We start from the raw sequence: 54996 nt of genomic DNA, 5'->3' as shown, positions 1-54996 counted from the left end.
GTGACGGTGCACAAGCCCGAAGCCCCCATCCCGGTGGCGTTCGACGATGTCAGCGTGACCACAGAGCGGAGCAAGCAGTGACCGAGTCGCCCACGCCGTACGTGCTCGATGCGGACACCATGACCGGTGGGATGCGCCCCATCCGTCAGGCCGTCCTCGCCCTCGGCTCGAACCTCGGCGACCGCCTGGATCGTCTGCAGGGGGCCGTCGCCGCCCTCGAGGACACCCCCGAGGTCACCCTCGTGGCGGTCTCCTCGGTCTACGAGACCGAGCCCGTGGGCGCACCCGAGGGCTCGGAGGACTTCCTGAACGCCGTCGTCCTGCTCGACACCACCTTGACGGTCCACACCCTCCTCGACCGCGCCATGGCCATCGAGGACGCGTTCGGTCGCGAGCGGTCCGAGCCCAACGGGCCGCGCACCCTCGACGTCGACCTCATCGTGGTGGGCGACCGCGTCGCCGACGACGACACGCTCACCCTGCCGCACCCCCGCGCCCACGAGCGTGGCTTCGTGCTGGTCCCGTGGCTGGAGATCGACCCCGAGGGCGAGATCCCGGGCAAGGGATTCGTCGCCGACATCATCGGCGACGTCGACACCTCCGGCGTCAAGCGTCGCGGCGACCTCGAGATCATGCTCTGACGTTCCTCCCATGAGACCGGTCCGTCCCACGCCCGCCCTGCACGTGGCGGTGGCGGTCGCCATCGGGTTGGTCCTCGGGACCTCGGTCCCGGAGCTCGCCCGTCGGATGGGTGAGGTGCCTCCTCGACCCGGCTGGGTCGCACCGCTGGTGCTGGCGGCGCTCGCCTTCGGCCTCGCGTCGACGGCGCGCGGCACGTGGCGCTCGCTGCGCGACGACCACCGCAAGATGCACAGCGAGCTCGGCCTGCGCCTGCTGGCCCTCGCCAAGGCCTCGGCGATGGTCGGGGCGGTCTTCGCCGGGGGATACCTGGGCTACGCGCTCATGTACCTCGACTCCCTCGAGACCGGTCTCGGCCGGGCGAGGGTGATCGAGTCCGGGCTCGCCACGGTGGCCGCTGGCGCCGTCGTGGCCGCGGCCCTGTGGCTGGAGCGCACGCTGCGGCTGCCCGAGGACGACGACGAGCCGCCGGCAGGCGTGGAGACGAGCAGCTGAGCCTCAGCCCGCGAGCAGGTGCTCGCGCAGCGTGCCCATCCCGACGGAGCCCACGGCGAGCGCCTCCCGGTGGAAGGTGCGCAGGTCGGCGCCGTGCCGGCTCGTCCAGTCCTCCCGCAGCTGCTGCCACAGCCGCTGGCCGACCGCGTACGACGGGGCTTGGCCGGCCCAGCCGAGGTAGCGCAGCACCTCGAAGCGGATGAACGGGGCGTTCATCGCGACGTGCTCGGTCATGAAGGCGAGGGCGAAGTCCGCGTCCCAGGTGCCCCCAGCCCTCGCCGTGACCGGAGTTCCAGTTGAGTCGTCGCCAGGCGTTGAGCCGGTCCGCGGCGAGGATGGCCGTCCCGAGCTGGAGGTGGTGGCCGGGGACGCCCTCGTGGTAGACGGTGGTCAGCTCGCGCCACGTGTCGAACCGCTCGACGCCCACCGGGACGCTCCACCACATCCGACCGGGGCGGGAAAAGTCCTCGCTGGGCGGCGTGTAGTAGATGCCGCCCTCCTGGGTCGGGGCGATGCGGCACTCGAGCGCCCTCAGGGCCTCGGGGACGTCGAAGTGGACGCCGGCGAGGGCATCGACGGCGGCGTCACTGGTCTCCTGCATCCAGGCCTGCAGGGCATCGGTGCCGTGCAGCGCGCGCGACGGGTCGGCCTCCAGTGCGGCGATCGCCTCGCGCACCCCACCGCCGGGCACGATCTGCGCTGCCATCTGCTCCTGCTCCTCGACCACGAGGCGCAGGTTCTCCAGGCCCCACGCGTACGTCTCGTCGAGGTCGATCGTGGTGCCGACGAACCCACGGGACGCGAGGGCGTAGCGCTCCCGTCCGACCGCGTCGGTGGTCCGGGCACGCGGCGCGAGCTCCTGGCGGAGGAAGGAGGCGAGCTCGCCGTAGGCGGTTCGAGCGACGCCCGCCGCAGGCGTCCCGATGCGCGCGAAGTACCCGTCGTCGCCGGTCAGCCGGTCGACCTGGGCGGCCACGGCCTCGACCTGGCGCAGGGCCGGGGTGTCCGCGGCGGCGATGCCGGCCCGCAGGGACTCCTGGTACCCGGCCAGGGCGGCGGGGACGTTGCGCAGTCGCCGTTCGATGGCCGCGCGGTCGTCGTCGGTGTCGTCGCGCATGAGGTCCAGCACGTCGCGGATGCCCTGGGCGGGGGAGGCGATGACGTTCAGGTCGCGGCGCCACGCGCCGTCGTCGTGCTGCTCCACCGCCAGCTCGAGGGTGCGGATCAGCTCCGTGCGGGTGATCGCATCCTCGGCCCCGACCGCCTCGGTCGCACGCACACGGGCCAGCGTCTCCCGGGAGGCATCGGCCGCTGCGGCGTGGCCGTCGGGGGAGTGGTCGGTGTACTCGCCCTCACGTCCGGGCCGACCGAGCTCGACGTGCATCTCGGAGTACAGCTCCAGCAGGGTCTCCAGCCAGCCGTCGGCGATCCGGTCGAGGGGAGTGGGTGCGTCAGCCATGGGACGAGCGTAGGTGGCGGCACGGTGTGACCTCACCCACCGAGGGGCGCACGACCGTGCTCGAGGGATAGACTGAGGACGTCACATTGTCTGGTACCCCTCGCGGGACTGGAACGAGAGGCACACCCCATGCAGAACGTCGTGCAGCGCCCTGCCCTGTCCGTCGGCATCGTCGGCGCGGGCCGCGTCGGCTCCGTCGTCGGGGCGACCCTGCGGTCGGCCGGCCACGAGATCGCCGCCGTCAGCGCACGGTCGGACGCATCGGTCCTGCGCGCGGCCACGACGCTCCCCGGCGTCCCGGTCCTGGCGCCGACGGAGGTCGCCGGGCGGGCCGACCTGCTCGTCCTCGCCGTGCCCGACGACGCCCTCGTCGCGCTGTCGGAGGAGCTGGCCGGGTCCGGGGCCGTCCGCCCCGGGACGATCGTCGCCCACACCAGCGGCCGCCACGGCCTCGCCGCGCTCGAGGCCCTGACCCGCGCCGGGGCCCGACCGATTGCGCTGCACCCGGCCATGACCTTCACGGGCGCGACCGACGACCTCGACCGAGCCTGCGTCTGGGGCCTGACCGCGGACGACGCCGAGCGCGAGACCGCCGAGGCTCTCGTGAAGGACCTCGGCGGCAGCGTCCTGTGGGTCGACGAGGACGACCGCGTCCGCTACCACGCCGCACTGGCGCACGGCGCGAACCACCTCGTCACGCTGGTCGCGCAGTCGCTGGAGCTGCTGCGGGGCGTCGCCACGGTGCCGGCGGACGCCGACGCGACGCCGGCCGACGTGCTCCGCCCGTTGCTGGAGGCGGCCCTCGCCAACGCCCTCGCGTTGGGCGACGCCGCCCTGTCCGGTCCGGTCGCCCGCGGTGACGTCACCACCGTCCGAGCCCACGTCGACGCGCTCGAGCACGCTCCGGCCTCGACCCGCGACGCCTACGTGGCCATGGCGAGGGCCACCGCGGACCGCGCCGAGCGCGACGAGCGTCTCGACGCCCGCACCGCCGACGCGGTGCGGGACGCGGTCTCACCGCAACGAGTCGGTGTCTGACGTGCCCACGGTCGTCCGCACTCCCGCCGAGCTCGCCGCCGTCCGCGGCGAAGGGACCGTCGCCCTCGTGCCCACCATGGGCGCGCTGCACGACGGGCACGTGCAGCTGATGAAGCACGCCCGGCCGCTCGCGCAGACCGTCGTCGTGTCGATCTTCGTCAACCCGACGCAGTTCGCGCCGGGGGAGGACTTCGAGGCCTACCCGCGGACCCTCGACGCCGATCTCGAGCGCTGCGACGAGGCCGGGGTCGACGTCGTCCTGCTGCCCGAGGTGGCGACCATGTATCCCGACGGCCCGGATTCCGGCGTCGTCGTCGAGCCGGGTCCGCTCGGTCGGGTGCTCGAGGGCGAGCAGCGCCCCACCCACTTCCGCGGCGTGCTGACGGTCGTCGCGAAGCTGTTCGGCATCGTCCGGCCCGACGTCGCGGTGTTCGGAGAGAAGGACTTCCAGCAGCTCGTGCTCATCCGGCGGATGGTCCGCGAGCTGTCCATGGGCGTCGACGTCGTCGGCTGCCCGATCGTCCGGGAGGCCGACGGTCTCGCGATGAGCTCGCGCAACGTCTACCTGGGTGCCGACGACCGGGCCCGCGCGAGCGTGCTGCACCGCGCCCTCACGGCAGGAGTCGACGCCGCGCCGCGAGGAGCCGAGCACGTGCTCGCGGCAGCGAGAGCCGTCCTCGACGCCGAGGGCGTCGTTCCCGACTACCTCACCCTGACCGGACCCGACCTGGACGAGGCGGTACCCGGCCAGGAGGCACGCCTCCTGATCGCCGCCCGCATCGGTACCCCCCGACTGCTCGACAACATCGGCCTGGTCCTCGGACCGACCACCCACGAAGGAGCCTGACCATGCTGCGCACCATGATGACCTCGAAGATCCACCGCGCCACCGTCACGCAGGCCGACCTGCACTACGTCGGCTCCGTGACCGTGGACGCCGACCTGCTGGACGCCGCGAACCTGCTCCCCGGCGAGCTCGTGCACATCGTCGACATCGACAACGGCGCCCGCCTGGAGACGTACACGATCGCCGGCGAGCGGGGCTCGGGTGTCATCGGCATCAACGGTGCCGCCGCCCGTCTCGTGCACCCCGGCGACCTCGTCATCCTGATCGCCTACGGCCAGATGGAGGACGCCGAGGCGCGGACCTTCGAGCCGAGCGTCGTGTTCGTCGACTCCGAGAACCGCGTCATAGGCACCGGGTCGGATCCTGCCGAGGTGCTCCCGGGCACGGCGGGCGGAGCGCTGGTGCGCGGCGACGTCGTCGCGAACCCGCTGGTCGCGAGCACGTCGTGAGCCTGCTGACGCTCGACGTCGGCAACAGCCGGTCCGTCATCGGGGTCTTCGACGGCGAGACGTTGCTGGACCACTGGGAGGTCTCCTCCGACGTGGCCCGCACCGCCGACGAGTGGTTCCTCATGGCACACGGGTTCGTCCGCACCGCCGGCCTGGGTGAGGTCGAGGCGGTGGCCATGTGCTGCACCGTGCCGAGCATCCAGCTCGAGCTCAAGGCGATGCTCGAGCGGTACTTCTCCGGCGTCCCGGTCTCCGTCGTCGGCCCCGGCGTCAAGACCGGCGTCGCGATCCACACCGACAACCCGCGCGAGGTCGGCTCGGACCGCATCGTCAACGCCCTCGCGGCGGCCGAGCTGTACGGCGGGCCGGCCGTCGTCGTCGACATGAACGGCACCGCCACCATCTTCGACGTCCTCGACGAGCAGAACCGCTACCTCGGCGGCGCGATCGCTCCCGCCGTGGAGCTGTCCCTCGACGCCCTCGCTCGCCGCGGAGCGCAGCTGCGCGCTGTGGAGCTGGCCGAGCCGCGCAGCGTGATCGGCAAGAACACCGTCGAGGCGGTGCAGGCCGGCGCCGTGTTCGGCTTCGCGGGTCTCGTCGACGGCATCGTCGAGCGCATCTGCGAGACCTTGGGCGCGGACCACGACGACGTCGCGGTCATCGCCACCGGGTCCTACGCCGACGTCGTCCTCGACCACTGCTCCACGATCACGGCCCGCGACCCGTGGCTGACCCTCACCGGCCTGCGGCTGGTCCACGAGAAGAACCACGGCTGAGCCGGTCCTCCACGCGCGCCACCCGGTGGCGCCGGGCGGCCTGCGCGGGCGTGAGGTCGTCGAGCTCGGAGTACAGGGTCGGGTCGGCACGGGCGTCCAGGAGCTCCAGGGCGACGTCCTCGTGACCGTTCACGATCGCCGCCACGAGCACCGTGCACTGGTACTCGGGATGGACGTAGTCCGGGTCGATCCCGCCCCGCAGGTGGAAGCGGACCAGCTCGAGGTCGCCGGCCGACGCGGCGGCGTACAGGTCCTTCCAGTCACCGCCGCTCATCGTCGACCTCCGGGCGGGAGAAGAAGGAGATGGCCGGAGCGGAGAAGATCTCCTGTCGCAGGCCCTTCACGAGACCGGCGATGCTGAATCCGACGTGCACGACGCTCACGGTGATCCAGGTGAGGATGATGATGCCGAAGGGGAAGAAGCCGTCGATGCTGCCGCCGTCGCGCGTCAGGGCGTAGAGCAGGCCGAAGTGGGTGCCGACGAGCACCACGGTGAGCAGCAGGTAGGTCAGACCCCAGTTCGCGGCGTTGCGGCCGTTCTCCGCGACGTGGCGCTCCTTGCCGCGTTGCAGCCGACCGGCGACGACCATCGCGATCGACGCCAGCACCGAGGACACGAAAGGCACGCAGAGGAACACCCCGAGCCCGAGGCCCCACGGCAAGGCGCTCATGCGCAGCAACCTAGCGGCCCCGCGCGGCCTCCAGTGCGGCGCTCATCGTCGGGGCGTCCCAGTCGCCGACGTGTCGGCGGCCGCCGACGAAGAACGTCGGGGTCCCCGAGATGTCCATGAGGTCGGCGTCGTCCTCGTCCTCGGCGACCCGCCGGCGCACCGCCTCGGAGTCCATGTCCGCCTCGAACCGGTCGAGGTCCAGTCCGATCTCGTCGGCGTAGCGCAGCAGGTCGAGCCGCTCGAGGCGGTCGGGGTTGGCCCACAGGCAACGGGCGAGCTCGAGCCGGCGCCCCTGCAGGTCCGCCGCCTCGTAGGCCCGAGCAGCGAGCTCAGCGTGCGGGTGGTGGCGGTGCAGCGGCAGGTGGCGCCACACCCACACGAGGTCGGTGCCGTACTGCTCCATGACCTCCTCGACCATGCCGGTGGCGCGGCTGCAGAACGGGCACTCGAAGTCGCCGTACTCGACGAGCACCAGGGGAGCGTCGGCCGGACCGACGTAGTGGTCGCGCTCGGGGTCGAAGGGGCGGAGCAGGACCGAGCCGGGCGGGGTGACGGGGACCTTGCGGTCGAGCGTGGACAGGATCACCCAACCGAGGAGGAAGCTCAGCAGCGATGCGGCCAGCACACCGACGCGTGCCTCGTCGCTGGCAGCCGGGTCGTCGATGGCGATGGAGACGATCAGCAGGGAGATCGTGAAGCCGATGCCGGACAGGGCGGCCCCACCGGCCACGCGTCCGATGGTCATGCCGGGCGCGAGCCGGCCGACGCCGCTGCGGTGCACCGCGAAGGTGACGGCGGTGATGCCGAGCAGCTTGCCGCCCGCGAGCCCGGCGACGATGCCCCACGTGAGTGACGACGTCGCGGCCCGTTGGAGCGTCTCCCCGTCGAGCGTCACGCCGGCGTTCGCGAGGGCGAAGATCGGCAGGATCATGAAGGCGATGTAGGGCGCGAACGACTGCTGCAGGCGCTCGTTCAGCGAGATCGACTCCCGCAGCTGCCGCTGGGCGGCGGCCGCGTAGCGAGGGTTGGGTGACTGGCGGAAGCTGCGGGTCAGCTCGACGACGCGTTCGACGTCGTCGCGTCGTGGCCCGGCGACGGGGATGAGCAGCGCGACGGCGACGCCGGCGATGGTGGCGTGCACGCCCGCCTCGTGGACGCCGAACCAGACCACGACGGCGAGCATCGCGTAGAGCGGGCCCCGCCCGGTCGGGACGAACCGGACGAGCGCGATGAGGACGAGCGCACCGACCGCGACGAGCAGGGGGGTGAGGCGCAGGTCGGCGGTGTAGAAGATGGCGATGGCGCCGAGCGCGCCGATGTCGTCGACGACGGCGAGGGTCAGCAGGAAGATCCGCAGCCGCGACGGGTGGGCGGGCCGGATGACGGCGAGAGCGCCGACGAGGAACGCGGTGTCGGTGGAGATGACGACGCCCCACGCCTGGGCCTGGCCGGAGTCGCGGGCGATGAGCAGGAAGATCAGCGCCGGGACGACGAGCCCGGCGAGGGCACCCGCGGCGGGGACGAGGGCGCGGGAGCGGCCGGTGAGCTCGCCGATGGTGAGCTCGCGCTTGACCTCGAGTCCGACGGCGAAGAAGAACAGCGCCATGATGGCGTCGTTGACGAGGTGCTGGAGGTCGAGGCCGATCGACCAGCCGTCGAGGCCGATGCGCGCCTCCGTGGCCCAGAACTGCTCGTACCCGGACCCGAGGTTGGCCCACGCGATCGCGGCGAGCGTGGCGACGAGCAGGAGGACCGCGCCGACCTGCTCGGTCTCGCTGTTGGCCAGGGCTGACCGCAGGCGGCCGGCGGTGCGGGTCTGGTCGGTCACGAAGACTCCGAACCACCTGGACGGGGTGGACATTCCCGCTGGGGTCGCGTTGGGGAGAATGGGGCCCGTGAACCCGACGCCCCCGACGCCCGACGAGACCGACGACCTGCCCGAGCAGCTGCGGATCCGCCGGGAGAAGCGCCAGGAGATCCTGGACGCCGGTGACGAGCCGTACCCGGTGATCGTCGAGCGCACCCACACCCTGCGCCAGGTCGTCGAGGCCTACGACGCCGCGGAGCTCGGACCGGACCACCACTCCGGCGACGTCGTGTCGGTGGCGGGGCGGGTCATCTTCCGGCGCGGCCAGGGCAAGCTCGTGTTCGTCTCGTTGCGCGAGGGTGACGGAACGGCGCTGCAGGCGATGGTCTCGCTCGATGGCGTGGGGGAGGAGTCCCTGGAGGCGTTCAAGGCGCGGGTCGACATCGGCGACCACGTGAGCGTCACGGGCGAGGTGATCACGTCGCGTCGTGGGGAGCTGAGCGTGCTGGCGTCGTCGTGGCAGCTGGCGGCCAAGACGCTGCGGCCGCTGCCGAACGAGCACAAGCCGTTGTCGGACGAGGCGCGGGCGCGGATGCGGTACGTCGACCTGATCGTGCGGCCAGAGGCCCGTGAGAACGTCCGCGTCAAGGCCAGGGTGCTGCAGTCGCTGCGCCGCACGCTGGACGAGCGTGACTACGTCGAGGTGGAGACGCCGGTCCTGCAGCACACGAACGGCGGTGCGGCGGCGCGTCCGTTCGCCACCCACGTCAACGCGTACGACGAGGACGCCTTGCTGCGGATCGCGCTGGAGCTGCACCTCAAGCGGGCGCTGGTGGGCGGCATCGACCGCGTCTACGAGATCGGCAAGACGTTCCGCAACGAGGGCGTCGACAACACGCACAACCCCGAGTTCATGATGCTCGAGGTGTACGAGGCGTACGGCTCCTATGACACGATGGCGGACCTGGTACGTGACCTCGTCCTCGACGCTGCTCGTGCGGTCGGGAAGACGGTCGTGCCGGGTCGTGACGGCACGGAGATCGACCTGGAGCAGCCATGGCGGCGCGCCACGGTCCACGAGCTGGTCTCGGAGGCCGTCGGCAGGACGGTGACGGTCGAGACGTCGCTGGGTGAGCTGCAGGCGTTGGCGGGCAAGCACGACGTGGCGCTGCGCGACCACTGGGGCGAGGGCGAGGTGGTGCTTGAGCTGTTCGAGAAGCTGGTGGAGCACACGCTGATCGCGCCGACGTTCGTGTGCGACTACCCGGAGGCGGTGCGGCCGTTGGCGAAGAAGCACCGGTCGACGCCGGGTCTGGTGGAGGCGTGGGACCTCATCATCAACGGGGTGGAGCTGGCGCCGGCGTACTCGGAGCTGAACGACCCGGTGATCCAGCGGGAGCGGTTGGAGGAGCAGGCGCGGCTCGCGGCGGCGGGGGACCCGGAGGCGATGGACGTCGACGAGGACTTCCTGCGGGCGCTGGAGTTCGGCATGCCGCCGGCCGGGGGCATGGGTCTGGGCGTCGACCGGCTGGTGATGCTGCTGCAGGGCATCGGCATCCGCGAGGCGATCCTCTTCCCGATCGGTCGTCGGGAGTAGGTCAGATGGCGAGAAGCGTGTCGGCGGGGACCTCGCGGCCGGAGGGCAGGATCCATCGCAGGACGTCGTGGCCCTTCATGGAGTGGTGTCGCCTGCACAGTGCCCACATGTTGTCCCCGTTGGTGGGGCCGGTGGGCCAGGGTTCTCGGTGGTCGAGGTCGCACCTCCCTGCCGGTACCCGGCACCCTGGTGCTCGGCAGACTCCGTCCCTGAATCTGATGGCCTTGGCGAGGGTCTCGGGGGCGAACCGTCCGACGTAGTCGTGAGCGAGAACATCGCTGGTGACGGGATCGGTGACGATCCGGTGCCAGAAGGTGTCGTCAGGATCGATCTCGTCGAGGATCCACGAGACCGGGACGGACCACTCGCCGTCGGAGGACTCGGCGTGGCCGTCGATGAGTCCGGTGAGCACGTCGGCCTCGATGGTGACGGCGACGTCGCCGGTGATCGTCGGGAGGTCGGTGGTCTCGCCGTGGGTGAGCCACGAGACGAACAGGTCGGCGGTCCGCTGCGGCAACGTGCGGTCGTCCTCGTCGTCGACGGGGATGCGTGCGGCGCGGTCGAGGCGTTTCATCACCGCGGCTGCCTGGTGGGAGGGGAGGTAGGCCGAGAGCCAGGACATGCCGTCCTCGAGGTGGTGCAGGGACACGTGCCGCTGCTCACGGGCCTTCTCGGCCCGATCGAGCGCCTCGTCGGGCTCGACGCGGGTGACGAACCGCTTGATCCAGGCCCGCAGCTCACTGGTGGTGTGGGTGGTGGCATAGGCGAGGGCCTTCTCGTCGAGCAGCGCCCACGAGGACTCCCGCTCGAGCCGGTCCAGACCGGTGGAGATCTCCCGCACCCGCGCGGCGTCAATCAGCCCGTCGCAGAAGGCAGCCCAGCACGCGGGTGCGTGCTCGATGACCCGGTCGGCGACGGCGAACCGCGACACCACCTGGTGCTCCGACAGACCCATCGCCTGACCGATCTCCATCGCGATCATCGACCGCTCCACCAGGGCCCGCATCGACGAGTCCAGCTCGCCAATGCGGGCCTCCTCGACGTCGCGGTAGCGCACCATGGCGGCGAACGAGGCGGCCTCGGCCTGCGCGAGCGAGCGCGAGACCAGCTCCAGATCGTCGACTGCTGCACCTACCAACTCTTCCATGTAACGAACATACACTCGACTGCTGACAATGTCTGCCGCCGATCCACAGGTCAACCACCGAGGTGGAACCGTAGGGTGGAGCGATGTCGGACGCTGGCGCATGGGAGCCCCTCGAGTTCGATGAGCCGTTGGTTGCGTGGACCTCCTCGACCATTCGGCGGCTCGACCTGCGCTGCATGGACATGGAGGTCCGCGGCATCGGGCTGAGGATGGACGGCCCGACCGCTCAGGACCTCGCCCTCGTCCTTCCCGTGACCTGGTCTCACAGGGGTGTCGACGCCGTCATCATTTTCCCCGACCCGGAGGAATGGGGCGCCTCTGCTCACGTCCGACGCGAGGAGCGGGAGTCCGGGAGGACGGTCCACCACTGCGACGACGCGGGGGACGAGTCGACCTGGAACCTGGTGTTCGGCGCGGTGTCCTGTACGTCCGCACCCGACTCCGCCCGATGATCCGCTTCTCGTCCGCGGCCTGATCGTCGGTGCCCGGTGCCCGGTGCCCGGTGCCCTCGCCGTCTGGTGTGATCTCGAGACGCATGGACCGGCGCCCCCGGCACGGTCCGGGCTACTCGGTCACCACATGATGCGTCTCAGATGCCGGGGCTGTCGCTTGAGAGCGCCGCGCCGACGGCTTCACGCGCCGCAGCCGGATCGTCCGCAGCGAGCGCGACGCGGGCCGCCTCGCGGCACTGGTCCATCGTGACCGCGCCGAGCTGCGCGCCCACGGCGCGCACCGCGGTGGCGGCGCACGAGAGTGACGTGACGCCGAGCCCCGCGAGCACGCAGGCGAGCTGCGGGTCGGCGGCGGCCTCGCCGCACACGCCGACGGGCTTGTCCGCCTCCTGTCCGGCGGTGGCGATGATCTCGACGAGCCGCAGCAACCCCGGCTGCCACGGGTCGGTGAGGTCGCCGAGGTCGGCGGCCATGCGGTCGGCGGCGAAGGCGTACTGGCTGAGGTCGTTGGTGCCGACGGAGACGAAGTCGAGGTGCTCGAGCAGTCGGTCGGTCAGCAGAGCGGCCGACGGCGTCTCGATCATGACGCCCGGCGTGAGTCCGAGCGCCCGGACCTTGGCGGCGAAGTCCGCCGCCTCGGACAGCACGGAGACCATCGGCGCCATCACCCACGTCTCGGTGCCGGTGCGCTCGGCCGCGGCGGCGATCGCCTCGAGCTGGCGCTCCAGCAGCTCGGGCATGCGGCGGGCGACCCGCAGGCCCCGGACGCCGAGGGCCGGGTTGGGCTCGGTGCCCATGTCGGCGAACGCGAGCGGCTTGTCCGAGCCCGCGTCGAGCGTGCGCACGACGACCTTGTGCTCGCCGGCGGCCTGCAGGACCTTCGCGTACACGTCGGTCTGCTCCTCGACGGTCGGCTCCGAGCCGCGGTCGAGGAAGCTCAGCTCCGTGCGGTAGAGCCCGAACCCCTCGACGGGCTCCGCGGCGGCCCGCTCTGCACCGGCCGCGTCCTGGACGTTCGCGAGCACCTGGACGGGGGTGCCGTCAGCCGTCGCGCCCGGGCCGGCCCAGTCGGCGCTTGCGGCGCGGCGAGCCTCGTCGTGCTCGACGCGGCGGGTCGCCTCGACGGGGTCGGGGTCGGGGAGCACCTCGCCGGTACCACCGTCGACGAGGGCGCGCGCCGGCACGTCCTCCACCGGCAGGTCCGCGACGCCGACGACGCACGGGATCCCGAGCTGGCGGGCGATGATCGCGGTGTGGCTGGTGGTGCCGCCCAGGCGGCAGGCGATGCCCACGACGAGCTCGGGGTCGAGGCCGGCGGTGTCGGCGGGGGCGAGGTCGTCGGCGAACAGCACCGACGGCTCGGTGGGTGGCACGATGCCGGGCTCGGGCAGCCCGAGCAGCTCCGCGACGACGCGGTCGCGGACGTCGCGCAGGTCGGTCACGCGCTCGGCCATGAGGCCGCCAGCGGCGGTGAACATCGCCTCGAGCTCCTCGACGGCAGCGGTGACGGCCGTGGCCGGTCCGCGGTCCGCGTGCTTGGCGACGAGGGCGGCGAGGCCGCGGTCGGTCGCGAGGGCTGCGGTGGCACTCAGGACCTCGCTGGCCGCGCCGCTCGCGGCGGAGGCTCGTGCCGTGAGCCGCTCGGCGACGACGGTGGACGCCGCGGCGAAGGCCTCCGCCAGGTCGGGACGGGTCGGCTCGTCGGCGGGGACGGTCGGGCGGGGGGCCGGCGTGACGACGACGCCGACGCCGATGCCCGGGACGACCGGGGTGCCGGTGCAACGCATGCTGCCTCCAGGGGAGCGGAGTGATCCGAGTGTGACCCGGGCGACCTCATCGCGAGGCTTTTCGTCCAGGTGGCTTGACGTATCGGCAGACTATCCCGTAGAACAACACATATCAACATCAAATCCACATGAATCAACATCGATTCGTGATGAGAGACGGGAGCACCGCGTGTACGCAGCGGAACGCCGAGCAGCGTTGACCGAGCGGCTGGGCCGCGACGGTCGCGTCAGCGTCGGCGACGCCGCCCGCGACCTCGGAGTCTCCGGCGAGACCATCCGACGCGACCTCGACGCGCTCGAGCGCCACGGGCTGGTCCGCCGCGTCCACGGCGGTGCCGTCGCGCGCAGCGCCGTGCAGGCGACCGAGCTCGGTCTCAGCGACCGCGAGGAGCGCAGCGGGCGCGAGAAGCTGCGCATCGCCGCTGCGGCGGCCGAGCACCTGCCGGCCGACGGCGGGACCGTCCTCGTCGACGCGGGAACGTCCACCGCTGCGCTGGTCGAGCAGCTGCCGGTCGGCTCCTCCCTCACGGTCGTCACGCACGGCACGGTCGTCGCCGCCATGCTCTCGCGGCGCGAGGACGTCGACCTGGTCGTCGTCGGTGGCCGGGTCCGCGGTCGCACTGCTGCGGCCGTCGGGTCCGACGTGGTCTCGACGTACGCGCGCCTGCGGGCCGACGTCGCCTTCCTCGGTGCCAACGGCGTCTCCGCCGAACGCGGGCTCACCACGCCGGACTTCGACGAGGCGGCCGTCAAGCGCTCCGTCGTCGCCGCGGCGCGGCGCAGCATCGTGCTGGCGGACTCCAGCAAGCTCGACACCGAGTACCTCGTCACGTTCGCCGCCCTCGACGCGATCGACCTGCTGATCACCGACGACGGCGCCGACCCCGACCACGTCGCCCGCCTGCGTGACGCCGGCCTGGAGGTGCAGCTCGCATGATCGTCACCGTCACCGCCAACCCGGCGATCGACCGGCTCGTCCCGCTGGGGTCGAGCCTGGAGCGGGGCGCCGTCCAGCGCACCGGTGCGGCCGTCGACCAGCCCGGGGGCAAGGGCATCAACGTCGCCCGCGTGGTCCATGCCGCGGGAGCGCGCACGTGCGCCGTCGTGCCCGTCGGACCGCACGACGCCCTGCTGTCGACCCTCGAGCCGACGGGCCTGCCGACGCGGCTCGTCCCGGTCGCCCACCCGACCCGCGTGAACCTCACGCTCGCCGAGCCCGACGGGACCACCACGAAGCTCAACGCCCCCGGGGCGGGCCTCACGGGCCGTGAGCTCGACGAGCTCGCGTCGGCGGTGCTCCGGGCCGCGCGTGGCGCGCAGTGGGTCGCGATCTGCGGCTCGCTGCCGACCGACGTCGATCCGTCCTGGTACGCCGACCTGCTGCGCTCCCTGCGCGGCTCGGGCGTCCGGGTGGCCGTCGACACCTCCGGGCCCGCGCTCGAGGCGGTGCTGGCCGACCCGGCGTGCGCGCCGGACGTCGTCAAGCCGAACGGACACGAGCTGGTCGAGATCCTCGGTGGCGACGCGGAGGCCGTCGAGGCCGACCCCGAGCTCGCCGCCGCGGCGGCCCAGCGGTTGCGCGCGGAACGTGGCCCGGCCGACGTCCTGCTGACCCTCGGCTCCACCGGCGCCGTCCTCGCCACCGCCGCGGGGTCGTGGTTCTGCGCCTCGCCGCCCATCACCCCCCGCAGCACCGTCGGCGCCGGCGACTCGTCCCTCGCCGGCTACCTCCTGGCGCGAGTCGCCGGGCACGACGACCCCACCACCGTGGCGACGGCCGTCGCGCACGGCAGCGCCGCCGCCGCACTGCCCGGATCCACCCCACCGACCCCCGCCGACGTCGACGCGCTGGCGACCCCAGCCGCCGAGGGCCTCGGCAACGCACCCACCGCGAAGGACCCGTCATGGACCGCTTGATCACCCCCGAGCTCGTGCTGCTCGACGCCGACCTCGGCGCCGACGCCGGCGCGGTCATCCCTGCCCTCGCGGCACGCGTCGCCGACGCCGGCCGCAGCGACGACGTCGAGCAGCTGAGCGACGACGCCCTCGCTCGCGAGGGCCAGTCCGCCACGGGCCTGCCCGGCGGCCTCGCCATCCCGCACTGCCGGTCCGCGGCCGTCTCCACCCCCACGCTGGTCTTCGCCCGCCTCGCTCCGGCCGCCGACTTCGGCGCGAAGGACGGCGGCGCCGACCTCGTCTTCCTCATCGCCGCTCCCGAGGGTGCCGGCCAGGAGCACCTGACCCTGCTGTCCTCCCTCGCCCGCGCGCTCGTGCGCGCGGAGTTCACCGACGCGCTGCGCGCCGCCGGCTCGGCCGAGGAGGTCGTGAACCTCGTGGAGGACGTGCTCGGTCCCGCCGACGCGCCCGCCCAGGCGGCCCCCGCTGTGCAGGAGGCCGCCGCTCCCGCCGACTCCACCTCCGGTCCGCGCACCACGCGGATCGTCGCGGTCACCGCGTGCCCCACCGGCATCGCCCACACCTACATGGCCGCCGACGCGCTGACGCAGGCCGGCGAGCGGGCCGACGTGGACCTGCAGGTCGAGACGCAGGGCTCGGCCGGTGCCGCGGCCCTCGCCCCGTCGACCATCGAGGCCGCCGACGCGGTCATCTTCGCCACCGACGTCGGCGTCAAGGACGCCGCCCGGTTCGCGGGCAAGCCGGTCGTCGTCTCCGGCGTCAAGCGCGCCATCAACGAGCCCGACGCGATGGTCGAAGAGGCCGTCCGCGCCGCGGCCGATCCGAAGGCCAAGCGGGTCGACGGCGAGGCCGCTGCAAGCGCCGACGAGGCCCCCGAGCACGCCGGGATCGGGCTGAAGCTGCGGCAGTGGCTCCTGACCGGCGTCAGCTACATGATCCCGTTCGTCGCCGCCGGCGGCCTGCTCATCGCGCTCGGATTCCTGCTCGCCGGGTACGACGTCACCGGCACGGCGGAGGACATCCTCGACGAGAACACCCTCACGAACCTGCCGGCCGCCGGCGAGTACGCCCTGTTCGGCAGCAGCCTGCTCACCTACATCGGTGCGCTGCTGTTCCTGCTCGGCTCGTGGGCCTTCGGCTTCCTCGTCCCGGCACTCGCCGGCTACATCGCCTACGCCATCGCCGACCGGCCCGGCATCGCGCCCGGCTTCGTGATGGGCTTCCTGGCCAACCAGGTCGGCGCCGGCTTCCTCGGCGGCATCGTCGGCGGCCTGATCGCCGGACTCATCGCCGGGTGGATCGCCAAGCGGCCTGCCCCGCGCTGGCTCGCCGGCCTGATGCCCGTCGTCATCATCCCGCTGGTCACGACCATCGTCGCCGGCATGCTGATGCTGCTCGTCCTCGGCCGCCCCATCGCCAACGCCACCGAGGGCCTGACCAGCTGGCTCAACGGCCTCTCCGGCGGCTCGATGATCCTGCTCGGCATCCTGCTCGGCGCGATGATGGCCTTCGACATGGGCGGACCGGTCAACAAGGCCGCCTACGTCTTCGCGACCACGGGTCTCACGGCCGAGGCGATCGCCTCCGGCGGGACCGAGGTCATGATCATGGCCGCCGTGATGATCGGCGGCATGGTCCCGCCGCTCGCCCTCGCGCTGTCGGTAGCGCTCCGCCCGAGCCTCTACACGCCGGCCGAGCAGGAGAACGGCAAGGCGGCGTGGCTCCTCGGTGCGGCGTTCATCACCGAGGGTGCCATCCCGTTCGCCGCGGCCGACCCGCTGCGCGTCATCCCGTCGATGATGCTCGGCTCGGCCACCGCCGGTGCCGTCGCGATGGCCGGTGGCGTCACGCTCGCCGCGCCGCACGGCGGCATCTTCGTGCTCTTCGCCGTCGACCAGGTGCTCTGGTTCCTCGCCGCCGTCGTCATCGGCACCCTCGTCGCCGCGGCCGCCGTCACCGTGCTCAAGCAGCTCGGCCGCGAGCGCGCCGCGGGAGACTTCGAGCACGTCTACACGCGCGACGCCGTGGACGCCTGAGCCCCCGACCCACCACACACCCACCCCGCCAGGAGGAACCATGCCCAGCAAGACCGTCACCGTCGGCTCAGCCGTCGGCCTGCACGCCCGTCCCGCCGCCACGATCGCCGAGGCGGCAGTCGGCACCGGCGTCCCCGTGACGCTCGCCGTCGCCGGCGGCGAGCCGGTCGACGCGGGCTCGGCGCTGCTCATCATGACCCTCGGTGCCCAGAAGGGCGCCGAGGTGACGGTGTCCAGCGACGACGCCGACGCCGTGGAGACCGTCGCGGCGCTCGTCGAGGCCGACCTCGACACCTGAGCGAGCATCGTCCGCGGGGCCCCGTTACGCCCACGGCGAACGGGGGAACACCCCCGACGAGGGTTCCGTTGTTCCCGATGTGGACGTCCGGGCAGTGGGCCCGGGGGCTCACGCCTAGACTTAACGGAACCAACAACCCTTGCTAGGGGGACGAATGTTCGAGAGGTTCACCGATCGCGCCCGTCGCGTCGTCGTGCTCGCCCAGGAAGAGGCGCGCATGCTCAGCCACAACTACATCGGCACCGAGCACATCCTCCTCGGCCTGATCCACGAGGGCGAGGGCGTCGCGGCCAAGGCGCTCGAGAGCCTGGACATCTCCCTGGAGGCCGTCCGCGGCCAGGTCGAGGACATCATCGGTCAGGGCCAGCAGGCGCCGAGCGGGCACATCCCGTTCACGCCGCGCGCCAAGAAGGTCCTCGAGCTCAGCCTGCGCGAGGCCTTGCAGCTGGGCCACAACTACATCGGCACCGAGCACATCCTGCTCGGTCTCATCCGCGAGGGCGAGGGTGTCGCCGCCCAGGTCCTCGTCAAGCTGGGCGCCGACCTCAACCGCGTGCGCCAGCAGGTCATCCAGCTCGTGAGCGGCTTCCAGGGCAAGGAGGCCGAGACCTCCGGCGCCCCCGCGGAGAGCCAGCCGAGCACGTCGGCGGTCCTCGACCAGTTCGGCCGCAACCTCACCCAGGCCGCGCGCGAGGGCAAGCTCGACCCCGTCATCGGGCGCGAGACCCAGATCGAGCGCGTCATGCAGGTGCTGTCGCGCCGCACCAAGAACAACCCGGTGCTCATCGGCGAGCCCGGCGTCGGCAAGACCACCGTCGTCGAGGGCCTGGCCCAGAACATCGTCAAGGGCGACGTGCCCGAGACGCTCAAGGACAAGCACATCTACACGCTCGACCTCGGCGCGCTCGTCGCCGGCTCGCGTTACCGCGGTGACTTCGAGGAGCGCCTCAAGAAGGTCCTCAAGGAGATCCGCACCCGCGGTGACATCGTGCTGTTCATCGACGAGATCCACACCCTCGTCGGTGCCGGCGCGGCCGAGGGCGCGATCGACGCCGCCAGCATCCTCAAGCCCATGCTGGCCCGCGGTGAGCTGCAGACCATCGGTGCCACCACGCTCGACGAGTACCGCAAGCACTTCGAGAAGGACGCGGCGCTGGAGCGCCGGTTCCAGCCCATCCAGGTGCCGGAGCCGTCCATCGCGCACACCATCGAGATGCTCAAGGGTCTGCGCGACCGCTACGAGGCGCACCACCGCGTCACCATCACCGACGAGGCGCTCGTCGCGGCGGCCACACTGGCCGACCGCTACGTCTCCGACCGGTTCCTGCCGGACAAGGCCATCGACCTCGTCGACGAGGCGGGCTCCCGGTTGCGCATCCGTCGCATGACCGCTCCGCCGGACCTCAAGGAGTTCGACGACAAGATCGGCGACGTCCGCCGCCGCAAGGAGGGCGCCATCGACGCGCAGGACTTCGAGGCCGCGGCCTCCCTGCGCGACGAGGAGAAGAAGCTCATCCTCGCCAAGGCCGAGCGCGAGAAGCAGTGGCGCGCCGGCGACATGGACGTCGTGGCCGTCGTCGACGAGGAGCTCATCGCCGAGGTCCTCGCGCTCGCCACCGGCATCCCGATCGTCAAGCTCACCGAGGAGGAGTCCGGCCGCCTGCTCAACATGGAGGCCGAGCTGCACAAGCGGGTCATCGGTCAGGACGAGGCCGTCAAGGCGCTCAGCCGTGCCATCCGCCGCACCCGTGCCGGCCTGAAGGACCCGCGCCGTCCCGGCGGGTCGTTCATCTTCGCCGGCCCCTCGGGCGTCGGCAAGACGTGGCTGTCCAAGGCGCTCGCGAACTTCCTGTTCGGCGAGGACGACGCCCTCATCCAGCTCGACATGAGCGAGTACTCCGAGAAGCACACGGTGGCGCGCCTGTTCGGTGCCCCTCCCGGCTACGTCGGCTACGAGGAGGGCGGCCAGCTCACCGAGAAGGTCCGTCGTCGCCCGTTCAGCGTGGTGTTGTTCGACGAGGTCGAGAAGGCCCACCCGGACATCTTCAACTCGCTGCTGCAGATCCTGGAGGAAGGTCGTCTGACCGACTCCCAGGGCCGGGTCGTGGACTTCAAGAACACCGTCATCATCATGACCACCAACCTCGGCACGCGTGACATCGCCAAGGGCGTGAACCTCGGGTTCAGCCGTGCCGACGACGTGGTCGGGTCCTACAACCAGATGAAGGCCAAGGTCTCCGAGGAGCTCAAGCAGCACTTCCGGCCCGAGTTCCTCAACCGTGTCGACGAGATCGTCGTGTTCCCGCCGCTCACGCAGGACGAGATCATCGAGATGGTCGACATGATGATCGGCTCCCTGGAGTCGCGACTCAAGGACAAGGACATGGGCATCGAGCTCACGCCCGCGGCCAAGGACCTGTTGGCGCGTCGTGGCTTCGACCCGGTGCTCGGTGCGCGTCCGCTGCGTCGGACCGTCCAGCGCGAGATCGAGGACACCCTCGCCGAGAAGATGCTCTTCGGCGAGGTCCGGGCCGGCGAGATCATCCTGGTCGACGTCGAGGGCGAGGGCAAGGACGCCGTCTTCACCTTCAAGGGCACCCCGAAGGCCGACCTCGAGCTCACCGAGGGCACCGACCCGCTCGCGGTGGAGGCCGGCTCCGGCGACTGAGTCCGCCCGCTCGACACGACGACGCCCGCTCGACCTCTGGTCGGGCGGGCGTCGTCGTGGTTCGATGTCGGTCATGACCAAGCGTCCGCTCGCCGTCGCCGGTGCGCTGGTCGCAGTCGGCATCGTCGTCGTCCTGCTGCAGCCCGGCCCGCCGGAGGCGGAGTGCGTACCGGAGGGGACCCCGTCCTCGGGCTTCGTCGACAGCGACAGAGACTGTCCGATCTCGCAGGAGAGCTGGGCGGAGATCTCCGAGTGGCGGTCCTTGCCCAAGCCGTTCCGCATCCTGGGGGCGTTGCTGGTCCTCGCCGGCGTCGTGATGGCGGGCGTCGCGGTCGTCGTCGGTCGGCGCCGCGGCGATGCCGAGGCGTCAGGGCCCTGATGTCGACGCAGGAACCGGCGGGACTCAGAAGTCCAGGGAGCGGCGCGCCCGGGTGCGTCACCACGTCGCCCACGCGACGCCCAGCGCCAGCAGCGTGTGGAGCACGATCGTCAGCGGGCTGCTGACGAGTGTGAGCGGGTCGTTGCCGGAGTTCGCCATGGCGTCGCGCAGCGAGTACTCCGCCGGCGGCCCGAGGATCACCGCGATGAGCGCCGGAGCGATGGGGACGTCGTTGCGTCGCATCACGTAGGCCAGGACGCCGAGGGCGCACATCAGGGCGAGGTCGGTGGTGCTCGCGCCGGTCGCGTAGACGCCGAGGCTCGCGAAGACGGTGATCCCCGCGTACAGGTGCGCATGCGGCACCTCCAGCAGTGTGGCCCACAGGGGCGCGAACGGCAGGTTCAGGATGAGCAGCGCCACCATCGCGACGAACAGGCGTGCGAGCAGCGCCCAGACGATCTCGCCGTTGCGCTCGAACAGCAGCGAACCGGGCTGCATGCCGTACTGCTGGAAGGCGGCCAGGAGCAGGGCGGCCGTGGCCGAGGTGGGCAGGCCGAGCGCGAGCAGCGAGCCCATGGCGCTGCGGGCGGTGGCGTTGCCGGCGGTCTCCGGTGCGGCGACGCCCTGGATGGCGCCCGAGCCGAACTCCGGCTCCTTGCGGCGACGGTCGAGACGGCGCTCGGTGCCGTAGGCGAGGAACCTGGGCACCTCGGCGGCGCCGGTGTCGTTGCACGAAGTCGTCGAGCGTCTGCCACTCGGAGTCGGCGGGCACGGCGAGCACCTCGAAGTCCTCGGCCAGTCGTGCGACGGGGGTGACGTCCTGCAACGTCGTGCTCGCGTCGCTCATGGACACGCCGCCGACCATCACGGTGCCGGTGACCATGAGGGTCGTGGCGTCGCCGGCGCGGCGTGCCAGCTGGCTGAGACCGATGGTGCCTGCGGCCCCGGGCGTTCACCACCTGCACGTTGCCGACGATCGAGTCGGTGCGGGTGGCGAGCTGCAGCTCCCGGGCGACGAGGTCCCACCCACCGCCGGCCGCAGCCGGGGCGATGACGGCGAGGGAGGTCCGAGCCTCGGCCCCCGTCACCGAGACCGCGGGCGTCGGCGACGGTGAATCAGCCGAGGACGAGCACGAGCGCCCCGACGACGATGCGCCCCAGCAGGGGTCGAGCGGCCATGGCACCTTCTCCCCCGATGATCGAACCGACCCATGGTGTCACGGTCACACCGGTGCCCTGGCGTGGTGGCCGATCAGTCGTCATCGAGGGGATCCACCACGACCATCGCCGTCGCCTACACCGACTCCGACGCCGGACGTGCGGCCCTCGTGGTCGCGGTGCGCCAGGCTCAGGTCCTGAACGTGATCGACGACGTGCCCGACGGTGACGACGCCGTGCAGCGCGGCGAGGCCGAGGCGCACGTCGCCGACGTCCTCGACTCCCTGCCGAGCCTGCCCGCCTGGACGGTGCGCGTCGTGGCCGCCGGGGGCGACGGGGCCCCGTGCCTGCTCGACCTGGTCGTCGAGAGCGGCGTGACGATGCTCGTCATCGGCAGCCGGCGTCGCAGCCCGGTGGGCAAGCTGCTCATGGGCTCGGTGGTCCAGCGCGTCATCCTCGACTCCCCGGTGCCGGTGCGGACCGTCAAGCCGGCCGCCGGAGCACCTCCGGCGACGTCGGGGGGCAGACCGGGACGTCGCACCCTCGCTGGAGGAGCGCGTCGAGCACCTCGGTCGGCAGGTCGCAGCGGTTCGACGGACTCGGACGTGGGTGCCGGGGTGCGCGTCGGCGTCGGGGCACGAAGGGCATGACCTCACCCTCGAACCTCATCCTCGGTCGAGGTCAAGGGGCCGACCGGTCTGGGATCGGTCAGAGCGAGAAGGTGCCATCCGGGTGCACGGTGACGAGTCCGTCGTCGAGCAGGGAGTCCAGGCACCGTTCGCGCTGCGTCGCGTCGTCCCAGGTCGCGTCGAGGGCGACCTTCGGCACGGTGCCCTCGTGCTCGCGCAGCACCGCCATGAGCCGGCCTCGGCACTGGCGGTCGGTGCCCGTCCAGGCCTGTGAGCGTCGGACCGGCTCGTCGGGCTCCGGCCGTCCGGCGGCGAACCACCGGCACAGGTCGGCCACCGGACACTCGGTGCACCGTGGGGACCGTGCCGTGCAGACGAGGGCGCCCAGCTCCATGGAGGCCGCGGCCCAACGATGAGCGTCTGCGCGGGGGAGTGCTCGGTCGGCGAGCCGGCGCTCCGAGGCCGTGAGGGAGCGCGCCGGGTGCGCCTGCCCGAGAAGGACTCGGGCGAGGACCCTTCGGACGTTCGTGTCGAGCACGACGTGCCGCTGTCCGAACGCGAAGCTCGCTACGGCGGCCGCCGTGTACTCCCCGACGCCGGGAAGCGCCAGCAGGGCGGCATGGTCGGACGGGACCTCCCCGCCGTGGTGCTCGGTGATGGCGACGGCGGCGGCGTGCAGCCGCTGCGCTCGGCGGGGGTAGCCCAGCCGGCCCCAGGCGCGGACGGCCTCGCCGGCAGGGTCCGCGGCGAGGCTCGCCGGCGTCGGCCAGCGCGCCATCCACGCCTCGAAGACCGGCAGCACCCGGGCAACCGGCGTCTGCTGCAGCATCAGCTCCGAGACGAGCACCGCCCACGGGTCGTCGACGCCTCGCCACGGGAGCACGCGAGCGTTCTCCTCGAACCACGCGAGCACCCGCTCGTGCAGCGCGTCGAGGTCGGCCCCGTTCGCAGGCGAGTCGCTCATCGTCGCCCGATCATGCCAGGGAGCCGGTCGGCGCACCGGGCGCGTCGGCCCGGGGGGACGGTCGATGACTCGTAGGCTTGGGCCGTGAGCCGTCCGCTGCCGGCCGCCGTGTACTGGCGGCGCCGCCTCCTGCTGCTCGGCGTGCTGCTGCTCGCCTCGTGGGGGGTCGTGCAGGTCTGGCCCACGGGCGGTGCGGCCGAGACCCCGGCGCGCCCTGCGGTCTCGCCGGCCGACGATGAAACCCAGGACCCGGCCCAGGATCGAGGACCGACCGCCGGGCCGCAGATGGCCGAGGAGTCCGACGAGTCGGCGCGCCAGACGACGGTGTCGGTGGCCGCCGGGGGCAGGCCGTGCGACCCGGAGTCGATCCGCATCTCCCCGCAGGTGCCGCCGGACCAGGCGAGCGGCGCGCCCGTCAGGATCCAGCTCGGCCTGTCGACGAGCGCCGAGGAGCCGTGCACGTTCACCGCCGACGCGGGAGACGTCGTCGCCCTGGTGAGTGCACGCGGTCAGGCCGTGTGGGACTCCGACGTCTGCCGCGGCACGACGCTGCTGGACGGTTCGGTCGCGCTGTCCCCGGGCTGGGTCACCGTGGCCGAGGCGACGTGGAGCGGTCGCGGTTCCGGCCCGATCTGCAGCGACGACGAGGACTGGGCGTCCCCCGGCAAGTACCGGCTGCGCATCGGCACCTTCGGCGGCGAACCCGGCTCCACCACCTTCCGGCTGGCAGCGCCCGAGAAGGAGGAGCCGGAGCCCAGCGACGACGAGGAGCCGGAGCCCAGCGACGACAACGAGGAGAGCCCCGAGGAGTCGTGAGCGACCGGTCCGGTCCTTCGCGTCAGACGTAGCGCTCGAGGATGCTCGACTCCGCCAGGCGCGACAGACCCTCGCGGACGCCGCGTGCGCGGAGGTCACCGACACCGTCGACGGCCTGGAGGTCGTCGATGCTGGCGCCGAGCAGCTTCTGCAACGAACCGAAGTGCTCGATGAGCCGGTCGACGACCGTGCCCGGCAGGCGTGGGATGCGTGAGAGCAGGCGGTAGCCCCGCGGTGCCAGGGGTGCGTCGAGGGAGGCGTCGGTCCCGATCCGCAGGGCCTGCGCGACGACGCCGAGCTCGACGAGGGCGGGGGAGTCGATCTCGGCGAGCTCGTCCAGCACCGACTCGACGCTGCGACGCCGGCGCCCGGTCGGCATGTAGTCGCGCACGAGCAGCTCGCGCTCGGACCCGACGCCACCGATCAGCTCCTCGAGCTGCAGCGCGAGCAGTCGACCGTCGCTGCCGAGCTCCAGGACGTAGGTCTCGATCTCGCCGGCGATCCGACGCACCATCTCCAGCCGCTGGGCGACGGCAGCGACGTCACGGACGGTCACGAGGTCCTCGATCTCGAGCGCGGAGAGTGCCTCGGTGACCTCGTCCAGACGGTGGCGGTAGCGCTCGAGCGTGGCGATCGCCTGGTTGGCGCGGCCGATGACGGCGGCGGCCTCCTCCAGGACGTGACGTTGCTCGTCGAGGTAGAGCGCGATGAGGTGCATGGAGGCGGACACGGAGATGACGGGAAGCCCGGTCTGGCGGGCCACGCGGTCGGCGGTGCGGTGCCGGGTGCCGGTCTCCTCGGTGACGATCGACGGATCCGGCATGAGGTGCACGCCGGCCTTGAGGATGCGGGTGATCGACGCGTCGAGGACGATCGCCCCGTCCATCTTGGCCAGCTCGCGTAGGCCGGTGGCCGTGAAGGGCACGTCGAGGTCGAACCCTCCGGAGGAGATCTGCTCGACGACGCTGTCCTGCCCGACGACGATCAGGGCACCGGTGCGGCCACGCAGGATCCGCTCGAGACCCTCGCGCAGACGGGTGCCGGGCGCCACCATCGACAGGGCGCTGCGGAGGTCGGTCGGCTGGGGCACCGGGTCAGTCTAGGGAACGCAGGGGCGTCGGCGCAGCGGCGAGGCTGCGCATCGCTGCGCGGACGTCTCCCACGCGCGTGACCGTGAGCCCGGGGACCGCCACGGTGGAGGCGTCGGTGCCCTCGGGGACGACCGCCTGGGTGAAGCCGAGGCGGGCGGCCTCGCGCAGGCGGTCGCCGAGGTGGCGCACGGCGCGCACCTCGCCGGCCAGGCCGACCTCGCCGAGGACGACCATGTCGGCCGGTGCCACCCGACCCGTCGCGGCCGACGCCGCCGCGACGAGGACGGCGAGGTCGACGGACGGCTCGACCAGCCTGGCGCCGCCGACGGAGGCGGCGTAGACGTCGTGCTTGGAGAGGTTGACGCCGCAGTGCTTGGTGAGCACGGCCAGGATCATCGCGACGCGGGCGGAGTCCAGTCCGCTCGACGTGCGCCGCGGGGACGGGATGGCGGTCTCGACGGTGAGCGCCTGCACCTCGGCCAGCAAGGGGCGCCGACCCTCCATCGTGACGGTGACGCACGTGCCCGGCACCGGCGTCTCGTGACGGGAGACGAACAGTCCGGTGGGGTCGGGCACCTCCAGCAGGCCGGCGTCGGCGAGGTCGAAGCAGCCGATCTCGTCCACCGGTCCGAAGCGGTTCTTGACCGCCCGCAGGAGGCGCAGTCGGGAGGCGCGGTCGCCCTCGAACTGCAGGACGACGTCGACGAGGTGCTCCAGCGTGCGGGGGCCGGCCACGGAGCCGTCCTTGGTGACGTGCCCGACCAGCAGCGTCGCGATGCCGGCGGACTTGGCACGCTGGATGACGGCGGTGGCGACCTCGCGGACCTGGGTGACGCCGCCGGGGACGCCGTCGACGTCGGCCGAGCCGATGGTCTGCACGGAGTCGACGACCAGCAGGCTGGGTCCGACCTCCTCGACGTGCGTCAGCAGGGCGCCGAGGTCGGTCTCGGCGGCGAGGTAGAGCTCGGGATGGACGGCATCGGTGCGCTCGGCCCTCAGCCGGACCTGCGCCGCGGACTCCTCGCCGGAGACGTAGAGGGTGCGCCGACCCTGCCGCGCCCACTGCGCGGCGAGCTCGAGCAGCAGGGTGGACTTGCCGACGCCCGGCTCGCCGGCGAGCAGGAGCACGCCGCCCGGCACCACGCCGCCGCCGAGGACCCGGTCGAGCTCCCCGATGCCGGACGGGACGCTGGCAGCCTCGGTGACCTCGATCTCGGTGATCGGGCGAGCCCGGCGGGTGACGGGCGCGGCCGCGGTGCGCCCGGTGCTCGCCGCGGCGGCCTGCACGTCGACCGTCCCCCACGCCTGGCACTCACCGCACCGCCCGACCCACTTGCCGGTGGTCCAACCGCACTCGGAACAGGCGTAGACGGGGCGCTTGGCCTTGGTGCTGGCGGGCATGGGGTCAGCGTAGGCGCCGGGTCCGACGCAGCTCGACTGGCAGACTGGCGCGGTGACGGGGATCGGGACAGGTCGGCCGGGGAGGCGGCGACGCGTCGGGCTCGTGGCGGCGCTGCTGCTCGGTCTCGTGGTCGGCTACGACCTCGTGTGGCACGCCGTGAACGGGATCCAGCCCCCGCTGGACCGGCTCGTCGTCGGCGTCGCCGGCGTGCTCGGCGCGGTCCTCGCGGTGGCGTCGCACCGCGCCGCCGGGCCCCGCTGGGGCCTGCGGGCCTGTCTCGGCCTCTGCCTCGTGACCTTGGCCCTGATGGCGGCCCGGGAGTCGCTCGTCGCGCTCGACGACGCCGTCACGAACGCCGCGATGGACCTCGACCGGCCCGCCGGCCGCGTCCCGTGGGACGTCCTGTCGCTGCTGCTGCTCGCTGGCACCGCCCTGGTCGCCGGGTGGCCGGCCATCGACCGCCTCGGTACCGACGACGCCTGACGTGCTCGAGCGGTCCCGTGGGTCAGGCCGGGCGACCGCTGCGGATCCTCTCCGCGGCGAGGACGAGCACCCACCACGCCCCGGTGCCCGCGACCAGCAGCCACAGACCCGGCCCGACCAGCCGGTCGTCGTCGTAGGGCGCCTCCTGCGTGGCCGCGAGGACGGCGAAGAGGCCGGCGACGGCGACACCGACCACCAGGAGCCAGCCCCACCACCGGTGACGTCGTGGTGCGAGCTCGGCGTGGGGCGAGAGGTGGCGGAAGGCCTCGGCAGCGGTGAGCAGGGCGAGCGCGGCGAGTCCCAGGGACCCGATCGCGAACACCCACCCCTCGGCACCTCCGTGCTCCGCTGCGTCGATGCCGGTGCCGGCGACCGACATCGACGACCCGTCGTCGTCGTACCACCCTCGGACGTACCTGGCGAACGTGCCGAGGACGAGCAGCGTCCCGGCCGCCGCACCGAGGGCACCGAGGAGGAGGTCCTCCACCCGGCGCACTCGCGCCAGCAGGCGCGTCATCGCGTACGGGCCGTCGGGGTCGACGCGTTCGGGTCGCGCGGCGTGCCTCAGATGGTGACGTCGCCCGCGCCGGTGCGGAACGTGACGGACATGATGCCGGGCTGGGCGTTGGGCGCGACCCACTCGACGGCGATCTGCTCCAGTGCCGTCACGGCCGGCTCGCCGAGCCAGTCCGAGAGCCGCTCGGGCGAACCGGCCATCTGGACGGCGACGAGGTGGATGTCGGACTCGGCCATCTGCGAGGGGTGCTCGGACTCCTCGATCTCCCACTTCGTGACGTAGGGCAGCTGTGGGTCGACCTTCATGCTGCTCGTGCCGATCTGGCGCCACTGCAGGTTGAACCCGTCGGGACGGCGACGGTTGCCGGGGACGGCGTGGCGCCCGATGCGGCGCTCGACCTCGGTCATGTCGTCGACGGAGACGCACCACGCCATCCACCCACCACCGGCCTCGGTCCGTTCGCGGACCACCTGGCCGAACGCGGCCTTGTCGGCTGCGGGGTGGTCGAGCACCTCCACCACCTCGAGGTACTGGCGGTTGCGCAGCGGCAGGATCATGTTGCGCGTTCCGAAGCGGGGGTGCGCGCCACCGTCGAGGAACGTGGCTCCCAGCTGGGCCTCCAGGTCCGCGATCGTCGCGGCGAGTCCGTCGGGTCCGGCGGCGAAGGAGAGGTGGTCCAGGTGCATACGCCATTCTTGCCCGAGCCCGATCCGGACGACGCCCCCGGGGTCGGTGCCGAGGCGTCGGGCTCGCGCCAGGACGGTCACGGCCGCACCGACCCCGCCTCGGTGGCGGGGTGGACGTTCGGTGCGCCGGCGGCGAGGTGGTCCTCGCACTGGCGCTGCAGCTCGGCGTAGGCCGCCTCACCCATGAGCGCGACGAGCTCGGCGCGGTTGGAGACGTAGACCGGCTCGGGAGCCACGTGGGCCTCGGTGTTGGACGAGCAGTACCAGTCGAGGTCGGCCCCTCCCGGACCCCAGCCGGCGCGCACGTACTCGCCGATCTGCACCTCCAGGTAGGAGGTGCCGTCGCCGCGGTCGACGTCGCGGAAGGATCGTCGCAGGGGAAGCTGCCAGCACACGTCGGGCTTGAGCTCGAGCGGCTCGACGCCCTCGTCGAGGGCCAGCGCGTGCAGGGCACAGCCGTAGCCGCCGGGGAAGTCCCGGGCGTTGTGGAAGATGCAGGCGCCGGCCACGGCGCGGGTCTTGAGCTCGTCGTCCGCGTCGGTCTCCGTCCACCCCTTCGGGCCGGTGCCCTCGGCGTGCCGCTGCCACACCTCGGGGGTCAGGCGTCCGACCGCCGTGGCCACGCGCTCGTGGTCGGCGTCGTCGGCGAAGTGCGCCCCGAGGGTGCAGCACCCGGCGTCGGGGCTGCTGGCGTAGATGCCGGGACAGGAGGGGCCGTCGGTGGCGCCGAAGATGCACGTCCACCGCGACGTCAGCCAGGTGAGGTCGCACCGGAACACCTCGTCGGCGTCGTCGGGATTGGCGAACTCCACCCACGACCGGGGGAATCCGAGATCGATCTCGGGCATGCGTCGCACTGTAGGCCGCGCATCCAGACGGCTGCGTGGGAGGATGGCGGCATGCGCATGGGCGTCCTCGACATCGGCTCGAACACCGGGCACCTGCTCATCGTCGACGCCTACCGTGGCGGACCACCGCTCCCGGCGGCGTCGTTCAAGGAGCCGCTGCGGCTGGCCGAGCACCTCGACGCCGACCAGGCCGTCACCCCCCACGGCATCGACCGGCTGGTGAAGTACGTCCTCCAGGCCAAGGCCGAGGCGGAGGACCGCGGGTGCTCGACGGTCGTCGCCTTCGCCACCTCGGCCGTCCGCGACGCCGTGAACGCCGACGCGGTCCTCGAGGCGGTCCGCGAGGCATCGGGCCTGGAGGTCGCGGTGCTGCCCGGCGCCGACGAGGCCACGCTGACGTTCCTCGCGGTGCGCCGGTGGTTCGGGTGGTCGTCCGGACGCCTCGGCGTCTTCGACATCGGTGGCGGCTCGCTGGAGATCGCCGTCGGCGCCGACGAGCACCCCGACGTCGCCCAGTCCGTGCCGCTGGGAGCCGGGCGCCTGACCCGCGAGTGGCTCGTCCCGGACCGCTCACGCCTGGACGAGCTGCGTCGCCACGTCCGCTCGACCTTGGCAGCGGACGCGGGCAGCCTGCTGCGCGGTGGAGCGTTCGACCACGCCGTGGCCACCAGCAAGACGTTCCGCTCCCTCGCGCGGATGTGCGGGGCGGCGCCCTCGAGCGAGGGGCAGTACGTGCGACGGTCGCTGCGCCGCAAGGACCTCACGCCCCTGATCGCCGAGCTGCGGGTCCTCAGCGACGACGAGATCGCGCGCATGCCCGGCGTCTCGTCCGACCGCGCGCACCAGATGGTGGCCGGGGGCATCGTGGCGGAGGCGGCCATGGACCTCTTCGACGTGGACGAGCTCGAGATCTGCCCGTGGGCGCTGCGCGAGGGCGTGCTCCTGCAGCAGCTCGACGCGCTGTCGATCGATCGATGACCGTCGCGACCCCGCGAATCGGTCTGTCGACGTCCTCGACCTACCCGGGCACCACCGCCACCGGGTTCGAGGCGGCCGCCCGTCTCGGCTACGAGGGCGTGGAGGTGATGGTCGGCATCGACGACATCAGCACCGACTCCGCCGCCTGCCGCTCCCTCTCGGAGTTCCACGAGATCCCGGTGGTCTCGGTCCACGCCCCGACGCTCCTGCTCACGCAGCGGGTGTGGGGCAGCGACCCGTGGGGCAAGCTGCACCGCAGCGCCGAGATGGCCGCCGAGCTGGGCGCCGGCACCGTCGTCGTGCACCCGCCGTTCCGCTGGCAGCGCGAGTACGCGAAGGGCTTCGTCGAGGGCATCGCCGCCCTCGAGCGCGAGTACGGGCTCGTCTACGCGGTGGAGAACATGTATCCCTGGCGCACGGGCAAGCGGGAGTTCCACGCCTACCTGCCGGACTGGAACCCCGTCGACGAGGACTACGCGCACGTCACCCTCGACCTCTCCCACAGCGCCACGGCGAAGGACGACCCGGTGGCGATGGCCCGCGAGCTGGGCGACCGGCTCGCGCACGTGCACATCGCCGACGGTCTCGGTTCGCCGAAGGACGAGCACCTCGTCCCGGGGCGTGGTTCGCAGCCGTGCGCGGAGTTCCTGCGCACCATCGTCGACGCCGGCTACGCGCGCGACATCGTCGTCGAGATCAACACCCGCAAGGCGGTGGACCAAGGGGCGCGCGAGGCCGACCTGCGCGAGGCCCTCGCCTTCACGCGTCGCTTCGCCGTCCCGTCCGGCGCGCCGGACTGACCTCCCCCAGGGCCCGCTCGCCGGCTCAGGACGACGACCCGCCCGCACGGCCGAGACGGGTGGCGAGCACGCCGCTGATGACGATCTGCAGCTGGTGGTAGAACATCAGCGGCAGCACGAGCAGGGCGACGTCGCCGCCCATGAAGAGGACCGTGGCCATGGGCAGACCGCTCGCGAGGCTCTTCGTCGACCCGCAGAACAGCAGCGCCAGCCGGTCGCCCCGCTCGAAGCGGCAGACGCGGCCGACGACGAGGATCCAGGTCACGATCGCCACGTACAGCAGGACGCACGCCCCGAGCACGACGGCGACGTCGAGGACGTCGACCGACGACCAGACGTCCGCCTCCGCGCCCTCGCTGAAGGCCACGAGGACGACGAGGACGATGGTCGACCGGTCGAAGACGCGCAGCGTCGGGTCGTGCCGCGCCACCCAGCGGCCCACCCACCGGCGCAGGAGCTGGCCGAGGACGAAGGGGGCGAGCAGCTGGGCGACGATCCGCAGCACGGCGGACGCGTCGACCTCGGCGTCGGCGGTCATCAGGAGCGCCACGAGGGCGGGGGTGAGGAAGACTCCCACGAGGTTCGACAGGGAGGCGCTCACGACCGCGGCGGCGGTGTTGCCCCCAGCGATGCGGGTGAAGACGACACACCCCTGCACGGTCGACGGCACGAGGCACACGAGCAGGAGACCCGCGGCGAGCCCGGGATCGAGGACCTCCTCGGGCAGCAGGCCGATGGCCAGGCCGAGGACCGGGAAGACGGCGAACGTCGTCAGCAGCAGGACCAGCTGCAGGCGCCAGTTGCGCAGCCCGGCGACCGTCTCGGCGGTCGACAACCGGGTCCCGTAGAGGAAGAACAACAGCCCGATGGCCACGACGACGACCACCTGCAGGGCCTCGAAGACCGCGCCGGTGGCGGGGAAGAAGCTCGCGAACACTGCCGCGGAGAGCAGCAGCACGACGAACGGGTCGACGCGAGAGCGCACCCGGCGAGGGTAGACCACGCGGCTCGGGCCCCGGCGCGCCGCGGCTAGGCTGCACGGCATGCCACGCATCGCCATCCTCGGTGGCGGCGTCATGGGCGAGACGCTGCTCTCGGCCCTCGTCGCCGCCGGACACCGTGACGTCGTCGTCGCCGAGAAGTTCACCGAGCGGGCCGAGGCCCTGCGGGCCGAGCACGGCGTCGAGGTCGTCGACCCGCGCGCTGCCTCCCGAGGTGCCGACGTCCTGCTCGTCGCCGTCAAGCCCCAGGACGTTCCCGACCTGCTCGCCGAGGTCCGTCCCGAGATCGCGCCGGGCGCGGTGGTCGTCTCGCTCGCGGCCGGCGTGCGGACGACCGTCATCGAGGACGCGCTCGAGCCGGGAGTCGCCGTCGTCCGGGCGATGCCCAACACCCCGGCGCTGGTGGGGGAGGGGATGTTCGGCGTCTCGGCGGGCGCCTCGGCCGGGGACGACCAGGTGGCCGGCGTCGTGGCCCTGCTGGCCACCGCAGGCGACGTGGCCGTCGTCGACGAGGCGCACCAGGACGCGGTCACCGCCGTCTCCGGCTCGGGACCGGCGTACGTCTTCTACCTCGCCGAGGCGATGGTGGAGGCCGGGACCGCCGAGGGCCTGGACGAGGACGTCGCCCGACGGCTCGCGGCCCAGACCCTCACGGGTGCCGCGGCACTGCTGACGAGCGGGGACGAGGGTCCCGCGGAGCTGAGAAGGAAGGTCACCTCGCCGAACGGCACCACCGCCGCGGCGATCGAGTCCTTCGATGCCGCCGGGGTGCGGGGCGCCCTCGTCGCGGGGATCCGCGCCGCCGCTCGGCGCTCGGCCGAGCTCTCCGGCTCGTGACCCGGCCGTGTGCGGCCGACGCCCCGGTCGGACCGTAGGCTGATCGCCATGTCCGAGCGCCCGTGCCTCGTCTTCGACGACCGGCTGACTGCCTACAACTTCGGCCAGACCCACCCGATGGCCCCGGTCCGCGTCGAGCTGACGATGGCTCTCGCGCGACAGCTCGGCGTGCTGGACGCCTTCGACGTCGTCGGTGCCGACGCGTGCACCGACGAGCAGCTCCTCGCGGTGCACGCCGCCGGGTACGTCGAGCGCGTGCGCAAGCTGTCCGCGCATCCCACGCACGCCGACCCCTCGATCGGTCTCGGTACCGAGGACAACCCGGTCTTCGCCGGGATGCACGAGGCGAGCACGCTCATCGCCGGTGCGACGGTCGAGGCGGCCCGACGGGTCTGGACGGGGCAGACCCGGCGTGCGGTCAACATCGCCGGCGGCCTGCACCACGCGATGGCGGACCGGGCCAGCGGGTTCTGCATCTACAACGACGTCGCGGTGGCGATCGCCTGGCTGCTCGACCAGGGCGCGCAGAAGGTCGCGTACGTCGACATCGACGCCCACCACGGCGACGGCGTGCAGCAGCTGTTCTACGACGACCCGCGCGTCCTGACGATCTCCATCCACGAGGGTCCGCAGTCGCTCTTCCCCGGGACCGGGTGGGCGACCGAGGTCGGCGGCGAGGGGGCGGAGGGCTCGGCGGTCAACATCGCGTTGCCGCCGGGGACGTCCGACGCCGGGTGGTTGCGCGCCTTCCACGCGGTCGTGCCGCAGGTGCTGCGCGAGTTCGGTCCGGACGTGCTGGTCACCCAGCACGGCTGCGACTCCCACATGGACGACCCGCTCACCAACCTGATGCTGAGCGTCGACGGGCAGCTGGCCTCCTACCGGGCGCTGCGCGACCTCGCGGAGGAGGTCGCCGGTGGCCGCTGGGTCGTGACCGGTGGTGGCGGCTACGCGGTGACCGACGTCGTCCCTCGTACCTGGGCCCACCTGCTGGCCGTCGTCGCCGACGCGGACGTCGACCCGGCGACCGAGACACCGCTCGACTGGCGGGCGGAGGTGCAGCGGCTGCGTGGCATCTCACCGCCCTTCCGCATGGGCGACGGCCGATCCGCCGGCTACCGTGCGTGGGAGCTCGGCTTCGACCCCGCGAGCTGGCTGGACCGCCAGATCCAGGCCACCCGGACCGAGTGCTTCCCGTGGCACGGGATCGACCCCACGCTGTGACGCGTCCTCGCGGTGGGCCCAAGGTCCCGAGTGCTGGGCAAAACCTATCCCTCGTGCCCCATGAACCACTACTGTTCCCTCAGGCACGCGCGTTCACTCCCCGGTGGGGAAGCCGGGGAACGCGCGTGCCGCCCAGGAAGCAGGTATGAGATGGCGGACGGAACGACGTTCCTGACGGTGGCCGAGGTGGCCGAGCAGATCCGTGTCTCCAAGATGACGGTCTACCGGCTCGTGCACTCCGGCGAGATCGAGGCCATCCGCGTCGGCCGCAGCTTCCGTGTCTCCGAGGAGGCCGTGCGCGCCTACCTCGAGAGGTCCTTCTACGAGGCCGGCTGAGTCAGGCGCCCGTCCACCACCTAGACTGGGGGCTTCTGTCCTCTCCCGTCATGCAAAGGGTCACCTGTGGGTTCTGTCATCAAGAAGCGTCGTAAGCGGATGTCGAAGAAGAAGCACCGCAAGATGCTCAAGCGCACGCGGGTCCAGCGCCGCAAGCTCGGCAAGTAAGGCCCATGGGCCGCGTCGTCCTGGTCACGGGTGTCGCCGGTCCGTTCGGCGCGCTCTTCTCGCGCCACCTCGCCGAACGACGCGACGCGCTCGGCATCGACCGCGTGGTCGGCCTCGACCTGCGCCCGCCGTCCGGTGAGCTCGGTGGCGTCAAGTTCGTCAGGGCCGACATCCGCACCCCCGTCATCGGCAAGATCATGGCGGTCGAGGACGTCGACACCGTGGTCCACCTCGACCTCGGCTCCGGTGGCGGACGCGGCGCCGGCACCAAGGAGCGCAACGTCATCGGCACGATGCAGCTGCTGGCGGCCTGCCAGCGCTCGACCCTGCTGACGAAGCTCGTGGTGGGCTCGTCGACGGCCGTCTACGGGTCGTCGCCGCGCGACCCCGCCATGTTCACCGAGTCCAGTGTGGCGCGCGGCGGTGTGCGCTCGGGCTTCCCGAAGGACATCGTGGAGGTCGAGAGCTACGTCCGAGGATTCGCTCGTCGACGCCCGGAGGTGCTGATCACGACCGTGCGTTCGGCACAGGTCCTCCACCCGGACGTGCAGACCCCGCTGCGGGACTACTTCCTGAACCCCATGCTCCCCACGGCGATCGGCTACGACCCGAGGCTGCAGTTCTGCCACCTCGACGATGCTCTGGCCGTCGCCACCGAGGCGGTCGTCCAGGACCGACCGGGAACCTTCAACCTCGCCGGCGACGGCGTCCTGCTGCTCTCGCAGGCGGCGCGTCGCCTCGGTCGACCCACCGTGCCGTTCCCCTCGCTCGGCTTCGCCAGCGGCGCCGCCCGGCTGACCCGTCTGATGGGCGGGACGCTCTCGCCGGACCTGCACCGGGTGCTCACGTACGGGCGGGTGGTGGACACCACGGCGTTGCGGGAGATCTTCGGCTACGAACCGCGGTACACCACCGAGGAGATCTTCGAGGAGTTCCGGGCCGCGGTGCGGCCCGGGATCCTGGCGGGCATCGGGAGGAACGCGTGAACGACGAGCGTCGCAGCATCGGCACCAACGGACCCGCGGGTCGAGGCACCCGAGGGCGGTCCTCGCCGTCGGCGGCGTCGCGCTCGCTCGCCGGCGGACCGGCCGGCCGGTCGCGGACCAGGCCTGCGCCACGCGCTGCTGCACAGGGTCAGGCCCCTTCCGCGGGGGCGCGACCCGAGAAGACCCAGCCGGCGAAGACCCAGTCGGGGAAGGCTCAGCCGACGGGCGGGGCGGGGAAGACACAGGCTGGGAAGACACAGGCCGCGAAGGAGCAGCCGTCGGCGGGTCCGTCCACGGGACCGGGGCGCGCCACGTCGGCCGGTGCCGCCACGGACCGTCCCGCGGGCGGACGTGGCCGGTCGGCACGCTCGAGCGGCCCTCGGTTGCGGGCCGTCACCGACGACGACGCGGCCGCGGCCGCCGCGGCCGCCGCGGAGGAGGCGGCGCGCGAGACCCGGACGGCCGGCCCGGCCTCGATGCCCGGCATCCCCCTGGAGGAGATCGTCCAGGCGGTCGTCGGTGCGTCGCAGCGGGTGCTGGGCGAGGACTGGGAGGCCCGGCTCGCCACGATGATCTCCGCCCTGCGCCACCGGCTGGCCGGCGACTACGCCGTCGACGAGTTCGGCTTCGACCCCCAGATCACCGAGATCCTGACCTCCGCGGTCGAGCCCCTGGCCGAGACGTGGTTCCGCCTGGAGGTGCGCGGGGCCGAGAACATCCCCGCCGAGGGCGGCGCGCTGCTGGTGGCCAACCACTCCGGGACCGTCCCGATCGACGGCATCATCACTGGCTACGCGGTCAAGAAGTACGGGGGGCGCGACCTGCGTCCCCTCGGTGCCGACCTCGTGTTCGCCCTGCCCTTCATCGGGCAGATGGCCCGCAAGGTGGGTGCCACGCTCGCCTGCACCGAGGACGCGGAGCGGCTCCTGGCCTCCGGCGAGGTGGCCGGGGTGTGGCCGGAGGGGTTCAAGGGCATCGGCAAGCCGTTCGCCGAGCGGTACAAGCTGCAGCGCTTCGGTCGGGGCGGCTTCGTGTCCTCGGCGATGCGCGCGCAGGTCCCGATCGTCCCCGTCTCGATCGTGGGCGCCGAGGAGATCTATCCGCTCATCGGCAACGTGCCGTCCCTGGCCCGCCTGCTGGGTCTGCCGTACCTGCCGGTCACGCCGTTCTTCCCGCTGCTCGGTCCGTTGGGCCTGGTGCCGCTGCCGAGCAAGTGGATCATCGAGTTCGGCGAGCCGATCCGCACCGACGCCTACGAACCGGACCAGGCCGACGACCCCATGCTGCTGTTCAACGTCACCGACCAGGTGCGCGAGACGATCCAGCAGACGCTCTACGCGCTCCTCGTGGACCGCGGCAGCCCGTTCTTCTGAGTCGGGCGCTCCTCCTCGACCGGCGAGCGGGAGTCGGCGCCGAGCAGTCGGCCCCGAGCAGTCAGTACCGTGTGGTCAGCGTTGGGGCGATCCGAGCAGGCCGCCCAGGAGACCGGGGATCAGACCCTCGGTCTCGCTGGTGCCGAGGATCGGACCGAGCAGCGGGTCGGTGACGTCCGTCAGCCGTGGGGGCGAGCTCGGACCCGGCGCCGGTCGCGGCGTCGACCCGGTGCTCGGCGTGCTCGCGCTCGGTGCCGGCGCCGAGCCGGCCGCGGCACCGCCGTTGCTGCGGGAGGCGACGGGCTCGGACTCGGGCGCGGAGGCCTTCTGCGTCTGGGGCGTCGGGAGCGTGCGGTCCTGCACCGCTGCCGTGACCGAGCGCACCAGCGCGTCGACGTCGGGGGTCGCACACCGGGCGCACAGGCGCGACGACTCCAGGGCCAGTGAGCTCAGGGACCGCGCGGCCTCGTCCCACTGCGCAGCGTAGGCGGCGTCGCGGCCGTCGGGCGCGAGGCCGGTGAGGACGTCGGTGGCGTCGGCGACGAAGGTGTTGACCTCCTCCACCGACTCCGTGCGACCCTCGCCGGTGAAGTCGGCGAACAGTGCGGTGCTGCCCTCGCCGGCGAGCTGGTTGAAGCGCTGCAGGGACGTCGCGACCTCGGAGGGGCGTCCGGCCGCGGCGAGGGCCTCGGCCTCGCGGAGCCGCTCGGAGGCCCGCTCGAGCTGGAAGGACCCCCGTTCCGCGCCCTGGTCCTTGAACGAGAGCTGGACCTGCTCGACGCCGAGCTTGACGGGGTGGAGCACGTCACCGGGGATCGCCGAGGCGCTGGAGGCCACCATGGAGACGGCACCGAGGGAGGTCACGAGGGCTGCGGTGACGCTCGCGGCGCGCCGACGGCCGCGCCCGGTCCGACGCTGCGGTGCGGGCGGCGCCGCGCGCAGGGAGGCGGGGTCGGCGACGAGGACGGAGGCCGCCTCGGCCATCAGCTCCTCGCGCAGCGACGCCCGGAAGTCGGCCGACGGAGCAACCGAGGCAGTGCGGCACAGCACCTCGGCGGTCCTCAGGAGGTCGGCCACCTCGCCGTCAGCGGGCATGCCGTTCTCCCACGCCTCGTGGAAGGCATGGGCGTCGGCGTCGCGACGGCGAGTCATGACGGGCTCCTCTCAGCATCGTCCGAGGGAACAACGAGGCAGACGTCGGGCAGGTTACGGGACGAAGGACCCCACGTGACGTGGTTCATGAAGGCCGGACCCTTCGTGACGGGACTCATCGCAGGTCCTCCGGGACCGACTTCGCGAGGTTGCGCACGGCACGCAGCTGCAGCTGCTTGACGGCACCCTCGCTGCGGCCGAGGGCGGCAGCGGTCTGGGCGATGCTGAGGCCCTGGATGAAGCGCATCAGGATGCAGTCGCGCTGCTCCGGCGGCAGCGCGTTGACCAGGTCGTGCAGGATCTCGTTGGTGAGCAGCGCGAGCACCCCGTCCTCGGGGCTCGGCTCGCGCACGCCCGGTTCGGGGACGTCGTCGGCGACGAGCTCGAGCCTGGCGCGGCTCGACTTGAAGTGGTCGACGACGAGGTTGCGCGCGATGGTCGTGAGCCAGGCGCCGAAGTCCTTGCCCTGCCAGGTGAACCGCTGGATGGCGCGGAGACCGCGGACGAAGGTCTCGCTGGTGAGGTCCTCGGCGAGGTGCGCCGAGCCGACCCGGTAGTAGATGAAGCGGTAGATCCCAGTGACGTAGTGGTCGTAGAGCTGTCCGAACGCCTCGGCGTCGCCGGCGCGGGCGAGGTCGACGAGCGCCTGCAGCCGCAGCTGGTCCGGGTCGTCCCCGACGTCGGGCCGGTGGGTGCTCGATCCCGGCAGTGGCTGGTCCTCGCGCGGTGCCATGACCGACGCGACGAGGAGGCCGTCGTGCTGCAGCGCATGCCACAGCACGAGGCGCAGTCCTCCCAGATCGGCCATGATCCCTCCCAAGATCAGGCTCGATGCTACCGAGCGGTGGCCCGGCGTGTCAGTAGTTCGAGAGAATGGTTCAGCGCTGCCGGCGCACGTGTCTCGCGACGCGCCACGCACCGAGGCCGACGCCGGCGGCGAGCGCGGTCCGCGAGCCCGCCACGGCCACCTTGCGGCCCATGCGGTAGTCGCGGATCTGCCACCCCTGCTTGCGGGCGTGGGAGCGCAGGGCCGCGTCGGGGTTGACCGCGCACGGATGACCCACCAGCGACAGCATGGGCAGGTCGTTGCTGGAGTCGGAGTACGCCGAGCAGCGCTCGAGGTCCAGACCCTCCTGCTCGGCGATGGCCCGCACCGCCACGGCCTTGCCCTCCCCGTGGAGCATCTCCCCGACCAGCTCACCGGTGTAGACGCCGTCGACGGCCTCGGCCACGGTGCCGAGGGCGCCGGTCAGACCCAGGCGGCGGGCGATCACCCGGGCCACCTCCACCGGCGCCGCGGTGACCAGCCACACCCGCTCGCCCCGGTCGAGGTGCTGCTGGGCGATGGCTCGCGTGCCCGGCCAGATGCGCGAGGCCATCTGCTCGTCGAAGATCTCCTCGCCGATCTCCTCGAGCTCACTGACCCGGTGGCCGGCGATGAACGCGAGCGCCGACGACCGCGCCCTCGCGATGTGCTCGGGGTCCTCGACCCCGGCGATCCTGAAGTAGAGCTGCTGCCAGGCCGCGCGGACGATGTCACCGGTGGTGAAGAAGTCTCGGCGGTGGAGCCCGCGGGCCAGGTGGAAGATCGACGCGCCCTGCATGAGGGTGTTGTCGACGTCGAAGAAGGCGGCTGCCGTGGGGTCGGGCTCGGGAGCCAACGCGTGCTCGACCTCGGCGGTCGCGGCGGCCGCCTGACCGGCCAGCACCGATCGCGACCGAAGGTTCGGCGCGCTCGGGACGACACGCTGGCTCGTCATGCGTTCCACACTATCGGCTGCCCGGACCAGGGGCCCTGTGGTTGACTCGACGGGTGATCAGCAACGTCGCCGACCTCCTGCGCACGGCCGCAGCGAGCACCCCCGGTGCGGTCGCGCTGGTGGAGACCGAGCCGGTCCGGCGCGAGCTCACCTGGGCCGACCTGGACGCGGCCGTCGACGACCTCGCTCGCGGCTTGACCGCTCGGGGGCTGCGGGCCGGGCACCGGGTCGCCCTCGTGGCGGGCAACCGGATCGACATGGTCGTGGCCTACCTCGCGACGGTGCGCGGCGGCATGGTCGCGGTCCCCGTCAACCCCCGGGCCGACGTCGCGGAGGTCGCGCGCATGGTCACCGAGAGCGGGGCGCGCCTCGCGATCGCCGACGACCGCGGAGCGCCGCTCGTGCGCGCGGCCGCCCTGGCCGCGGTCGACCTCGTCGTCGCGGGTGCGGACCCGGCCGCGGGTGAGACGTCCGTCGACGACCTGGTCGCTGCCGCACCTCCCTCCACGCCCATGGCCCCGCCGGACGCCGAGGCGCGCGCGGCCATCCTCTTCACCTCCGGGCGCGGCGGGCCGTCGCGCGGCGCGATCCTCACGCACCGTGCGCTGCTGGCGAACATCGAGCAGCTGACCGCGCTCCAAGGCCCCACGTCCGACGACGTGCTCCTGGGGCTGCTGCCGCTGCACCACGTCTACGGGCTCAACGTCATCCTCGGCCAAGCCCTCCACGCCGGCGCGCGACTCGTCCTCGTCGACGGCTTCCGCTCCGACGTCCTGCTGCGCACGATCGCCGAGGAGGGCGTGACGATCCTGCCGATCGCACCGCCGGTCGTGGCCGCGTGGGCGGGGCGCTCCGACGTGCGCGAGGCGCTCGCCGGCGTCCGTAGCGTCGTCAGTGGCGCCGGCGTCCTCGAGCCGGACCTCGCCGACGCCTTCACGGCGTCCGCAGGTCACGTCATCGAGCAGGGCTACGGCCACACCGAGGCCGGTCCGGTCATCGCCTCCACCCTCGTCGGGGCCGACGACCGTCCGGCCGGCACGGGACCGCGTCCAGGACGGGTCGGTCGTCCGCTCCCCGGGATCGAGCTCGAGATCGTCGAGGAGCGGACGCGGCCGGCCGAGCCCGGCGACCCCGGGGAGATCCGGATCCGCGGCGCCAACCTCTTCTCCGGCTACTGGCCCGACGGGGCCGACGGCCCGGACGCCGACGGCTGGTACCTCACCGGCGACATCGGCTACCTCGACGACGACGGCGAGCTGGTCGTGCGCGACCGGCTGAGCGAGCTCGTCGTCGTCTCCGGCTTCAGCGTGTACCCGTCGGAGGTCGAGGAGGTGCTCTCCGGGGTCGGGGGCGTCCAGGAGGTCGCCGTCGTAGGGACGCCGTCGGCCACGACCGGCCAAGCCGTGGTGGCCTTCGTGGTCGCCGAGGACGGCCTCGCCGACGACGACGTCGTCGAGCGGGTCCGCGCGGTCGCGTCGGAGTCGCTCGCCCGGTTCAAGCAGCCGTCGGAGGTCGTCGTCGTCCACGACCTCCCCCGGTCCTCCGGCACGGTCGCCAAGGGACGCCTGCGTGCCATGGCCCGCAGCGAGATCCTCGGCCTCGGTGCCGAGCCGGCGTCGTGATCGGCCGCCGTCGCCCGAAGGTCCCGCACGCGAACGACGCCCGGGTGGTGCTCTACACCCGCACGGGGTGTCACCTGTGCGAGGCGGCGGAGGTCGTGGTGCAGGAGGTCTGCGCGAGCGTCGGCGCCGACTGGGTGAGCGTGGACGTCGACGCCGACCCCGACCTGCGCCGTGCCTTCACCCACCAGGTGCCCGTGACCTTCGTCGACGGACGCCAGCACGACTTCTGGCGGGTCGACCCGGATCGATTGCGCACCGCGCTCGAGCGCTGAGCGGAGCGGAACCACTACCACGGCCTCTGTGACGTGCGGCACCCGACCCGGTCGCCGATTTTGTTAACCCGTTCACAAGCTCGTAAACTCGTGCGGAGCGCCGCGAACGTCCGTCCGGACGGAATCCCGCCGTGGCGCGATGGAGCACCGTGACCCTTCTGCGCACCAGCCGGCCTGCACGGGCCGACCGAGGCATCCCCGATGCCACGGTCGCCCGGCTCCCGGTCTACCTCGGCGCCCTCGCCGAGCTGGCTGCCGACGGTCGGTCGACGTGCTCCTCCGGAGAGCTCGCCGAGGCGGCCGGCGTGAACCCGGCGAAGCTGCGCAAGGACCTGTCCTACCTCGGCTCGTACGGGACGCGGGGCGTCGGCTACGACGTCGCGGTCCTGCGTCACCACATCGGTCGTGAGCTCGGACAGACCCAGACGTGGGACGTCGTCATCGTCGGGGCGGGCCACCTCGGCTCGGCGCTGTCGGCCTACCACGGGTTCGACTCGCGCGGCATCAACGTCGCCGCCGTGCTCGACACCGACCCCGCCCGGATCGGCACCGACCTCGCCGGCGTCGAGGTCCGTCCCTTCGCCGACCTCGAGGCCGTGGTCGAGGAGTTCGGCATCGCCATCGCGGTCGTCGCCACCCCGGGCGAGGCGGCACAGGGCGTCGCCGACGCCCTCGTCGCGGCCGGTGTCACGAGCATCCTGAACTTCGCGCCGGCGGTCCTGCAGGTGCCCGAGACGGTCACCGTCCGCAAGGTCGACCTCTCGATCGAGCTGCAGGTCCTGGCGTACCACGAACAACGTCGGGCCTCGGGTCACGAGGCCGCCGACGAGGAGGTCGCCGGATGAGCATCCTGGTCGTGGGCATGTCCCACCGCAGCGCCCCCATCGACGTGCTCGAGCGCGCGTCGCTCGACACGGAGGCGGCGGTCAAGCTGTCGCACCGTGCCCTCGAGACCGACGCGGTCACCGAGGCCGCCGTCATCTCCACGTGCAACCGCGTGGAGGTCTACGTCGACGCCGAGCGCTTCCACGGAGCCGTCGAGGACGTCACCCGCCTCCTCGGCGAGCACGCGGGACTCGACCGCGAGCAGCTGGCCCGCACCGCCTACGTCCACTACGACGACTCCGCCGTCGCACACCTCTTCGCGGTCGCCGCCGGCCTCGACTCGATGATCCTCGGGGAGAGCCAGATCCTCGGGCAGGTGCGCGGTGCACTGCACAGCGGTCAGGCCGAGGGCACGGTCGGCTCGGCCCTGAACGCCGTCTTCCAGCAGGCACTGCGGATCGGCAAGCGCGGCCACGCCGAGACCGGGATCGACCGGCTCGCGCCGTCCACGGTCACGGCGGGCCTCGATGCGGCCGGTGACGTCGTGGACGACCCGTCCGCACGGTTCCTCGTCGCCGGCGCCGGGACGATGGCGAGCCTCACGGTCCGCACGCTCGTCGAGCGCGGCGTGGAGCCGCGTCGCATCGTCGTGGCCAACCGCACCTTCCAGCGTGCCCACGAGCTCGTCGCCGCCTTCGGCGTCGGTGCCGTCCGCTGGGAGTCCCTCGACCTCGAGCTGGCCGCTGCCGACGTGCTCGTCAGCTGCACGGGTGCGGCGGGCGTCGTCTTCGACGCCGACCGGCTGCGCCGCGCCGGCTTCGGCACGCCGGGTCGTGCCCTCGTCGCGGTCGACCTCGCCCTGCCGCGCGACGTGGCCGGCGACGTCGCCGACCTCGACGGGGTCCGCCTGGTCGACCTCGCCGTCCTGGCGGGTCGCTCCGAGAACGCCGAGCTCGCCGACGACGTCGCCCAGGTGCGTCGCATCGTCGACGAGGAGGTGCGCAGCTTCCTCGCCGCGAAGTCGGCCTCGCAGGTCAAGCCCACCGTCGTGGCCCTGCGCGGCATGGCCACCGAGATCGTGGAGGCCGAGACCGACCGGCTGATCTCGCGCCTGCACGGTCTCGACGAGCGTCAGGTCGCCGAGGTCCGCAACGGTCTGCGCCGGGTCGCCGAGAAGCTGATCCACGCCCCCACGGTGCGGGTGCAGCAGCTGCTGGAAGCCCCCGGCGGTCTCACCTACGCCGACGCCCTCTCCGACCTCTTCGCGCTCGACCCCGCCGCGGTCGACGCCGTCACCCAGGTGGGGAGGGACACGCCATGAGCGAGACTCCGCTGCGCCTCGGCACCCGTGCCAGCGCCCTCGCCGTCACCCAGTCCACGCAGGTCGCGGAGCGGCTCACCGCCCTGACCGGCGTGCCCGTCGAGCTCGTCACCGTCAGCACCGAGGGCGACCGCGACCAGACGAGCGCCCTGCGCGACCTCGGGGGAGCCGGTGTCTTCGTCGCCGCCCTGCGCGAGGCCGTCGTCGACGGCCGCGTCGACCTCGCCGTGCACTCCCTCAAGGACCTGCCCACCACCCAGGACCCCCGCCTCGCGCTCGCCGCCGTCACCGTCCGCGAGGACCCGCGCGACGTGCTCGTGGCCCGCGACGGACTCACCCTCGGTGAGCTCCCCACCGGCTCGCGCGTGGGCACCGGCTCGCCGCGTCGGGAGTCCCAGCTCAACGCCCTCGGCCTCGGGCTGGAGGTCGTGCCCGTCCGCGGCAACGTCGACACCCGCCTCGCCAAGGTGACCTCCGGGGACCTGGACGCCGTCGTCCTCGCTCGCGCGGGCCTGCTGCGACTCGGCCGCCAGGACGAGGCCACCGAGGTGATCGACCCCATCCAGGTCCTGCCCGCACCCGGCCAGGGTGCCCTCGCCATCGAGTGCCGCGCCGACGACGACGCGACCACTCGACTGCTCGCCGTGCTCGACGACCCGTCCACCCGGGCGGCCGTGACGGCCGAGCGCAGCCTCCTCGCCACCCTCGAGGCCGGCTGCAGTGCCCCCGTCGGAGCTCTCGCCGAGGTCGCCTGGGGCGACGACGGCGACGAGATCTGGCTCCGGGCCGTCGTCGGAGACCAGTCCGGCGCACCCACCATCCGCCTGTCCGCGGCGGGGTCCCTCGAGGACGCCGCCGGGATCGGGGAGCGTCTCGCTGCCGAGATGCTCGCCGAGGGCGCCGCCGACATCGTGAGCCGCTCACGGGTCGGGAGCACCCCATGACCACTCGGCAGACAAGGAAGAAGAACAGCACTGTGAGCACCCCCACCGCGACCCGCGAGAAGTCCACGACTCCGACGACGACGCCGAAGCCGCGCAAGGCGCTCGGCCACGTCAGCTTCGTCGGCGCCGGTCCGGGCGACGCGCGTCTGCTGACCGTCCGCGCCGCCGAGCTGCTCGAGCAGGCCGACGTCGTGATCGTCGAGCAGCCCGAGCAGGCCGCGCTCGTCACCACTGACGCGGAGGTCGTCCACGGGTTCGCCGAGGACGGCAGCGCGCTCACCCACGCCGCCCTCGGTCGGCTCGTCGTGCGGCACGCCAAGACCGGCGCGCACGTCGTGCGCCTGGTCTCGGGCGATCCGTTCACCTACGCGACCGCGCCGGAGGAGGCCGCTGCCTGCTCCAAGGCCGGCATCGGCTTCGAGATCATCCCGGGCGTCTCGTCGGTCTCGGCCGTCCCGGCGTACGCCGGCGTCCCGCTGACCACCAAGAGCAACCGCGAGTACCGCGTGGTCAGCGTCGGGGAGGCCTCGATCGCGTGGGCCGACTACGCCGGTGCCGACACCCTGGTGCTGCTGTCGGCCGTGGCGCGCATCGGTGAGGTCGCCGAGGGGCTCGTCGGTGCTGGACGCGCGCCGAGCACGCCCGTGGCCATGACCCGCGTGGGCACGACCACCGAGCAGGCGACGGTCGTCTCCACGCTCGAGTCGATCGCCGAGGACGCTCGAGCGGCCGGCATGGCCTCCCCGGCCATCACGGTCGTCGGACCGGTGGTCGAGATGCGCGAGACGCTGTCGTGGTTCGAGACCAAGCCGCTGTACGGCTGGCGCGTCCTCGTCCCGCGCACCAAGGAGCAGTCGGCGGGCCTCGCCGCCCGTCTGCGCTCTTACGGAGCCATCTCCGAGGAGGTGCCCACCATCTCGGTGGAGCCGCCGCGCAATCCCCAGCAGATGGACAAGGCCGTGCGGGGGCTCGTCGAGGGCCGCTACGAGTGGGTCGCCTTCACGAGCGTCAACGCCGTCAAGGCCGTGCGCGAGAAGTTCGAGGAGTACGGTCTCGACGCCCGCGCGTTCTCCGGGCTGAAGATCGCAGCCGTCGGCGAGAAGACCGCTGAAGCCATCGCGACGTGGGGCATCCGGGCCGACCTCGTGCCCGGCGGCGAGCAGTCCGCTCGCGGACTGCTCGAGGACTGGCCGCCGTACGACGAGCTGCTCGACCCGATCAACCGGGTCTTCCTGCCGCGTGCCGACATCGCCACGGAGACGCTCGTCGCCGGGCTCATCGAGCTCGGCTGGGAGGTCGACGACGTGACCGCCTACCGCACGGTGCGGGCTGCCCCGCCGCCGGCGCCGGTGCGCGAGGCGATCAAGTCCGGCAAGTTCGACGCCGTCCTGTTCACGTCCAGCTCCACGGTGCGCAACCTCGTGGGCATCGCGGGCAAGCCGCACACGTCCACGGTGATCGCGTGCATCGGTCCGGCCACCGCGCAGACCGCCGAGGACCACGGGCTGCGGGTCGACGTCCTGGCCGAGGAGCCGTCGGTCGAGGTGCTCGCCGACGCCCTCGCGGAGTTCGGTGCAGCGCGTCGTCTCGGCTTCCTCGAGGCGGGCGAGCCGGTGCTGAAGCCGTCGCAGAAGCGGCCCTCCTCGCGCCGCAAGGCCTGAGGCCGGGTCGGCCAGCGTGACCGGCTTCCCCGCGCAGCGTCCTCGGCGGCTCCGCTCGTCGGCGGCGATGCGACGTCTCGTGGCGGAGACGTCGCTGCGACCCCAGGACCTCGTGCTGCCGATGTTCGTGGCCGAGGGCATCGACGACCCGCGCCCCATCGGCAGCATGCCCGGCGTCGTGCAGCACACCCGGGCCTCCGCCCGGGACGCCGTGCGTGAGGCACGCGAGCTCGGACTGGGGGGTGTGATGCTCTTCGGCGTCCCCGAGCGCAAGGACGCCATCGGTTCCGGTGGGCTGGACCCCGACGGCATCCTCAACGTCGCCGTCGCCGACGCCCGCGAGGTGGCCGGTGACGACCTGCTCGTCATGTCCGACCTCTGCCTGGACGAGTTCACCGATCACGGCCACTGCGGCGTCCTGGACGATCGCGGCCGCGTCGACAACGACGCGACCCTGGAGGTCTACGGGCGGATGGGCGTGGCCCAGGCCGACGCCGGGGCGCACGTGGTCGGTCCGAGCGGGATGATGGACGGGCAGGTCGGCGTCATCCGGGCCGCGCTCGATGCGGCCGGTCACCAGGACGTCGCGATCCTGGCGTACGCGGTGAAGTACGCCTCGGCCTTCTACGGTCCGTTCCGCGAGGCGGTCGACTCCTCCCTGCAGGGCGACCGACGCACCTACCAGCAGGACCCGGCCAACGCGCGCGAGTCCGTGCGGGAGGTCCTCCTCGACGTCGAGGAGGGCGCCGACGTCGTCATGGTCAAGCCGGCCATGTCCTACCTCGACCTCGTCGCGACGGTCCGGGCCACGGTCTCCGTGCCGGTCGCTGCCTACCAGGTCTCGGGGGAGTACGCGATGATCGAGGCCGCCGCCGAACGGGGCTGGATCGACCGCGACCGAGCGATCGAGGAGTCGGTGCTGTCGGTCCGGCGCGCCGGAGCCGACATCGTGCTCACGTACTGGGCCGCCGAGCTGGGCCGACGGCTCTAGCGATCAGCCGGCTCAGTAGCCGAACTCGGCCATGCAGGCGCGGAAGGCGCTCTGCGGGATGCCCAGCGGCACGCGGAGCAAGCAGGTCGCGTTCGCCTCGACGAGGGTCAGCAGGCCGCCGACGGTGTCCGTGACGGGCGCCAACGGCGTGCCCGAGCCGCCCTCGGAGATCGCTCCGCCGACGGTGCGCGGGGGCGAGCTGCTGCCGCCACCGCTGGAGGACCCGCCGCCGCTGGACGAGCCGCCGCCGGAGGACGTGCCGCCCCCGGTGCTGGTGCCCCCACCGGTCGACCCGGTGCCGCCGTTGCCGCCACGGTCGCGGGCCTCCTCGCGCTCGCGCTGGGCCTCGCGCGCCTCGCGCTCGGCGCGGCGCTGGTCGGCCGCAGCACGCTCACGCTGTGCCGGGCTCAGGGACTGGTCGAAGGATCGGCCCGTGATGACGGTGCCGGACGGGGTCCCGTTCGGGGCCTGGGAGAAGTCGCCGTCAGCGTAGGCCTGGGAGATGCGCATGACGAGGTCGACGTAGGAGTCCGAGCGGTTGTACCGCTTGACCGACGCGGCGACGTCGGAGGCCTCGGAGAGGTCGGCCCCGCCGGAGCAGAGGTAGATGCCGGCCGAGGTGGCGGCGTCGTAGATGTTCTGCGGGTTCTTCTCCCCGTCGCCGTCGGCGTCGGTGCCGACGGCCGCCCACGTGCCGGGGATGAACTGCATGGGACCGACCGCGCGGTCGTAGACGCGGTCGTTGTCGAGTGCCCCGTTGTCGGTGTCCATGATGCGCGCGGTGCCGTTGGTGCCGTCCAGCGCGATGCCGTAGATGCCGGGCTGCGCGGTGCCGTCCGCGTCGAGGGCGTTGCCGCCGAAGCGGCCGTGGTTGGACTCCACGCGACCGATGGCTGCGACGAGGTGCCACGGCAGGTTGCAGGACTCGGCGGCCTGGCCCAGGAGCGACTCGGCGCGGCGGTAGGCGCCCAGTGCCGAGGCGGGGATGCCGTTCGTGGAGAGGGTCGAGACGGTACCGTCGGCGCCAGCGCGCGGGTCGATGCCGGCAGGGCTCTCCTGCACGCTGGCCGGCTGCTCGAACGGGGTGCTCGGGACGTCGGGGATCTCCCCGGAGGCGGCACGGTCGTCAGCGGTGGCCAGGCCCGAGTTGGTGAGCGCGACGCTCCACGCGACGACCAGCAGAGCCATCGGCACGATCGCGCTGGCCTTGTGCCAACGGCTGAGGCTGCGCGTAGCCATCGAGTCCCTTCCTCCCTCGTGGCACGTGATGCACGCCACGGTAAACGCATGTTACCCGCGGGTTCCCCTCACAGCAAAGTGACCCACGTCTCCGATCCAACGAGCCGGGCCCCCGGAGGGTTACGGCCCCCGCCCGCCGCCACCGCCCGGCTGGGACACTGGACCCATGACCGATGTCGAGCAGCAGGCCACCCCAGCGTCCTCGCAGTGGTTCGAACGGGCCCGCGCGGTCTCCCCCGGGGGCGTCAACTCGCCGGTGCGCGCCTTCCGCGCCGTCGGTGGCACGCCGCGGTTCATGGTGAGCGCCGAGGGCTCGTGGCTGACCGACGCCGACGACACCACCTACCTCGACCTCGTGGGCTCGTGGGGGCCGATGCTGCTGGGCCACGCCCACCCGCAGGTCATCAGCGCCGTGCAGGACGTCGCGGCTCGCGGGACGTCGTTCGGCACGCCGAGCCTGCCCGAGGTCGAGCTCGCCGAGGAGATCGTCGCGCGGGCCCCGGTCGAGAGCGTCCGGCTCGTGTCCTCCGGCACGGAGGCCACGATGTCGGCCATCCGCCTGGCGCGCGGCTTCACCGGACGCAACCGGATCGTGAAGTTCGCGGGCTGCTACCACGGTCACGTCGACGCCCTCCTCGCCGAGGCCGGCTCCGGCCTGGTGACGCTCGGCATCCCCGGCACCCCCGGCGTGCCCGAGCACGTGACCGCCGACGTCATCGTCCTGCCCTACAACGACACCGCCGCCGTCACCGAGGCGTTCGAGCGCTACGGCGACGAGATCGCCTGCCTGGTCACGGAGGCGGCCGCGGGCAACATGGGCGTCGTCGCCCCCGACCCGGGGTTCAATGCCTTCCTCGCGAGGACGTGCCGCGAGCACGGCGCGCTGTTCGTGAGCGACGAGGTGATGACCGGCTTCCGCCTCAGCCGCGCCGGCCACTGGGGCATCGAGGGCGCGAAGGAGGGGTGGCGCCCGGACCTGCTGACCTTCGGCAAGGTGATGGGCGGTGGCTTCCCGGCCGCCGCGTTCGGCGGTCGGCGCGACGTCATGGACCACCTCGCGCCGAGCGGACCCGTCTACCAGGCCGGGACGCTCTCGGGGAACCCGGTCGCCACCACCGCGGGGCTCACCACGCTGCGCCTGGCGGACGACGCCGTGTACCGCAGCATCGACGAGTGGTCCGCCGAGGCGCGACGGCTCGTCTCCGACGCGCTCGACGAGGCGGGGGTGCCCCACGTCGTGCAGGAGGTCGGCAGCATGTTCAGCATCCTGTGGGGCACCACCACGCGCGCCCGGTCCTTCGCCGACGTCCAGGCCCAGGAGGCGTGGCGGTACGGACCGTTCTTCCACGCGATGCTGGAGGCGGGGATCTACCTGCCGCCGAGCGCCTACGAGTCGTGGTTCGTCTCGGCGGCGCACGACGACCAGGGACTCTCTAGGATGGCCTCGGCCCTCCCGGCTGCCGCTCGCGCGGCCGCCGCGGCCCCACCGACCGTGTCCGCATCAGCGAGCGAGTGAACAGATGAGCAAGCGCACGATCGTCCACCTCATGCGTCACGGCGAGGTGCACAACCCCGACGCTGTCCTCTACGGCCGCCTGCCGGAGTACTTCCTGTCCGAGCTGGGCCACGAGATGGCTGCTGCGGCGGCCGAGCACCTGTCGAAGAACGAGATCGTCCACCTCGTGTCCTCCCCGCTGGAGCGCGCCCAGCAGACGGTCGAGCCGCTCCGCGCGATCCTCGAGGCGCCGGTCACGACCGACGACCGCGTCATCGAGGCCGACAACCTCTTCGAGGGCCGCACCGTCGGGGCCGAGCCCCGTGCACTCGTGCACCCCAAGAACTGGTGGAAGCTCCGCAACCCGTGGCGGCCCTCGTGGGGCGAGCCCTACGCCGACATCGCAGCCCGCATGCAGGCGGCCATCGCCGACGCCCGTGACGCCGCCCGTGGCCACGAGGCCGTCATCGTCTCCCACCAGCTGCCGGTCTGGATCGCGCGCCAGGCGTACGAGGGCAACAGCTTCGTCCACGACCCCCGCAAGCGGCAGTGCACGCTGGCGAGCATCACCAGCCTGACGTTCGACGGGGACGACTACGTCGGCTACACCTACGCCGAGCCGGCCGGCCACCTCCTGCCGGACGCGCTCAAGGGACAGTTCGTGGGCGGCGCCTGAGCCATGCGACCGTCCACCCCCCGGCCCGCGTCGCTCGCGGCCCTGCTCGTCGTGCTCGCGGCCCTCGTCGCGGGCTGCTCGGGCATCGGCACCGAGGGCTCCACCGGTGGCTACGTCTCGGGCAGCCGATTCGTGACGTTCGTCGATCCCGAGGACCGGGACCAGGCGCCCGTCCTTGCCGGTGACGACCTCGACGGGCAGCCGCTCAGCACCGAGGACCTCGCCGGACGGACCGTCGTCGTCAACGTCTGGGGCTCGTGGTGCCCGCCGTGCCGAGCCGAGGCGCCCGTGCTGAACGAGGTGTCCGAGCAGTACGCCGACCAAGGCGTGCGGTTCGTCGGACTCGTCGTCCGCGACAACATCGACGCCGCCCGCGCCTTCGAGCGGCGCTTCGAGACGCCGTACCCCAGCATCATGGACGAGGGCGGTCGGATGCAGCTGGGCTTCGCGCAGTCGCTCCCGTCGCAGGCCATCCCGACCACGTGGGTGATCGACGCCGAGGGTCGCGTCGCCGCGCGCATCGTCGACCCCGAGCTGCGGGCCTCGACGCTCGCCGGGGTGATCGACGACGTCCTCGCCTCCACGCCGGGCCCGTCGAACGGTGGAGTCGAGGGTGGCGATGGGTGACCTCTTCGCCGATGCAGCCGCCGGTTCGCTCCTGCTCGCCGTGCCCGTCGCCGTCGTCGCGGGCCTCATCTCCTTCTTCTCGCCCTGCGTGCTCCCCCTGCTGCCGGGGTACCTCTCCTACGTCACCGGCGTCGGCGTCCAGGACCTGGAGTCCGCGGGCCGCCTGCGGATGCTCGCCGGGTCGGTCCTGTTCGTCCTCGGCTTCACGGTCGTCTTCGTCCTCGGCGGCGCCCTGTTCGGTGCGGTCGGGCAGTCGCTCTTCCAGTACCGGCGCGAGTTCTCGATCGTCCTCGGCGTCGTCGTCATCGTCCTGGGGCTCGTCTTCATGGGGCTCGTCCCCCTGCTGCAGCGCGAGGTGCGCATCCACGCCGTGCCGGCCGTCGGGATCGGCGTCGCGCCCCTGCTCGGCTTCTTCTTCGGCCTGGGCTGGCTGCCGTGCATCGGACCGACCCTCGGCGTCGTGCTCACCCTCGCGAACCAGGAGGGGACGGCGCCGCGTGGCGCCCTGCTCACCTTCGTCTACTGCCTCGGCCTCGGCGTCCCGTTCGTCGTCGCGGCGCTGGCGTTCCGCCGCTTCATGGTGGCCGTCGACTGGGCGCGACGGAACCAGCGCGCACTGCAGCTCGTCGGTGGCGGCATGCTCGTGCTGGTGGGGGTGCTGCTCGTGAGCGGCGTGTGGGACGCGATCGTCATGGACCTGCAAGCGTGGGCGAGCAGCTTCGGAGCCGTGGTCTGATGTCCAGCCGCGAACGGGAGGGCGGACCGGCACCCGCGCTCGGGTCCCGGGAGTTCGGCCGGTGGATCTGGCGCCAGCTGACGTCCATGCGCACCGCGCTCCTGCTGCTGTTGCTGCTGGCGATCGCCGCGGTTCCCGGCTCGGTGGTGCCTCAGCGCGGTGTCGACGCGCGCGCCGTCGAGGCGTACATGACGCGCAACCCCACGCTCTCCCCGTGGCTCGACCGGTTCGGCTTCTTCGACGTCTACACGTCGCCGTGGTTCAGCGCCATCTACCTGCTGCTGATGGTCTCGCTCATCGGGTGCATCCTGCCGCGCACCCGCGTCTACCTCAAGGCGCTGCGGGCGCGCCCGCCCAAGGCGCCGAAGCGGCTCGAGCGGCTCCCCGCCTCGGCCACCTTCACCGTCGACGCGTCGCCCGCCGAGGTCGCCTCCGCGGCCCGCGACGTGCTCCGTGGGCCGCGGTTCCTGCCGGCCCGCGTCGACGTCGTCGAGGACGGGGACTCCTCGGAGGTGCGCGTCGAGAAGGGCTACCTGCGCGAGCTCGGCAACCTCGTCTTCCACGTCAGCATCGTGCTCGTGCTGATCGGCGTGGCCGGCGGCGCGCTGTTCGGCTACCGGGGCGCGGCCATCGTCACCCAGGGCAGCGGCTTCGCGAACGTCCTCACCCAGTACGACGAGTTCGCCTCCGGTGCCCTGTTCGACCCCGACGACCTCCCGCCGTTCAGCCTGCAGCTCGACGAGGTCCAGGCCCGCTTCTGGACCGACGGCCCCCAGCGCGGCGCCCCCCGCCTGTTCCGGGCAGCGGGCACCGTCGAGACCGAGCCGGGAGCCGATCCGCAGCCCTTCGAGATCCGCGTCAACCAGCCGCTCGGCGTCGACGGCACCTCGGTCTTCCTCGTCGGCCAGGGCTACGCACCGGTGCTGCGCGTGACCGACCCCGAGGGCAACGTCGTCTTCGACGACGCCGTGCCCTTCCTGCCGCAGGACGGCACCTACACCTCCAACGGCGTCGTGCAGGTGCCGGACGCCGAGCCGCAGCAGCTCGGCTTCCAGGGCTTCTTCCTGCCCACCGCCGTCGTCGGCGAGGACGAGGACGCGTCGGTCTCGATCTTCCCCGGCGCGGTGAACCCGATCATCGGGCTCTTCGCGTTCGAGGGGGACCTCGGTCTCGACGACGGCACGCCGCAGTCGGTCTTCATCCTCGACAAGACGAACCTCACCCAGATCCTCGACGAGGACGGGGAGAACTTCCGCATCAGCCTGAGCCCCGGCCAGGAGGCCGAGCTCCCGAACGGCGCCACCATCGAGTTCGCCGACCTGCGCCTGTTCGCGCGGTTCCAGGTCGCGTCCACCCCGTTGGTGGAGCTGCCGCTCGTCGCGATCAGCGTCGGCATCCTCGGACTCGTGCTCTCCCTGGTCGTCCGACCGCGGCGCACCTGGGTCCGGTCGCGTCGGGGGTCCGCAGGTACCGTGGTAGAGGTCGCGGCCCTCGACAGGGTGCCGCGCGACGACCTTCCGGACGACCTAGACGACCTGCTGGAACGCCTCGCCGACGCACTCGGCGTCCCGGCCTCGGTCACCCGGTCCGAGCACGAGGAGAACGACCAGTCATGAGCCCGGAGACTCTCGCCCAGGTGTCCAACTACGCCGTGGCCTCCGCCACGGTCGTCATCGCGCTGGCGTTCCTCGCGCACATGGCCGAGTGGGGCTTCGCGCGCAAGGTCGACCAGCCAGTCGAGGAGGAGGCCACGGTCACCGTGGGCGCCGGTGCCCCCGCGGCCCGCCAGTCGACCGCGGCAGCGGACGACGACGCCCCCTCCCGACCCGACCTGCTCTCGTCGGTCGGCGTCTCCCTGACCGGGCTCGGCACGGTCCTGCTCCTCGTCGGCTTCGTGGTCCGGGGCTTCGCGGCCGACCGCGTGCCCTGGGGCAACATGTACGAGTTCGGCATCGGCGGTGCGGCGTTCGCCCTCGTCGTGTACCTCGTCCTGGTGCGGGTCCAGGCGATCCAGTGGCTCGGCGGCATCGTCACGGGCTTCGCGCTCGTCGTGCTCGGCATGGCGATGTCGACCTACGTACCGGCCGGGCCCCTCGTGCCCGCGCTGCATTCCTACTGGCTGGTCATCCACGTCGCCGCCGTCATGCTGGCCGGCGCCTTCTTCCTCGTCGGAGCCGCCTCGTCCCTGCTGTTCCTCATCCGCCACCGTGCGGAGGAGCGCGGCACGGTGGGCGGGCTGCTCAGCCGCTTCCCGCACTCCGCGGTGATGGACCAGATCGCCTACCGGACCAACGCCGTCGCCTTCCCCCTGTGGACTTTCGGCGCGCTCATCGCCGGATCGATCTGGGCGCACTACGCCTGGGGCCGGTACTGGGGCTGGGACCCCAAGGAGGTCTGGGCGTTCATCACCTGGGTGGTCTACGCCGGCTACCTGCACGCGCGCGCCACGCGCGGCTGGAAGGGCCGGCGCGCCGCGATCATCGCGCTCGTGGGCTTCCTGACGTTCCTGTTCAGCTACTACGGCGTGAACCTGTTCGGCTCGGGTCTGCACTCCTACGCGACCTGAGCGGCGCAGGACCGCGCGGTGCGCGGGGGGCTTTCAGAGGCCGCGCAGGTAGTCCGGGTCGTCGTCGGGACCGAGGCGACGCGGACGACGCGGCGGGGGCGTGCCGCGCTGGCGGCTCGCGCCGAGGAAGACCCACAGCAGCGGCCCGATGAACGGCGCGAGGACGATCACCGGGAACCAGGCGAGCTTGGGCAACAGGCGCACGTCCCGCTTCGGAGTGGCCAGCAGGTCGAAGAACGCATAGATCAGCAGCGCGACCGCCACGACCACGAGGAGTGCCTTGCCCATGGGTCAACGCTACCGGCCCCCATCAATGTGGACAGTCCAATCTCGACGGGGCGATCTCGACG

Annotated in this window: 57 protein-coding genes and 1 pseudogene (1 of these 58 only partly in view); 39 read left to right on the top strand and 19 right to left on the bottom strand. The window is 72.5% G+C overall.

Annotated elements, in window-relative coordinates:
- The 3 genes in view from folB to ABD213_RS06960 are tightly spaced (at most 10 nt apart) and all read left to right on the top strand, a layout consistent with a single transcriptional unit that may run on beyond the window.
- On the top strand, positions 1-81 hold the end of the coding sequence (gene folB / locus ABD213_RS06970) for a dihydroneopterin aldolase (RefSeq protein ID WP_344326268.1). Its footprint begins 297 nt before the window's first position; the window shows 81 of its 378 coding nt (coding positions 298-378); the start codon falls outside the window, past its left edge; the stop codon is at positions 79-81.
- A complete protein-coding gene (gene folK, locus ABD213_RS06965; protein ID WP_344326267.1) occupies positions 78-641 on the top strand; it encodes a 2-amino-4-hydroxy-6-hydroxymethyldihydropteridine diphosphokinase in 564 nt (187 codons plus the stop codon). Before folB ends, folK begins: the two co-directional genes overlap by 4 nt.
- 10 nt (positions 642-651) lie before the next feature.
- Positions 652-1134: a DUF3180 domain-containing protein gene (locus ABD213_RS06960; protein ID WP_344326266.1), complete on the top strand. Its 483-nt coding sequence runs from the start codon at positions 652-654 to the stop codon at positions 1132-1134.
- A 322-nt stretch (positions 1135-1456) separates the two neighbouring features.
- Here the strand turns inward: ABD213_RS06960 and ABD213_RS06955 are convergent.
- Positions 1457-2518, bottom strand: a pseudogene (locus ABD213_RS06955) (DUF885 domain-containing protein); the annotation flags it as partial.
- A 204-nt stretch (positions 2519-2722) separates the two neighbouring features.
- On the opposite strand from ABD213_RS06955, the gene ABD213_RS06950 reads away from it, so the two are divergent.
- Genes ABD213_RS06950 through ABD213_RS06935 form a run of 4 tightly spaced genes read left to right on the top strand, consistent with a single transcriptional unit; the run spans position 2723 to position 5703 of the window.
- Complete coding sequence (locus ABD213_RS06950; protein ID WP_344326265.1) at positions 2723-3631, top strand: Rossmann-like and DUF2520 domain-containing protein; 909 nt, start codon at positions 2723-2725, stop codon at positions 3629-3631.
- Position 3632: 1 nt separating this feature from the next.
- Entirely contained in the window at positions 3633-4478 is an 846-nt protein-coding gene (gene panC, locus ABD213_RS06945) for a pantoate--beta-alanine ligase (protein ID WP_344326263.1), read from the top strand.
- 2 nt (positions 4479-4480) lie between these two features.
- On the top strand, positions 4481-4927 hold the full coding sequence (panD, locus tag ABD213_RS06940) for an aspartate 1-decarboxylase (RefSeq protein WP_344326262.1): 447 nt from the start codon (positions 4481-4483) through the stop codon (positions 4925-4927).
- The gene (locus ABD213_RS06935; protein ID WP_344326261.1) at positions 4924-5703 is read left to right on the top strand and encodes a type III pantothenate kinase; all 780 of its coding nucleotides are present in this window, start codon (positions 4924-4926) and stop codon (positions 5701-5703) included. Before panD ends, ABD213_RS06935 begins: the two co-directional genes overlap by 4 nt.
- Here ABD213_RS06935 and ABD213_RS06930 read toward each other — a convergent pair.
- Genes ABD213_RS06930 through nhaA form a run of 3 tightly spaced genes read right to left on the bottom strand, consistent with a single transcriptional unit; the run spans position 5663 to position 8202 of the window.
- On the bottom strand, positions 5663-5977 hold the full coding sequence (locus ABD213_RS06930; RefSeq protein ID WP_344326260.1) for an ankyrin repeat domain-containing protein: 315 nt from the start codon (positions 5975-5977) through the stop codon (positions 5663-5665). The two genes, ABD213_RS06935 and ABD213_RS06930, sit on opposite strands and share 41 nt — an antisense overlap.
- Positions 5964-6374 carry a magnetosome magnetite crystal formation protein family gene (locus tag ABD213_RS06925; RefSeq protein ID WP_344326259.1) on the bottom strand — a complete coding sequence of 137 codons (411 nt, stop codon included), beginning with the start codon at positions 6372-6374 and terminating at the stop codon, positions 5964-5966. Before ABD213_RS06925 ends, ABD213_RS06930 begins: the two co-directional genes overlap by 14 nt.
- Before the next feature lie 10 nt (positions 6375-6384).
- The gene (gene nhaA, locus ABD213_RS06920; RefSeq protein ID WP_344326258.1) at positions 6385-8202 is read right to left on the bottom strand and encodes a Na+/H+ antiporter NhaA; all 1818 of its coding nucleotides are present in this window, start codon (positions 8200-8202) and stop codon (positions 6385-6387) included.
- Between the two features lie 67 nt (positions 8203-8269).
- Here nhaA and lysS point away from each other — a divergent pair, with 67 nt between their 5' ends.
- Positions 8270-9778: a lysine--tRNA ligase gene (lysS, locus tag ABD213_RS06915; protein WP_344326257.1), complete on the top strand. Its 1509-nt coding sequence runs from the start codon at positions 8270-8272 to the stop codon at positions 9776-9778.
- 1 nt (position 9779) lies between these two features.
- On the opposite strand, the gene ABD213_RS06910 is transcribed toward lysS, so the two are convergent.
- A complete protein-coding gene (locus ABD213_RS06910) occupies positions 9780-10925 on the bottom strand; it encodes an HNH endonuclease signature motif containing protein (protein ID WP_344326256.1) in 1146 nt (381 codons plus the stop codon).
- Between the two features lie 176 nt (positions 10926-11101).
- Between ABD213_RS06910 and ABD213_RS06905 the strand changes: the two genes are divergently transcribed.
- The gene (locus ABD213_RS06905) at positions 11102-11377 is read left to right on the top strand and encodes a hypothetical protein (protein WP_344326255.1); all 276 of its coding nucleotides are present in this window, start codon (positions 11102-11104) and stop codon (positions 11375-11377) included.
- A 137-nt stretch (positions 11378-11514) separates the two neighbouring features.
- Here ABD213_RS06905 and ABD213_RS06900 read toward each other — a convergent pair whose 3' ends face one another.
- Positions 11515-13164: a putative PEP-binding protein gene (locus ABD213_RS06900; protein ID WP_344326254.1), complete on the bottom strand. Its 1650-nt coding sequence runs from the start codon at positions 13162-13164 to the stop codon at positions 11515-11517.
- Positions 13165-13333: 169 nt separating this feature from the next.
- Here ABD213_RS06900 and ABD213_RS06895 point away from each other — a divergent pair, with 169 nt between their 5' ends.
- The 6 genes from ABD213_RS06895 (at position 13334) to ABD213_RS06870 (ending at position 20462) form a co-directional block, all read left to right on the top strand.
- Complete coding sequence (locus ABD213_RS06895) at positions 13334-14101, top strand: DeoR/GlpR family DNA-binding transcription regulator (RefSeq protein ID WP_344326253.1); 768 nt, start codon at positions 13334-13336, stop codon at positions 14099-14101.
- Positions 14098-15081 (top strand): 1-phosphofructokinase family hexose kinase, encoded by a 984-nt coding sequence (locus tag ABD213_RS06890; protein ID WP_344326251.1) that lies wholly within the window; start codon positions 14098-14100, stop codon positions 15079-15081. Before ABD213_RS06895 ends, ABD213_RS06890 begins: the two co-directional genes overlap by 4 nt.
- Complete coding sequence (locus tag ABD213_RS06885; protein ID WP_344326250.1) at positions 15069-17117, top strand: PTS fructose transporter subunit IIABC; 2049 nt, start codon at positions 15069-15071, stop codon at positions 17115-17117. Before ABD213_RS06890 ends, ABD213_RS06885 begins: the two co-directional genes overlap by 13 nt.
- A gap of 40 nt (positions 17118-17157) precedes the next feature.
- Complete coding sequence (locus ABD213_RS06880; RefSeq protein ID WP_344326249.1) at positions 17158-17415, top strand: HPr family phosphocarrier protein; 258 nt, start codon at positions 17158-17160, stop codon at positions 17413-17415.
- A gap of 154 nt (positions 17416-17569) precedes the next feature.
- Positions 17570-20083: an ATP-dependent Clp protease ATP-binding subunit gene (locus ABD213_RS06875; RefSeq protein WP_344326248.1), complete on the top strand. Its 2514-nt coding sequence runs from the start codon at positions 17570-17572 to the stop codon at positions 20081-20083.
- A 73-nt stretch (positions 20084-20156) separates the two neighbouring features.
- Positions 20157-20462, top strand: a complete 306-nt coding sequence (locus ABD213_RS06870) for a hypothetical protein (RefSeq protein ID WP_344326247.1) — start codon at positions 20157-20159, stop codon at positions 20460-20462.
- Positions 20463-20519: 57 nt separating this feature from the next.
- On the opposite strand, the gene ABD213_RS06865 is transcribed toward ABD213_RS06870, so the two are convergent.
- Positions 20520-21170, bottom strand: coding sequence for a tripartite tricarboxylate transporter permease (locus tag ABD213_RS06865; protein WP_344326245.1), 651 nt, complete (start codon positions 21168-21170; stop codon positions 20520-20522).
- Between the two features lie 536 nt (positions 21171-21706).
- Between ABD213_RS06865 and ABD213_RS06860 the strand changes: the two genes are divergently transcribed.
- Complete coding sequence (locus ABD213_RS06860; RefSeq protein WP_344326243.1) at positions 21707-22270, top strand: universal stress protein; 564 nt, start codon at positions 21707-21709, stop codon at positions 22268-22270.
- Between the two features lie 58 nt (positions 22271-22328).
- On the opposite strand, the gene ABD213_RS06855 is transcribed toward ABD213_RS06860, so the two are convergent.
- Positions 22329-23213, bottom strand: a complete 885-nt coding sequence (locus ABD213_RS06855) for an HhH-GPD family protein (RefSeq protein WP_344326241.1) — start codon at positions 23211-23213, stop codon at positions 22329-22331.
- Between the two features lie 84 nt (positions 23214-23297).
- On the opposite strand from ABD213_RS06855, the gene ABD213_RS06850 reads away from it, so the two are divergent.
- A complete protein-coding gene (locus tag ABD213_RS06850) occupies positions 23298-24029 on the top strand; it encodes a hypothetical protein (RefSeq protein WP_344326239.1) in 732 nt (243 codons plus the stop codon).
- Between the two features lie 22 nt (positions 24030-24051).
- Here the strand turns inward: ABD213_RS06850 and disA are convergent, their stop codons facing one another.
- Positions 24052-25083 carry a DNA integrity scanning diadenylate cyclase DisA gene (disA, locus tag ABD213_RS06845; protein ID WP_425546029.1) on the bottom strand — a complete coding sequence of 344 codons (1032 nt, stop codon included), beginning with the start codon at positions 25081-25083 and terminating at the stop codon, positions 24052-24054.
- A gap of 40 nt (positions 25084-25123) precedes the next feature.
- Positions 25124-26521 carry a DNA repair protein RadA gene (radA, locus tag ABD213_RS06840; protein ID WP_344326234.1) on the bottom strand — a complete coding sequence of 466 codons (1398 nt, stop codon included), beginning with the start codon at positions 26519-26521 and terminating at the stop codon, positions 25124-25126.
- Positions 26522-26573: 52 nt separating this feature from the next.
- Here radA and ABD213_RS06835 point away from each other — a divergent pair, with 52 nt between their 5' ends.
- Positions 26574-27005 (top strand): hypothetical protein, encoded by a 432-nt coding sequence (locus tag ABD213_RS06835; protein WP_344326232.1) that lies wholly within the window; start codon positions 26574-26576, stop codon positions 27003-27005.
- A 22-nt stretch (positions 27006-27027) separates the two neighbouring features.
- Here ABD213_RS06835 and ABD213_RS06830 read toward each other — a convergent pair whose 3' ends face one another.
- From ABD213_RS06830 to ABD213_RS06820, 3 genes are all read right to left on the bottom strand, one after another.
- On the bottom strand, positions 27028-27522 hold the full coding sequence (locus tag ABD213_RS06830; RefSeq protein WP_344326230.1) for a hypothetical protein: 495 nt from the start codon (positions 27520-27522) through the stop codon (positions 27028-27030).
- A 47-nt stretch (positions 27523-27569) separates the two neighbouring features.
- Entirely contained in the window at positions 27570-28208 is a 639-nt protein-coding gene (locus tag ABD213_RS06825) for a VOC family protein (protein ID WP_344326292.1), read from the bottom strand.
- 77 nt (positions 28209-28285) lie between these two features.
- The gene (locus ABD213_RS06820; RefSeq protein ID WP_344326228.1) at positions 28286-29056 is read right to left on the bottom strand and encodes a DUF3109 family protein; all 771 of its coding nucleotides are present in this window, start codon (positions 29054-29056) and stop codon (positions 28286-28288) included.
- A gap of 51 nt (positions 29057-29107) precedes the next feature.
- Here ABD213_RS06820 and ABD213_RS06815 point away from each other — a divergent pair, with 51 nt between their 5' ends.
- Positions 29108-30034: a Ppx/GppA phosphatase family protein gene (locus ABD213_RS06815; protein WP_344326226.1), complete on the top strand. Its 927-nt coding sequence runs from the start codon at positions 29108-29110 to the stop codon at positions 30032-30034.
- Positions 30031-30834 carry a sugar phosphate isomerase/epimerase family protein gene (locus tag ABD213_RS06810; RefSeq protein WP_344326224.1) on the top strand — a complete coding sequence of 268 codons (804 nt, stop codon included), beginning with the start codon at positions 30031-30033 and terminating at the stop codon, positions 30832-30834. The genes ABD213_RS06815 and ABD213_RS06810 overlap by 4 nt, the downstream gene beginning before the upstream one ends.
- Positions 30835-30859: 25 nt before the next feature.
- Here ABD213_RS06810 and ABD213_RS06805 read toward each other — a convergent pair whose 3' ends face one another.
- Positions 30860-31819: a bile acid:sodium symporter family protein gene (locus ABD213_RS06805; RefSeq protein WP_344326222.1), complete on the bottom strand. Its 960-nt coding sequence runs from the start codon at positions 31817-31819 to the stop codon at positions 30860-30862.
- A gap of 58 nt (positions 31820-31877) precedes the next feature.
- Between ABD213_RS06805 and proC the strand changes: the two genes are divergently transcribed.
- The 6 genes from proC to ABD213_RS06775 all read left to right on the top strand — a co-directional run bounded on the left by proC (position 31878) and on the right by ABD213_RS06775 (position 36759).
- The gene (gene proC / locus ABD213_RS06800) at positions 31878-32672 is read left to right on the top strand and encodes a pyrroline-5-carboxylate reductase (RefSeq protein WP_344326220.1); all 795 of its coding nucleotides are present in this window, start codon (positions 31878-31880) and stop codon (positions 32670-32672) included.
- 48 nt (positions 32673-32720) lie between these two features.
- Positions 32721-33896 (top strand): acetoin utilization protein AcuC, encoded by a 1176-nt coding sequence (locus ABD213_RS06795; protein WP_344326218.1) that lies wholly within the window; start codon positions 32721-32723, stop codon positions 33894-33896.
- A gap of 150 nt (positions 33897-34046) precedes the next feature.
- Positions 34047-34232, top strand: coding sequence for a helix-turn-helix domain-containing protein (locus ABD213_RS06790; protein ID WP_344326216.1), 186 nt, complete (start codon positions 34047-34049; stop codon positions 34230-34232).
- A 66-nt stretch (positions 34233-34298) separates the two neighbouring features.
- Entirely contained in the window at positions 34299-34400 is a 102-nt protein-coding gene (locus tag ABD213_RS06785) for a 30S ribosomal protein bS22 (protein ID WP_012359487.1), read from the top strand.
- Positions 34401-34405: 5 nt separating this feature from the next.
- A complete protein-coding gene (locus ABD213_RS06780) occupies positions 34406-35386 on the top strand; it encodes an NAD-dependent epimerase/dehydratase family protein (protein ID WP_344326213.1) in 981 nt (326 codons plus the stop codon).
- 383 nt (positions 35387-35769) lie between these two features.
- Positions 35770-36759 (top strand): lysophospholipid acyltransferase family protein, encoded by a 990-nt coding sequence (locus ABD213_RS06775; RefSeq protein WP_344326211.1) that lies wholly within the window; start codon positions 35770-35772, stop codon positions 36757-36759.
- 75 nt (positions 36760-36834) lie between these two features.
- On the opposite strand, the gene ABD213_RS06770 is transcribed toward ABD213_RS06775, so the two are convergent.
- The 3 genes from ABD213_RS06770 to ABD213_RS06760 all read right to left on the bottom strand — a co-directional run bounded on the left by ABD213_RS06770 (position 36835) and on the right by ABD213_RS06760 (position 39671).
- On the bottom strand, positions 36835-37911 hold the full coding sequence (locus ABD213_RS06770) for a DUF5667 domain-containing protein (RefSeq protein WP_344326209.1): 1077 nt from the start codon (positions 37909-37911) through the stop codon (positions 36835-36837).
- A gap of 115 nt (positions 37912-38026) precedes the next feature.
- Positions 38027-38719, bottom strand: coding sequence for a sigma-70 family RNA polymerase sigma factor (locus ABD213_RS06765; protein ID WP_344326207.1), 693 nt, complete (start codon positions 38717-38719; stop codon positions 38027-38029).
- A gap of 70 nt (positions 38720-38789) precedes the next feature.
- A complete protein-coding gene (locus ABD213_RS06760) occupies positions 38790-39671 on the bottom strand; it encodes an HAD family hydrolase (protein ID WP_344326205.1) in 882 nt (293 codons plus the stop codon).
- A gap of 53 nt (positions 39672-39724) precedes the next feature.
- On the opposite strand from ABD213_RS06760, the gene ABD213_RS06755 reads away from it, so the two are divergent.
- The 7 genes from ABD213_RS06755 (at position 39725) to hemB (ending at position 47307) form a co-directional block, all read left to right on the top strand.
- On the top strand, positions 39725-41293 hold the full coding sequence (locus ABD213_RS06755) for a class I adenylate-forming enzyme family protein (protein WP_344326203.1): 1569 nt from the start codon (positions 39725-39727) through the stop codon (positions 41291-41293).
- Positions 41290-41565, top strand: coding sequence for a glutaredoxin family protein (locus ABD213_RS06750; protein ID WP_344326201.1), 276 nt, complete (start codon positions 41290-41292; stop codon positions 41563-41565). The genes ABD213_RS06755 and ABD213_RS06750 overlap by 4 nt, the downstream gene beginning before the upstream one ends.
- Positions 41566-41714: 149 nt before the next feature.
- Positions 41715-42410 carry a redox-sensing transcriptional repressor Rex gene (locus ABD213_RS06745; RefSeq protein ID WP_344326199.1) on the top strand — a complete coding sequence of 232 codons (696 nt, stop codon included), beginning with the start codon at positions 41715-41717 and terminating at the stop codon, positions 42408-42410.
- Positions 42407-43711, top strand: coding sequence for a glutamyl-tRNA reductase (locus ABD213_RS06740; protein ID WP_344326197.1), 1305 nt, complete (start codon positions 42407-42409; stop codon positions 43709-43711). The genes ABD213_RS06745 and ABD213_RS06740 overlap by 4 nt, the downstream gene beginning before the upstream one ends.
- Positions 43708-44655 (top strand): hydroxymethylbilane synthase, encoded by a 948-nt coding sequence (gene hemC, locus ABD213_RS06735; RefSeq protein WP_344326195.1) that lies wholly within the window; start codon positions 43708-43710, stop codon positions 44653-44655. Before ABD213_RS06740 ends, hemC begins: the two co-directional genes overlap by 4 nt.
- On the top strand, positions 44652-46316 hold the full coding sequence (locus ABD213_RS06730) for a bifunctional uroporphyrinogen-III C-methyltransferase/uroporphyrinogen-III synthase (RefSeq protein ID WP_344326193.1): 1665 nt from the start codon (positions 44652-44654) through the stop codon (positions 46314-46316). Before hemC ends, ABD213_RS06730 begins: the two co-directional genes overlap by 4 nt.
- A 16-nt stretch (positions 46317-46332) precedes the next feature.
- Positions 46333-47307, top strand: a complete 975-nt coding sequence (hemB, locus tag ABD213_RS06725; protein ID WP_344326191.1) for a porphobilinogen synthase — start codon at positions 46333-46335, stop codon at positions 47305-47307.
- Positions 47308-47319: 12 nt separating this feature from the next.
- Here hemB and ABD213_RS06720 read toward each other — a convergent pair whose 3' ends face one another.
- Complete coding sequence (locus ABD213_RS06720; protein WP_344326189.1) at positions 47320-48546, bottom strand: lytic transglycosylase domain-containing protein; 1227 nt, start codon at positions 48544-48546, stop codon at positions 47320-47322.
- A 166-nt stretch (positions 48547-48712) separates the two neighbouring features.
- Here ABD213_RS06720 and hemL point away from each other — a divergent pair, with 166 nt between their 5' ends.
- The 6 genes from hemL to ccsB are packed head-to-tail and all read left to right on the top strand — an operon-like array spanning position 48713 to position 54646.
- The gene (gene hemL / locus ABD213_RS06715) at positions 48713-50062 is read left to right on the top strand and encodes a glutamate-1-semialdehyde 2,1-aminomutase (protein ID WP_344326187.1); all 1350 of its coding nucleotides are present in this window, start codon (positions 48713-48715) and stop codon (positions 50060-50062) included.
- A 4-nt stretch (positions 50063-50066) separates the two neighbouring features.
- A complete protein-coding gene (locus tag ABD213_RS06710; protein ID WP_344326185.1) occupies positions 50067-50717 on the top strand; it encodes a histidine phosphatase family protein in 651 nt (216 codons plus the stop codon).
- A 3-nt stretch (positions 50718-50720) separates the two neighbouring features.
- Positions 50721-51344, top strand: a complete 624-nt coding sequence (locus ABD213_RS06705; protein ID WP_344326183.1) for a TlpA family protein disulfide reductase — start codon at positions 50721-50723, stop codon at positions 51342-51344.
- Positions 51337-52080, top strand: a complete 744-nt coding sequence (locus ABD213_RS06700; RefSeq protein WP_344326180.1) for a cytochrome c biogenesis CcdA family protein — start codon at positions 51337-51339, stop codon at positions 52078-52080. Before ABD213_RS06705 ends, ABD213_RS06700 begins: the two co-directional genes overlap by 8 nt.
- A complete protein-coding gene (resB, locus tag ABD213_RS06695; RefSeq protein ID WP_344326178.1) occupies positions 52080-53696 on the top strand; it encodes a cytochrome c biogenesis protein ResB in 1617 nt (538 codons plus the stop codon). The genes ABD213_RS06700 and resB overlap by 1 nt, the downstream gene beginning before the upstream one ends.
- Positions 53693-54646: a c-type cytochrome biogenesis protein CcsB gene (ccsB, locus tag ABD213_RS06690; RefSeq protein WP_344326176.1), complete on the top strand. Its 954-nt coding sequence runs from the start codon at positions 53693-53695 to the stop codon at positions 54644-54646. Before resB ends, ccsB begins: the two co-directional genes overlap by 4 nt.
- A gap of 33 nt (positions 54647-54679) precedes the next feature.
- On the opposite strand, the gene ABD213_RS06685 is transcribed toward ccsB, so the two are convergent.
- Positions 54680-54934, bottom strand: a complete 255-nt coding sequence (locus ABD213_RS06685; RefSeq protein ID WP_344326174.1) for a PLD nuclease N-terminal domain-containing protein — start codon at positions 54932-54934, stop codon at positions 54680-54682.
- Between the last annotated feature and the right edge of the window lie 62 nt (positions 54935-54996).

It is taken from the genome of Aeromicrobium halocynthiae (assembly GCF_039531385.1).
GTDB lineage: Bacteria > Actinomycetota > Actinomycetes > Propionibacteriales > Nocardioidaceae > Aeromicrobium > Aeromicrobium halocynthiae.
This window is presented reverse-complemented; position numbering and strand designations above follow the sequence as displayed.

Coding starts and splice junctions, on each gene's coding strand:
- radA (WP_344326234.1), bottom strand. CDS start 26,521: ATGCCCGCCAGCACCAAGGCCAAGCGCCCCGTCTACGCCTGTTCCGAG.
- ABD213_RS06740 (WP_344326197.1), top strand. CDS start 42,407: ATGAGCATCCTGGTCGTGGGCATGTCCCACCGCAGCGCCCCCATCGAC.
- ABD213_RS06710 (WP_344326185.1), top strand. CDS start 50,067: ATGAGCAAGCGCACGATCGTCCACCTCATGCGTCACGGCGAGGTGCAC.
- ABD213_RS06705 (WP_344326183.1), top strand. CDS start 50,721: ATGCGACCGTCCACCCCCCGGCCCGCGTCGCTCGCGGCCCTGCTCGTC.
- ABD213_RS06795 (WP_344326218.1), top strand. CDS start 32,721: ATGTCCGAGCGCCCGTGCCTCGTCTTCGACGACCGGCTGACTGCCTAC.
- ABD213_RS06910 (WP_344326256.1), bottom strand. CDS start 10,925: ATGGAAGAGTTGGTAGGTGCAGCAGTCGACGATCTGGAGCTGGTCTCG.
- resB (WP_344326178.1), top strand. CDS start 52,080: ATGTCCAGCCGCGAACGGGAGGGCGGACCGGCACCCGCGCTCGGGTCC.
- disA (WP_425546029.1), bottom strand. CDS start 25,083: ATGGTGGCGCCCGGCACCCGTCTGCGCGAGGGTCTCGAGCGGATCCTG.
- ABD213_RS06730 (WP_344326193.1), top strand. CDS start 44,652: ATGACCACTCGGCAGACAAGGAAGAAGAACAGCACTGTGAGCACCCCC.
- ABD213_RS06820 (WP_344326228.1), bottom strand. CDS start 29,056: ATGCCCGAGATCGATCTCGGATTCCCCCGGTCGTGGGTGGAGTTCGCC.
- ABD213_RS06855 (WP_344326241.1), bottom strand. CDS start 23,213: ATGAGCGACTCGCCTGCGAACGGGGCCGACCTCGACGCGCTGCACGAG.
- ABD213_RS06815 (WP_344326226.1), top strand. CDS start 29,108: ATGCGCATGGGCGTCCTCGACATCGGCTCGAACACCGGGCACCTGCTC.
- ABD213_RS06720 (WP_344326189.1), bottom strand. CDS start 48,546: ATGGCTACGCGCAGCCTCAGCCGTTGGCACAAGGCCAGCGCGATCGTG.
- ABD213_RS06700 (WP_344326180.1), top strand. CDS start 51,337: ATGGGTGACCTCTTCGCCGATGCAGCCGCCGGTTCGCTCCTGCTCGCC.
- ABD213_RS06870 (WP_344326247.1), top strand. CDS start 20,157: ATGACCAAGCGTCCGCTCGCCGTCGCCGGTGCGCTGGTCGCAGTCGGC.
- hemC (WP_344326195.1), top strand. CDS start 43,708: ATGAGCGAGACTCCGCTGCGCCTCGGCACCCGTGCCAGCGCCCTCGCC.
- ABD213_RS06905 (WP_344326255.1), top strand. CDS start 11,102: ATGGACATGGAGGTCCGCGGCATCGGGCTGAGGATGGACGGCCCGACC.
- ABD213_RS06760 (WP_344326205.1), bottom strand. CDS start 39,671: ATGACGAGCCAGCGTGTCGTCCCGAGCGCGCCGAACCTTCGGTCGCGA.
- ABD213_RS06900 (WP_344326254.1), bottom strand. CDS start 13,164: ATGCGTTGCACCGGCACCCCGGTCGTCCCGGGCATCGGCGTCGGCGTC.
- ABD213_RS06885 (WP_344326250.1), top strand. CDS start 15,069: ATGGACCGCTTGATCACCCCCGAGCTCGTGCTGCTCGACGCCGACCTC.
- ccsB (WP_344326176.1), top strand. CDS start 53,693: ATGAGCCCGGAGACTCTCGCCCAGGTGTCCAACTACGCCGTGGCCTCC.
- ABD213_RS06810 (WP_344326224.1), top strand. CDS start 30,031: ATGACCGTCGCGACCCCGCGAATCGGTCTGTCGACGTCCTCGACCTAC.
- hemL (WP_344326187.1), top strand. CDS start 48,713: ATGACCGATGTCGAGCAGCAGGCCACCCCAGCGTCCTCGCAGTGGTTC.
- ABD213_RS06770 (WP_344326209.1), bottom strand. CDS start 37,911: ATGACTCGCCGTCGCGACGCCGACGCCCATGCCTTCCACGAGGCGTGG.
- ABD213_RS06890 (WP_344326251.1), top strand. CDS start 14,098: ATGATCGTCACCGTCACCGCCAACCCGGCGATCGACCGGCTCGTCCCG.
- ABD213_RS06930 (WP_344326260.1), bottom strand. CDS start 5,977: ATGAGCGGCGGTGACTGGAAGGACCTGTACGCCGCCGCGTCGGCCGGC.
- panD (WP_344326262.1), top strand. CDS start 4,481: ATGCTGCGCACCATGATGACCTCGAAGATCCACCGCGCCACCGTCACG.
- ABD213_RS06685 (WP_344326174.1), bottom strand. CDS start 54,934: ATGGGCAAGGCACTCCTCGTGGTCGTGGCGGTCGCGCTGCTGATCTAT.
- ABD213_RS06960 (WP_344326266.1), top strand. CDS start 652: ATGAGACCGGTCCGTCCCACGCCCGCCCTGCACGTGGCGGTGGCGGTC.
- ABD213_RS06790 (WP_344326216.1), top strand. CDS start 34,047: ATGGCGGACGGAACGACGTTCCTGACGGTGGCCGAGGTGGCCGAGCAG.
- ABD213_RS06830 (WP_344326230.1), bottom strand. CDS start 27,522: ATGACGCGCCTGCTGGCGCGAGTGCGCCGGGTGGAGGACCTCCTCCTC.
- ABD213_RS06780 (WP_344326213.1), top strand. CDS start 34,406: ATGGGCCGCGTCGTCCTGGTCACGGGTGTCGCCGGTCCGTTCGGCGCG.
- ABD213_RS06950 (WP_344326265.1), top strand. CDS start 2,723: ATGCAGAACGTCGTGCAGCGCCCTGCCCTGTCCGTCGGCATCGTCGGC.
- ABD213_RS06880 (WP_344326249.1), top strand. CDS start 17,158: ATGCCCAGCAAGACCGTCACCGTCGGCTCAGCCGTCGGCCTGCACGCC.
- proC (WP_344326220.1), top strand. CDS start 31,878: ATGCCACGCATCGCCATCCTCGGTGGCGGCGTCATGGGCGAGACGCTG.
- ABD213_RS06875 (WP_344326248.1), top strand. CDS start 17,570: ATGTTCGAGAGGTTCACCGATCGCGCCCGTCGCGTCGTCGTGCTCGCC.
- ABD213_RS06925 (WP_344326259.1), bottom strand. CDS start 6,374: ATGAGCGCCTTGCCGTGGGGCCTCGGGCTCGGGGTGTTCCTCTGCGTG.
- ABD213_RS06825 (WP_344326292.1), bottom strand. CDS start 28,208: ATGCACCTGGACCACCTCTCCTTCGCCGCCGGACCCGACGGACTCGCC.
- ABD213_RS06765 (WP_344326207.1), bottom strand. CDS start 38,719: ATGGCCGATCTGGGAGGACTGCGCCTCGTGCTGTGGCATGCGCTGCAG.